This is a genomic window from Mycobacterium nebraskense (assembly GCF_002102255.1).
Classification (GTDB): domain Bacteria; phylum Actinomycetota; class Actinomycetes; order Mycobacteriales; family Mycobacteriaceae; genus Mycobacterium; species Mycobacterium nebraskense.
Window position 1 is genome coordinate 1 of record NZ_LQPH01000180.1, and the last position, 56,379, is coordinate 56,379.

Genomic DNA, 56,379 nt, shown 5'->3' on the forward strand with positions numbered 1-56,379 from the left:
ATCTACCACGCCCTCCACGAACCCAGCAGAAGAACCAACGAACTCATTGCCTGAACATAGGAGCATCTGGTATCAAGCGGCCTGGTCAGCCATTTCCTGGATTGGCTTGCTGCGTGGCGCCAAGCGCACCGGGCTGACGCTCACCAGCTTGGGCGCAACCTGCTTTCTGCGGCCGCTGCTGGCAGTATGGCAGGTGAACTGCGCCAAGCGGTGAAGGCGATGAACCCTCAGCTCGCCAGCGTGAAACATGTAGTGGTCATTTAGCTAAACGCGGGAGACATGTAGATGAGCTCATCCAGCAAGCGTGATAACGCTGTCGAGCCCACTGTCGGCGGGCCCGATGGCGACGGGCACGCGCGCGGCCTGCGCATCGGCAGCGCCGGTGAACGCCACCAGAAACCGTTGATGATCGCATTCGCGTTGACCGCCACCTATGCCATCGTGGAGGTCATCGGCGGTATTGTCACCGGCTCCCTGGCGCTGATCAGCGACGCTGCTCACATGGGTACCGATGTGCTCGGACTCGCGCTCGCCTTGTCCGCGATCTACATGGCGAAGCGGCCGGCCGCAGACCAGCGCACCTACGGCACATACCGGTTGGAGGTGCTGGCCGCGATCATCAACGGGCTGCTGCTATTCGGCGTCGCCTTCTACGTCCTCTACGAGGCGGTGCGGCGCTTCCTCGCGCCGCCAGAGGTGCTGGGTGTGCCGATGTTGATCGTCGCCACGGTTGGGCTGGCGGTCAACGTTCTTTCCTTCCGGCTGCTCACCGTTGGCGCCAAGGAGAGCCTGAACGTCAAGGGCGCCTACCTGGAGGTGCTCTCCGACATGCTCGGTTCGATCGGGGTCATCGTCGGGGCCATCGTGATTGCGGTCACCGGATTCCGCTACATCGACGCCATCGTCGCCGCGGCTATCGGCCTGTTCATCCTGCCGCGTACCTGGCAACTCATGCGTCACGCCCTGCGCATCATCATGGAGGTCGCACCTCCCGGAGTCGACGTCAACGGTGCCGCCCGTGACCTGACCGCGCTTCCCGGTGTTCGTGAGGTCCACGACCTGCACATCTGGACGGTCACCAGCGGCATGGAGGCTGCTACCGCGCACGTGGTGATCACCGATGGCGCCAACTGGCACGCCGTGCTGGACTCAAGTCGCCAACTCCTTGCCGAACGCTACGGGGTCACCCATTCCACAATCGAGGTCGAGCCTGCCGGGCACGTCGAACAACCCACCGGCTTCTGACCGCAGCGCGCAAACGGGCGTGTGAAGCGAAGCCGCGATACCAAGGTGGGCCGCCGGGGCGCGCGCTGACCGACACCTTGGATCTGTCGTGAACCACGCTTGCGCTAGGCGAAAATCGTTGACACCGCGCAGCCCCAACGACCACCAGAAAACGGCAGTGTCGTCGCTTCTCGTTGGCTCAACCGCCAGCCCGCCGGGTATCCGCCTGCTGCACAGTCCGCTCTAAACCTCAATCCCTAGGCCCGGGAAGCCGGCATGGCGCTGACTAGACCCGGGGGGCTTAAGGCGATGACCAAGGCGGTCATCGAGACCGCTTGCCCATCTACGCCGCATCCAACGCCATCGCTGCCGCTGAAGCGTTGGATGCGGCGCTAGCACCCGTTTTCACTGACCCCCACCGCCAGTCGCTGATATCACCCACCCCCCCAACGCTCCGCTACCTGTTGCGCGCCGCGCAACACTGGCGGGTCAGCCGCAACTCCGCCGCGCGCGAGGCTACACGGCGCCAAAAGGTCGTCAACGTTCCGCCCGCCTGGCCCGACCGCAACGCCGACATCTTGCATCTGCCCGGCCACTGGCCCTGGGCTGACGCATGGTTTACGTTGTGGCGCAACATCATCGGACAGCACCGCCAGACCTCCGCCGGAAGGACGGAACGGAGCAAAGGAAAGCGGAGCAGACCAGCGGATACAGCACGCCATCCACCGAAAATCCCGATCAGACCAGGCGGCATCAGTTCAACGCCAGCCCCGTCGGTGGATTCAGGCTAAGGCAGCGACGGCAGCGTGATCTCCGATGGCAGCGTAATTTTCGATGGCAGTGATGGGAGGGTGATATCCGACGGCAGCGACGGCAGTCGAAAGCCGCCCGAGGTGCTGGTCGTTGGCGCGGTAGTTGTCGTAGTTGTCGTTATGGAAGGGCTGCGGCCCTGACTGGCGGTGAACAGCGCGATGATGCCCCAGGTGATCAGCGCGATGAGGATCGCGAGGACCGCTGCTAACAACACCACGGGCCTGCGATACCAAGGGCTGAGATACGGCTGTTTTCGACTCTGGCCGAGACTTGCATAGCTAGGCTGGTCATCGCCGCCGTCGTTTGGAGATTCGTAGCGGGCCACGGTGCCCGATCGTAGCAGCCACCATTCATTCGGCGGAACGCTTCCGGCCCGATGACCGCAAGCCCGGTGGTATCGCTGGCGCCCAGCCGCAGTCGTACATTTGAGAGCAAATCGATGAAACCACTGGTGAACTGGCTCTGAATGAGGCCAAGCTTCAAGCCCAGACGGTTACACCATGAAGAACCGCCTACTTCGCGTGCTTAATCCACATTGCCGAGGTGCGGCGTCTTCGCGATCGTACCTAAACCACATTTGAGCGCCATACTCGCAGTCCGCGTGCATCGCCCTCATGACACGAATTCGTAAGCCATCAAAAGGGGGGTTGGACTACCAGGGCGCGGCAGTGCCCACACGGATGAACAAACTCGGCGCCGGCGGCGCCCCCGGCACCGGCAGTTTCGTGTGGCCAGATCCGGCCGAGGAAAGCGACGCGCTCGCCCGCGCCGCGCAATCCGCTGAACGGCACGCTTTCGCTGAGCTGCGGCAACGCCAGACCATCACTAGTTCAGGCGACGGCCAACCAGCCAGAGACGACAGCGAGAAAGCTGAGATTCCCCCGAGATCGTGGAAGGGTCAGCGATAAAGAGTACCGATGTCAGAGAAACCGAAGAAGTACGACCAGGGGGTTCTGTGAGGGAACGGTTCCGATCGTCTTGTGCGTGAGACGCACAAGACGATCGCCGCGAATGCGCGAGGATGTATGAGGGCACTCCCATCGGCCGACGAACTGACAGCTGCCAAAAGACAGGGCCGCCAACGGATTCGGCGGAGGAGCGGCTGTGCTTGGTCGCTCGGCTGAGTCGGCCAACGGGCTACCGAGGGCCGCCGTCAAAACAACGCGCCGCGCGCCCGGTGGCCAATCCCAGTCCTTATCTACCAGCGCGAGCACGCGCTCGGCTTTGGCCCGCAATCGCACTCGGCCCATCAGGGCCGCATGGGTCGATCCGGTCAAAACACGCCTCGATATCGGCGTCCAGCACCCACTGATAGCCGCGGGAACCGAACATCTGGCCGTCGCCTACTGGGAGCCCCGTGGTCCATCAGTGGCGCACTATTTGCCCGTCCCGTTCTATGCTCCCGGCTGGGGGGTATCGGGGCGGTATTGCGGGCAGTAGGAATTCACCGCGGCGCCGAAGAAATATCCGGCCTCGTGCGCCGAAAGATCGGTGTTCTTTACCAGTGACAAAATCAGGTTGGCCGGCGTCTGGTCTGCATCGAGCCCGGTGCACACCCTGTGGCCGGCCGCGATCGCGGCATCGCGGTTGGCAAAGACGATCCCGTGTTTCTTGAGCGCGGCGAGGAAGTCATCATCAGTTTGATCCGCTGATGCAGGCGTAGCGAATTGCAGCGCAGCAGCAAAGAGCAGGATCACGCTCGTGATCGACCACTTCCCACGAGACATATTCGATTGGGCCACTAGTTTTTCCTCCGAGTGCCGGAAGATCTTGAAAAGCGGGAGCGTCGCGAACCTCCGACGTGATGTCGTGTGGTGCGCGCGCGGCGTCGTCGACGTTCAATGATGATGAATGCCGCTGCCAGGCAGACCGCAATGGAGGCGAGGATGGCCGTTCCGGTGATCTGCTGGATGTCGTTGTAGTGCGGTAGGTAGTTGGCTTCGGCGGCCACCCCCGCGCTGTGTGGCCTGCTCATTTTGGTGACCTTCCGGGTTGGCCCAAATTCATCGGCCGCTGAGCTGGACAGCTTTGACGATGAGCAGGACGGCGCCGACGACGAGGTAGCCGCGCAGCGCAATCATGCCCAGACGGGTCCCCGGCGACCAGGTCACAGGCTCTAATAGGGTCAGCGGCGGCATTCGCCAGCTATTGCGGTCAAGCGGTCGCACCGGGCGTGATGCGGCCGGTGGCGAGGGCTGACGACGGCCCATCCAACGAAGTGTCGGTACCGCGGCAGCGGCCAGTATGACCAACGTCAGCGCCAAGTAGCCGGCGACAACGATCACATTGAGGCCCGGGAACAAGGTCGTTGTCATCAAGATTCCCGACAACAGCAGCAGGACGCCCACGATCAGCCCGGCAACCCAGTTGAGCCAGGGCCGATTCACCCAAGGGCCCAATACTTCCCGGTCGTTGCACAGCAGCAGGAGGAACACACTGGCGCTGGGCAACAACAAGCCCGCCAGGGCCTGCACGGCGGTGGTGATCAACCCGAGCGGGGCACCGGGAATCAGCACGATCGCCGCCGCAAACGCCACCATCGTGCTGTAGGAAAGGTAGAACGGTTTGGCATCGGCGAACCCCCGGTGCAGCGAGTGTTTCAGGCCGAATACGTCGCCGAAGGCGTAGCTGGTGGCCAGGGTGACTGCGGCGGCGCCGAGGATCGAGGCGTCCATCAGCACGATCGCGAACAACCAGCCGAGCGTCGGATTGTGTTGGCCCAGCAGGTGCGAGATGACGCCGGCGTCGATGAAACCGCCGGAGGTGCTAGTGGAGCGCGCCGCCCAGTCGCCGATCATGACCAGTGCGGTGGCGCCGATCACCACGATGAACGCCCCCAACACGGTGTCGGCGCGCTCATAGCCCATAAATCGAGGTGTGATGCGCTTGTCGACGACGTTGGACTGTTGAAAAAACAGTTGCCAAGGCGCCACGGTGGTGCCGACGATGGCGATGATCAACAGCACCGCATCCGAGGTCACGCCACCTGAGATGTTCGGCGCCACAAATGACTTGGCGGCCTGGGCCCACTGTGGGTGCGACATCAGCAGGGCTGGGATCTGAATCAAGGTGATGGCAATGAAGACGAACATGGCCCGCTCCCACCAGCGGAAGCTGCCGCTGGCCATGATCGCGATGAGCGCGACCGCTGAGATCGGAACGACAATGTATTTGGAGATCCCGATGTAGGCGGCGGCCAAAGTGATGCCGATGAACTCGGTGACGATCGTGAGGAAGTTGAGCAGGAACAGGTCGCCGACGGAGAACCAGCCCCAGCCGCGGCCGAAGCGTTCGTTGATCAAGCGGGCGTGTCCGACCCCGGTAACCGCGCCGAGGCGGACCACCATTTCTTGGTTGACGATGAGCACCGGGATGAGCAGGAGTAGCACCCACAGCAGGGAGTAGCCGTAATTTTGGCCTGCCTGGGTGTAGGTGGCCACCCCGCCGGCGTCGTTATCGCCGACCATGACGATGATTCCGGGGCCGACGATGGCCAGCAGTGTCAGCAGCCGCGTCTTGAACGTGCGGGGATGGTCGGTTTCACCGACGTTGATGCGCCCGAAGGCGCCCTCGATATCACCGAGGTGAGCCGAGTCAAGCACCGCGGTGCGCGGCGGCGGCGGCGGCTCAGCGCGGCGCGTCGCTGCGGGGTGGCTGGTGACGTTCTCCTCGCTGAAGCTCACTGCGCCTCACTGTCGGATGCAGGGGCGTCGGGATCGTCATCTGGTGGGGTGATTTCGCGGACCGGGCGCGGGGCGGGTTCGCGGCGGCGCCAATCTTCGGGGATGGTGGCTTCGAGCACGTCGTCGACGGTGACGATCCCGAGGACGCGGTCCTGGCCGTCGACGACGGGGATGGAGTAAAGATTGAAGTCGGCCATTAATAGGGCGACGTCGGTCAGATCGGCTTCGGCGCCGACCCGGATTGGGTCGCAATCCATCAGTGCTTCAACGGTTTGGCCGGGTTCGGCTTGCAGCAGGTCGATCACTGACACGACACCGGCCAGGCGGTTGTCCTCATCGAGGACATGCATCTTGACCAATGCCTCGGGCTGTATTGTTGTGGCGCCCGCGATTAGCGCCAGGGCCGTGCCCGCAGTGGTGCTTTCTGCGCAGGAGACGAAGTCGACATTCATCAGGCCGCCGGCGCTGTCGGGGTTAAAGCCCATCAGGGTGATCACCTTCGTGCGCTGCGGGCCCGGCATCAGCTCCAGCACGCGCCGGCGCCGCGCTTGACGCAGGTCCGCGATCGCGTCGGCGGCATCATCGGCGCGCATCCGGCCCAATAGTGCTGCGACATCGCCATCGGCCATGTCATTGAGCAGCCGGCTGGCCTTATCAGGGTCGAGTTCTTCGAACACGTCGGCTTCCAATTCCGGGTCGCTGCGGACCCGGTCGAGGATCTCGCCGCCCTCGGCTTTGTCAGCGTCTTCGAGAAGATCGGCGATGTCGGCGGGTTTGAAGCTGCCAAGCCGGCCTGACTGACGTCGCGAGGCACCCGAGCGGGCGTGTCCGATCAGCGGTTCAAATGCCTTCCAATCCCGGGCCGCGTGCCCACCCCGGCTTTTGATTAGTCCGAAGAACCGTGCCGGACGCCGGGTATCCAGGCGGGCAAGAATCCATCCGGCGCCGCTGTCTTCGAGTTCGACGTCATAGGCGCGCACCAGCTCCACAGCGGCCACATCGATCAATCGGTGTCCGAGCACATCAGTGCGCAGCAACACCTCGCCGTCGCGGCGTTCGAAGCCGCGCAGATCGATTTTGTGTGTCGCTAATACCACGCGATCCGGAGCGTACTGGGAAATGGAGGGGCTGCCGATGAACACCCGCCGCCTGCCCACCACAGCGACGATCCCACTCACTAGCGGATACTCGTCGAGACCGCGCAGCCGCACGATCACGTCGTGCACCCGGCCCACAGCATCGCCCGACCGGGCCAGGACCGGCGCGTGCAGCAACTCTGAGAGATGCATAATCGGGTGCGCCCCGACCTGCTCGGCCGACGTCTCGGGTCCACTCACTTGTTGCTTACCTTTCTTGCAGGGCACTCGTCGGCCTTAGGTGTTATGCGGTAGCCCACTCGAACGGGTCGCTCCGCGAATCCAGACGCGCGCACTTTGGCGATTACGCTGCGGGGAGGCGCGGCAGCATGGGCAATTAGTCGGCAACCGCGGGGGACGTCGCGTTCTGCTGGTGACCGTTGGTCGCGGCGGGTGATGTGGTCGGGTGTCCGTTGGGGGTCGCGGTTTGGCCGTTCATCAGGCGGTAGCGGATCAGGCGAGAACTGTTGGTGACCACCGCGACCGAGGACGCGTTGTGCAGGATCGCGGCCAGCACCGGTGACAGGGCGCCTCCGGCGCCCATCAACAGGCCGATTGAGTTGACGGCGATGGACATGCCGTAGTTCTGCCGGATCACCGCGACGGCTCGCGCCCCCAGATCGGGTACGTCAAGCAGGCGCTGCAGGTTGTCGTTGGCCAATGCGATATCGGCGGTTTCCACAGCGACATCGGTGCCGGCCAGGCCCATGGCGATCCCGATGTCGGCGGTTGCCAGCGCCGGGGCGTCATTGACGCCGTCACCGATCATCGCGACGACGTATCCTTCGTCTTGAAGTTGGCGCACCGCCTGAAGTTTGTCCTCGGGTAGCACCTCGGCGCGCCATTCGTCGATGCCGAGTTCGCCGGCGACGACCTCGGCGGTGTCGGGATGATCGCCGGTGAGCATGACGATGCGCCCAATGCCGTTGCTGCGCAACTTGTTCAGCACGTCGGCGGCCTCGGGGCGGATTTCGTCGCGCAGGCTGATCAGCCCGACCAGGGTGCCGTCCACCGCCAGCAGTAGCGGGGTCTCGGCTTGGCGGCGCAGTTTGTCAACCCACTCGGTTGCCTTCTTGGACACGCGGACTTTTTCGGCACGCAGCAGCGACGGGCTGCCCAGTAGCAGGACGCGGCCATCAGCCCAGGTGCGCATGCCCAGGCCGACCAACACTTCGCACTGTTCGTGCGGCGGGATAGTGATGTGGCGTTCGGTGGTCGAGCGGATCACCGCTTCGGCCAGCGGATGACGCGAATGGATCTCCGAGCTGGCCGCGTAGGCCAGGACCTCTTCAGGTTGCCAGTCCTTCTGGAAAGCAACAACATTCGTCACGACGGGGCGCCCAACGGTGAGCGTCCCGGTCTTGTCGAACACGATGGCGTTCACCCGCCCGGCTTGCTCGAGGTGCGATCCGCCCTTGATCAGGATGCCGCGGCGCGCACCGTTGCCGATCGCGGCGCTGATCGCGGTCGGGGTCGACAATCCCACCGCGCACGGGCACGCGATCAACAGCATGGTCATCGCGCGCCGGATGTCGCCGGTCAGCAGCAAGGTGGCCGCGGACACGAGGAACGAGATCGGAACAAAGCGGCGCGAGAAGTTTTCACCGACCGTTTGGATCGGTGCCCGATCGTTCTGGGCCTCTTCGACGCGGGAAATGATGCGCCCGATCGTGGTGTCGCTGCCCACCGCGGCGGCGCGCACCACCAGCCGTCCGCGCACCACCACCGATCCGGCGTGCACGCGGGAGCCGACGACCATACTCACGGGCAGCGTTTCCCCGGTGATCGCCGACTGGTCGACCACCGCTTCCCCGTCGAGCACCTCGCCGTCCACCGGGATCGCCACGTGATCGTGGATCACAACCTCGTCGCCGATTTGCAGGGTATCGACGGGCACTTGGACTTCGCTGCCATCATTGGCCCTGATCCAGGCGGTGTCCGCGGTGCCCCGCAGCAGGTCGGCGATGGCGCGGCGGGTGCGGCGCAGGGTCAGGTCCTGCAGATATTCCCCGATGTTGAGTAGCCACAACACCGTCAGCGCCACCACGTTCTCCCGCAGCACCATGCTGGCCACCGTGGCCACCGTCACCAGCGTGTCGGTGCCCGCGCGACCAGAACGCAGCGAACGCAGCGCCCCGCGGAAGAACGGATAGCCCATGAACACCGTCGCGCCAGTGGCCACCAACTGACCCTTGGGGCCCAGAAGCGGCGGGCGCCGGAAACCGTAGCGGCGCACACCCAACAACACCAGTGCCGCCCCGCCGATCGCGATGCGCAGTACCTCGGTGTTGCGGACGTCGGCCGATCGCGGCGTACGCGCGGGAATAAGCTCGGCCGCTACGCCTTTGGCCGCCGAGACGGCCGCCATGATCGCCGCGCGATCGCAACGCTTGGGTGAATACCACACCACAACCGAACCGGTGTGGGGGTAGGCGTGCACCGCGCGCACCCCGGTCTGCTTATCCACCTCGTCTTCGACAGCCACCGCACGACGGGAATCCGAACGCACCCACGGCACATGCAGTCGCATCCGCCCCGCCGCGTCGGACAGAATTTCTACGGCGGTGTCATCGACAACAGTCATCGTTGAGCGATCAGTGGTCGTGGTCGTGGTCCGCGGCGGCAGCCGGCGGGGAGGCCTCTTCACCGATGCGTTCACGCGCCTCGGCCACCACGTCGGCGGCCTTCAGGCGGGCCGACTCCGCTGCCACTTCTGCGCGCCGCGTTCCTCGCAGACTCAATTCCGCGGCCGCGACCGTCGCCCGGCGCACCGGCGCCCCGCCGGCGACCTTCCGCAACAGCTCATAGGCGCTTACGCCGACCAGTCCGGTGAATACCGTAGCGGCTGCCTTTGCCGCTAGCGCATGCGGAAACATCAAGTTCCTCCTCGTGTTAGGCCCAGATCGGGCGCACCTTCGTGACGTACCCCTCCGACCCTAACATAGATACATCGCAATATCACTATGTATTTGCGGTTGGTTAAGGCCAACAGGGGCGTACTCAAATATCGTTGGTAGACAACCTGATACAGTGTCAAGGGCGCTTCAGCCGGCAACGGCAAATATTCGAGTTTATCTATCACGAGCAGGGTCGGGCCGTTGAGAACCGCATGATGGTGGCCCATCGGTCTCGATGGCGCAAACGCGCCCTGCTGGATTTGGAAAAGGTTCACGGTTGCGCAACGCTGTTCGATTGATCGCTCGCGTTTCTTTTGCGAGGTCCGGCGAGCGGGGCTATCGTCCATCATTGTGGACGACAGTGCGAAGGACCCCGCCGTGGTGCTGCCGTATCTGGTCGGTCGGCCCTTGGCGGCTACCGAGGTCTACGAAGCGTTCGGCTACCGCAAGTCCGCGTACTACAAGGCGGCTCGCGAGGGCAGGCTGATCACCGCGGACAACCTGATCAGGGCGGCCAAGTATTTGGGGTTGAACCCGGTTGACCTGCAAGTCCGCTATGGCTTGATCGACCCGGACTCGGTTAGCGAATATGTGGAGTCCCAGGCCGGCCCGCCCCCGCCCAGGCTGCGTGATCTTCGTCCCGATCCCAACAGTCCGCCCGTCTGAGCGGCACTGCCGGGACCGTTTGAATGATCAAAACCGTACTCATCAGCGTCACGCTGGCGGCCCTGATGTGTAGCCTGTGGATCCGGCGCGACACCTGGCGCTCCCGGTGGGAGGCCGGCGCTACCCGCAACATCGCATTGCACGGCTGCGCGGTGCTGTTGATGTCGCACTGGGCCGCGGCGGCGCTCGGGCCGCCCCTGCACCGCGTCTTCGGGCTGTGGAACGTGCAACATCTGCTCGGTCACATCTGCTGGATCTTCGCGGTGACGGCGATCATTCGGCACGGGCTCATCCGTCTCGTCGACGAAACCCACGAGCGCGAACTGTTGCGCAAGCACGTCACGCGCCCTTTGAGGCTTGCGGTTCCGTTGCTGGTGGCGCTGTTCGTCATCGCCGACGAGGGCCATCACCTCGACTTCTTCGCGGCCCCCGCCGACTTCTGGCTGCTGGCTTACTGGCTGGTCTTGGGCGCCCTGATGATTTACCTCCTCTTCTACGCCGGGCGAGTGCTGCTGATCCTGCGCACGGATCCCCGGTCCACGACGACCGTCGACCTCTATCTGATCTCGGCGGGTTTCGGGGTGGCGGCGAGCGTGATTCAAATCGGAACCGCCTGGGCGGGCACCGATATCGCCTTGCCGGTCTGGTTGTGCGCCTGCCTGAGCGCCATCGGTTTCGCCTACGCGTCCGCCCGATCTTGGCAGGCCAAGGTCGCCTGGTTCACGTCCGGCAAATAAGCCACCCGCGCGTGCGGCGACCCGCTCGCGGCGCGGTGCGGCGCGGGGCTCTGGGCGTCTATCCGCCGACGACGTGTCGTGCCACCACCATCGGACGGAACCCGTACCGCTGTCCGACGATCTTGCCGCCGGCACCGCGGCCCGTGCCCGTCAGCGGCATGCCGCGCAGCAACCCGCTTCCATTGGCCTCGGGGCCGGCGCTGACGGTGCTGACCGCCGGCGGCGCAGTTTCCGCGTTAGCCGCGGGGGCCGCGGCGGCCCAACTCTGCGGGACCGACAAGTGGCCCACCGTGCCCGCCCTGCCCAGACCCGCCGAGACAGTCGAGGATGCACCGGAGGACATCGGGCCACCGCCCAGAGTTCCACCCAGACGAGGCACGGCCGTCGCGGCCGCCGCGCCTTTGCTGGCGGCGGCCGGCATCCCACCTAGCCGGAGCTTCATAAAGTGGTCATAGTCGCCCGATTGGTAATATAAGATCTTGAGGCTGTTGGTGTACATGGATACCCAGTCTTTCCAGGCCACCGGTTTGGACGATCCGGACGACCCGGACGATGCATTCAGTAGTGCGCTGGACGCCGAGTTGAGGTTTGCCGGCCCAGGGGTGAACGTGCTGGATTGTGCACTTGTGTCGGCGGCGTGGGAGACGGCGGCGGCTTGACCGGCCTGGCCCGCCGGGTTGGTGGTCGTCGGCGACTGGTCGAAGGTGGGCAGCGCTGAAGCGCCGGCCGACGCCGCGGCGTAGCCATACATCGCCGCCGCGTCCTGGGCCCACATCTCGGCGTACTGGGCCTCGGTGGCCGCGATCGCCGGCAGGTTCTGGCCGAAGAAGTTCGTCGCGATCAGCATCATCAGTTGCGCGCGGTTGGCCGCGATCACCGGGGGCGGAACCGTCATCGCGAACGCCGCCTCGTAGGCACCCGCGGCGGCCTTCGCCTGGACGGCCGTCTGCTCGGCCTGCGCGGCCGTCGCGGTCAGCCACGCCGCATACGGGGCCGAGGCGGTGGCCATCGTCGCCGACGCCGGACCCAGCCACGCGCCGGTGAGTTCGGCGATCACCGAGCTGTAGGAGGCCACCGTGGTGTACAGGTCGGTGGCCAAGCCGTCCCAAGCCGCCGCAGCCGCCAACATTGGCCCCGCGCCTGCGCCGACATACATGCGCCCGGAGTTGACCTCCGGCGGAAGCGCCCCGTAATCCACTAATCGATCCTCTCGCCCGGTCGACGGCTGTCGCACGCACCCCAACGCCGCCCGAAACTGTGGTCAGATACTGGTGCGCGGATTCCGTCCAGCGCAGCCGACACCATCGGCCGTGGAGTCACGAACGCGACGCCGTTCTTCGGCCGCGCCGACTACCCCTCAAGTGTGGATGTTTGTGCACATGTGTGATCGTAAAGACATATATGTACGTGAAAGTTTATGTGTATGAACTGAATCTAGCTGAAGATGAACATTAGTCTGTGGCAATACACTATTGATCGCGCAGCGCCTAACCTCGCTGGGGGAGCGGCTTTGGCGGCCGCTGAAACAAGATCCAGCGAGGAAAGAGATCACCGTGTCGTTCGTGACCACCCAACCCGAAGCGTTATCCGCAGCAGCCAGCAAATTGGGCATGATCGGTTCGGCGCTGGCCGCGCAGAATGCCGCGGCATCGGCGCCCACGATGGGAGTAGTTCCCGCGGCAACCGATGAGGTCTCGGTGCTGATCGCGGCGCAGTTCGCCACGCACGCCCAGATGTATCAGACCGTCTGCGCCCAGGCCACGATGATTCACGAGAGCTTCGTGAAAATGCTGCACCTCGGCGCCGGTTCGTATGAGGCCACCGAGGCCATCAACGCCGCCGCGGCCAGCTGAGGAGGGTGAACAGGTGCTGGATTTCGGAGCGTTAGCCCCCGAATTCAATTCTGCGCGCATGTATTCCGGACCGGGACCGGGATCGATGATGGCCGCGGCCTGGGCCTGGAACATGCTGGCCGCCGAGCTGGACTCCGCCGCCACTGCCTACGACACCGTAATCACACAACTGACCAGCGAAGGATGGCTGGGCCCGGCATCGACACAAATGGCTGAGGCAGCCAAACCCTATCTGGTATGGATGCGTACCAGCGCCGCGCAAGCCGAACAGGCCGCCACTTCGGCCAGGGCCGCCGTGGGGGCCTACGAAACCGCGTTCGCCGCTACGGTGCCCCCACCGCTGATCGAAACCAACCGCACCCTGCTGGCCCAGGCGATTTCGACGAATGTCCTCGGTCAAAACATTCCGCTGATCACGCAGCTGGAGGCCCAATACGGTGAAATGTGGGCCCAAGACGCCGCCACGATGTACGGCTACGCCGCCCAAACCGCACCGACTGCCGAAGTGACGCCGTTCACCGAGCCGACCCAAACCACCAACCCCGCCGGAGGGGCCATGCAGGCCGCCGCGGTTAACCGAGCCGCTAGCACGTCGGCCAGCGCGGGCACGCAGGCTACGCAGTCACAACTGTTGTCCTCCACGCCTTCTGCACTGCAAAGCCTCGCATCACCCAGTGCAGCACCTGCGTCCACAACACCGATCACGGACGCGTTAAAACAGAACGAGTTTGTGAGCTTGTGGTCGCAATACGTCAGCCCCACCCAAAACACCCTCGCAATGATGTATCGCGCTACCGGCATGACAACGCACTTTCAATCACTCGGCAAAGCACTAGCACCCGCCGCCAAGGCCGCCAGCGACGGCGCCAAGGCCGCCGCGGCCCTGCCCACCGTCGGCGCGTCGCTGCGCGGCCTGACCGGTGGCGGCGGCGCCATATCGGCAAGCTTGGCCTCGGCCGCACCGGTCGGCGGCCTGTCCGTACCGCCCACGTGGTCGGCCGCGACCCCGGCGGTCACCTCCGGGGCATCGTCGATTCCGGTCAGCCGCTTCATCACCACCCCGGACACGTCAGGGCCCGGAAACCTGCTGGGCGGGATGCCGCTGGCGGGCGTCGGCGGGGGTTCGACCGGCACCGGTCCGCGCTACGGAATCCGCCCCACGGTGATGGCACGCCCGCCCTTTGCCGGATAGCTCGGCAACCACATCGCGGGTCCTTTCGGTCGAGATCCTGTTCTGGGCAACGCCGTTCGATCGGCCCACGGACACTGCTGCCCTCTCAGGCACGGCTGGGCCATCCGTGTCCGCGGACACTTCCCGACCAGCAGGCCGCACTCGAATGCCTCTACTTAATCACGCGGTCACCGCACCTGACCGGGACCGGACAGAAGCGATGGACCAATGCGGTGGAAACCGGCGGTGACCGCCTTCGCGCGATCTGCTTTGCTGACGCGCGCCAAGGTTTTGTTGCCCAGACCTGATAGCGCAGCGACGCTGCGGCTACAAATGCGTTGGGAAGTAAGAGAAGCTGTAATTCGCGCTGGCGGTGCCGCCAGGTGAGCTGCTGCGTCCGACGCATACGGTCGTCGTCAGGTGCTGCCGAGTTGGATGGCTTTGGCCACGAGCAGGATCGCCCCGACGACGAGATAGCCACGCAAGGCCAGCATGCCTAGCCGAGTTCCGGCCGACCAGGACACCGGTTTCAACGAGGTCAACGGCGGCATCCGCCAGGTGGCCCGTTCGGTTCTGGCCAGTTCAAAGGAGGGCTGGTCAGGCCACTGTTTTTTCGGTCGGCGGCGGCCAGACCACCGCAGCACACCGAAAACGGTTGCGGCGCATATGGCGAGACCGACGGTGAGGTCGGCGGCGAGTGAGACGATGTCGAGGCCGGGAAACACCGTCGTCGCCATCAGTATCCCCGAGAGCAGCAACAGCACACTGACGATGAGCCCTGACACCACGTTGAGCCACGGCCGGTTCACCCACGGGCCCAGAACTTCCCGGTCGTTGCACAACAGCACCAAAAAGACAGTCGCGCTGGGCAGCAGCAACCCGGCCAGCGCTTGCACGCCGGTGGTGATCAACCCCAACGGCGCGCCGGGGATAAGCACGATCACTGCGGCGATCACGACCATCCCGGTGTAGGACAGGTAGAACGGCTTGGCGTCACCGAAGCCGCGGTGCAGCGAATGCTTGAGTCCGCACACATCCCCGAAGGCATAGCTGCTGGCCAGGGTCACCGCAGCCGCCCCGATGATGGAGGCGTCGAGCAACACGATCGCGAACATTGACCCCAGGGTGGTGTCGATTTGGCCGAGCAGATGCGCAACCGCGCCGGCGTCAACGAAGCGCCCCCCGCTGTTGGTGGCCCGCGCGGCCCAATCGCCGGTCATGATCAACGCCGCCGCCCCCATCACCACGACGAAGGCACCCAGTGTGGTGTCGGCGCGCTCGTAGCCGATGAAACGCGGCGTGATGCGCTTGTCGACAATGTTGGACTGCTGAAAGAACAGCTGCCACGGGGCGACCGTGGTGCCGACCATCGCGATGATCAACAGCACCGCGTCCGAGGTGACTCCACCACTCATGCCGGGGGTGACAAGCGATTTCGCGGCGCGCCCCGCGTCCGGATGGGACAGCAGCAACATTGGGATTTGCAGCAGCGTGATCGCGATGAACACGAGCATCGCGCGTTCCCAGCGACGGAAGCTGCCGCTGGCCATGATGGCGATCAGCGCGATCGCGGCGAACGGGACGACCACATATCTGGGGATGCCGATGTAGTCAGCCGCCAGGGTGACGCCGATGAATTCGGTGACCAGGGTCAAAAAGTTCAGCAGAAACAGATCACCCACGGAAAACCAGCCCCAGCCGCGGCCGAACCGTTTATTGATCAACCGCGCGTGTCCGACCCCGGTGACCGCACCGAGCCGGACCACCATCTCCTGGTTGACAATCAGCACCGGGATCAACAGCACCAGCACCCACAGCAGGCTGTAGCCGTAGTTCTGTCCGGCCTGCACGTACGTTGCGACACCTCCGGCGTCGTTGTCTCCGACCATCACGATCAAGCCGGGCCCGATGATCGCCAGCATGGTGGCCAGGCGGATTTGCAAGCTGCGCGGACGGGCGGTGTCGCTGAGGCTGATTCGGCCCAGTGCACCTTCGATGTCGCCGAGGTGTGCGCTGTCGAGCACCGCGGTGCCGTGCGGCGCCTCCAACACTGTGTCGGAACCGGGGCGGTCCAAGATCGTCATAGCCATTCTCCTTCTTTGCTGCTCATCCAGGTCAGGTCTTCGCGGCCGGGCCTGGCCCAGGCTCTCGCCGTCGCCAGCCGTCGGGGATCGTGGCTTTGAGCACGTCGTCGACGGTTACCACGCCCAGCACCTGAGCCTCGTCATCGACCGGAATGGTGTGCAGTTTGTAGTCGGCCATCAAGACCGCGACATCGCTCACATCGGCATCGGCAGCTACCAAGATGACATCCGAAAACATCAGTGTTACAGCCGCATCCGAACGTTCGTTTGCAACAGAGCGATCACTGACACCACGCCAGCCAGCTGCCCGCACTCGCCGAGGACGTGCAGCTGCATACGCCCATGTTTCGCAGGAGACGATGTCGACATTCATCAATCCGCCTGCGCTGTGCGGGTTGAATCCCAACAAAGGCAGACATTTAGGGTGCGCTGGGGTACGGACATCGACTCCAGAACACGGTGCCGGGTGGGAGCGGCGCGAATTGAAGGTCGCGTCGGCGGCGTCGTCGGCACGCATCCGAGCGAGCAACGCGGCGACTTCGTGGGAGGGCGGCCAATGTGGCCGCCGGGTGTCTTCAGCAGTCCGAACGGGTGGAGCGGTCCTCGGGCCTCGATCCACAACTTGTGCATGTGACCCCTCCTTGGCGCAACGTGTGGATCAGTGGTGGGTGGTGGTGGCACAGGCGCGGCAATACGGCTGCCGCGCTAGGGTTAGGCCCAGCTGGAGCCGACGGCGCTGTCGGTGCTGGCCATGTTGGAACCGGCCGTTTGTACTTTGCAGCCGTGGGCGTGGGCCTGGTCGTAGATCACCTGGAAGTGGCGGCCCAATTGTGTGATGAACTCTTCGCAGGCCGTCGAGCCCGCCCCGCCCCAGAAGTCTCCGGCGGCAAGCACATCGCGAATGATGGCCTGATGCTCGGCCTGTAGGGTGGCGGCTTGACCGCGGATCAGTGCCCCGTGGGCGTCGACGTCGCCGAACTGGTAGTTGATTGTCATCGGTGTTCTCCTCACGGGTGAAAAGCGGTTAGTTGCCCAGGATCTGCTGGGAGGCTTGCTCTTGGCCCTCGTAGTTGCTGGCGTCGCGGATGAGTCCGTCGCGCACCTCGTGCAGCATGGTGACGATATTGCGAAACGCGATGTTCATCTGGCTCACGGTGTCGTACGAGGTCGTCTGAGCGGTACCGCTCCAGCCGGCGCCGGCGATGTTTTGCGAGGATGCCCACATCTTGCGGGCCTCGTCCTCCACAGTTCGGGCGTGCACTTCGAAATGCCCTGCCATCGAGCGCATCTCGTGCGGGTCGGTCATAAAACGCGTAGTCATCTGAATGTCCTTACCTAGCACTCATCGAGTGCCATACAAGCGGTGAATGGTGGCCGGACGGCTTATGCGGTTTGGGGCCGTCGAACTGAGGCTCGCAGCCGATCCCCGTATCTGCTATCCGGCGATGGGTGAGCGGGCCATTACGGTGAGCCGGAGCCCGTATTTGGGAGCACTGCCTATGTGGTTCCCGGCCGTGCTCGCCATCGGCATGCCGGGCATCATGGGCATCACACCTCCCGGAGGCGCGCTTAGGGGTGTCGCGCCCAGCGCTGAGGCCAGAGGGCTTGTCGGTGGGGCTAGGGCGGTCCAGCTCGCGGGCACCGATAACGGGCCGATCGACGCGGCCTGACCCAGGGCCGCCGATGCGCCGCCGCCGGAGCCCAGGCCAGCCAGGCCCAATAGGCCTCCGAGGGGGCCGGTGGTGACAGCTTCTCCGATCGCGTTTCCCGCCGCGCCCCCGGCTGCGCCGGCGCCCAACAAGCTCGTAAAGGCACCCAAAGTGTTACTCGGGGTGTAGAACCCGGACGAAAAGATGGTGTTCCAGATATTCGCGTTGGGCCCCCACTGGTTCCAGAAGTCGTTGAGCTGCGGATTCCCAGACCCAGACCCAGGCAGTTGGCCAAGGATTTCCGAAAGTCCCGACGTCGACGACGAAGACGACGCGGGTGCCGCGAGGCTCTGCAGCTTCGTGGGCACCGCTGAAGTCAACTGCGACAGTGCGGTCTGCGTGCCCGCACCTGCCGGCGTACCAGTGGCCTGGCCGACTGCGGCGGCCTGCCCGGCCAGCCCGGCCGCATTCGTTGTCTGTTGTGGCGCGGTGAACGGCGTCACCTTCGAGGCGGTCGCCGAAGCGGCAGCGTATCCGTACATCGCGGCCGCGTCTTGCGCCCACATTTCGCCGTAGTGAGCCTCGGTGGTCGCGATCGCCGGCGTGTTCTGCCCCAAAACGTTGGTCGCGACCAACGCACACAAATGGCTACGATTGGCCGCGATGACAGGCGGGGGCACCGTCATCGAATACGCGGTCTCATAGGCACCCGCGGCCGCAATGGCCTGGGTGGCGGTTTGTTCAGCGTGCATCCCGGTCGTGTTCATCCAGGCGACAAGAGGTGCTGCGGCGGCCGCCATCGAGATCGACGCCGGGCCGCGCCAGCCTTCGCTGCTCAATCGCGAGATCGCCGAGCTGTAGGAGGTCGCCGCCGAACGCAATTCAGCGGCCAGCCCGTCCCAGGCCGCGGCGGCGCTGAGCAACGGCGCCGAGCCCGCGCCGGAATACATTCTTGCGGAATTGATTTCGGGCGGCAACGCGCCGAAATCCACCATCATGATCATTGCTACACGCCTCCTTTAGCGGGCCGCGATTGTGTTGAGGGCCTCGGTGGCGGCGTACGAAACGGCACTGGCCGCCAAGGTCTGCACGAACAGATCATGAACTGCTGCGGCTTGTGCGCTCACCGCTTGATACAGCTGGGCGTGGGCAGCGAACTGGACCGCGGTCAATGCCGAAACCTCTTCGGCCGCTGCAGGAATCACGCCCGCCGTGGGCCTAGACGCGGCCGCGTTCTGGGCAGCGAGCCCTGAACCGATATTGCGCAAATCATCGGCTGTCGTCGCCAGCAATTCTGGCTGTGCGGTCACAAAAGACATCGGACTTCTCCTCAACGGAATGCAGACTGAAGGCTGCGGATGTGGTCGTGTCAAAGCACGCCAAAACAACACACGCCCCGAAACGGACACGTGCAAGTGATAACCGAAGCGGCGCAAGCCGATTCAGATAGTGGAAACGATGCCGGGGCCGGATCCGAACGAAATGCTCATCGGACTCGGATAGGGACTATCACCGCGATTCATCTCGCTCTCACCTCCTCACGGCCAGGGCACACGGGGGTGCCAACAGTCGCACACCGGGGTAAGGCGACCCGGCGATTTGGCCGGGCGCGGCCCCCTCTCGTCAGAGCTTTGGCACCACACGGCGTATCCGGTTGAGCCGGAAGCCACTTGGGCTCAACCCTTAAGCCGAGAAGAGCTGTCCTGACCCGGGGCGTCTCTCGACGTTCGAGGTCAGTGGCCTATATCCGTGCAGACGCCTCACCTACCGAGGTTTATGCGAACGTTATCTTCGCACTCAAGGCGGCACCAGTCAACCCGGCGCGTTGACTCACCAACAATGCCCGCGTGCCCCCTTCGTTGTCCCAAAGAGAAATGCTGCCCGCGAAGTGGCGTGTTGAAGCGGCGAAACCGGTGCGGCGCAGCAGGCCCAGACGATGGGATTGACGGTGGGTGAACGCCAGCGTTGCACCGGGCCTCTACTAGGCCGTGCTGGGCATGCCGGCTGGCATGTGGCTGGCGCCGATGCCGGGTGAGCTGGTGAGGATCTTGCGGCGGTTCGGCGCACTGGACATTGATGGCGACACCGGGGGCGCTGCTGTGACCGCGCCATATCGTCGGCCATCGATTGCCGTGTGGCGCCCGAAGGCGAGAAGTACGAATTGACGGACCGTTGACGCAACCGAACCGAGATCATGCAAAGCAGCCAAACCGGCGCGGGTTAACGCTCGATCTGGTTCGTTAAGTGAGCTGGTGGTGAGCAAGCGCTGAACGAGTCGTGTCAAGTCGGGAACATATTGTCCCAGCAAGGCTTTCGCCGACGACATCGTTCCCGTGCGGTGCTAGCTTCGAGTTTGTCATGAGAATCGACGTTGCCGATCCGACAATGCCGCGATCCCGTTTGGTCGCGGTAACAGCCGCAGTATGGTTGATGTTGTGGATGGTAATCGGTGGCGCACACCACCACGAAAGTAGAACTAACTCAACGGATCTGGAAATCGTTGCCGGTGAAGCGGCAACTTCGCTTGAATCGTCGCAAGTGGTCAGGGATCAGCTACCCCCAGACCATGCACACGCAAAAAGAGATTCGTCGACACACCACGACGACCAGTTCATGGCCGTCGCCTTGACACCGTCCGTGGCCGCGTTGGCGAGTTTCGGCGCCGCAGTCAGCCCAGTTGGGGGGGCGGGGTGGTTGGCTTATCCCGCGGCGGCGCCGGTGCGGGGTCCGCCCGCTGCGCTTGCAGTGCGTTGCGCCGGTCGAGATCTGTTGATCCGGCTCTGTTTGTCTCGTCGCTGATCAGTTATCGTCAGGCCGCTGCGCGCTTCGCTTGGCCGGCCGGTGAACGTTTCTTACCAATTGTCGCGTGTCGCGCGCTAATGGAAGTGACGATCAAATGACTGACGTTAATCCCTGTGGCAACGATCCATATTGCTGGCCAACTGTTTCCGCCATTCGGGCGCGGTCCTGCTGGCGGCGCGGGCCTGCCGCCCATGTTCGGTTGGGCGTCTTGGCGGGGCATGCGCCGGCGCTGAGCGTCGCGGCGTTGCAGGGCGTTTCGGACGCGTGGTTTCTGGGCGAAGCTTTTCAACTTCGACCCAGGTGACAGCATGAAAGAATTCGTTGTCATCCACAGGGTCGAAAAGGCGCGCCCCCGCGCCGCATTGCTACCTGCGGCGCGGATCGTTGAGTCGGCTTGCGGCAGCCTGGGTTTGAGACCCGCTTTGGCGGGCTGGGTATGTGGGGATCCGGTAACGGTTGTCGCCGATACCGCGATGGAACCGAGCATTCGGCGGATGCTTGCTGCCTGCGCCGCCGATGTTGTCCTTGTCGATGCACCGGACCCAGTTGATGGATGGCGGCAAGCCCGCAAAAGTCGTGTCTCGCAGTCGTTTGCTACCGATCCCGGTGCATGGAATGCGGATCAGTACAACAACTGTTGCACCGTCGCCGGGCGTCGATTGCGGGTCTTTGAATTGCGCGTCCAGCAAGGCGAGATCGATGTGGTGGTGTGCGCAGCGGGTACCGGCCGCGATCCGTCCGGAGTCCTGCGACTGCTACCTCACCAGAGTGAGCAGGCGCCGAAATGCACCTCGGTTTTGCACGATTGGCGGATCTCCCTGGACAACCCGCCTTTTCTGCTTCTTTGCCGCGGCGATGATCGGTTCGTATGCATCGATCTTCCAGGTCGACCTCGACCTGCGTCTGCAGGCTTCGGTACTGACACTGCGGTTCCAAACGTTGTTCGGCGCAGTGACATTCGTTATCTTAGGTGTAGTGGCCGTCGTCGGCGAGTTGCGGATCACCCGCTGGTTCTCCGACAGGTAAGGTTGCGGGCCGAGCTTGACTGTCGGTCTAGTCATACCTGCTGTGTCGTACGTGCCGCTGATGGTCCTGCCCGTCAGTCAGGGTTTAGCGACGTCAGCTGCCTTCGGAGCACTTGTAGTCTCCGCAGCGCTGCTTGTGCTCGGTTCCGCCGCGGTGATCCCACTCGAAATGCCCATCGTAGCTACTTCTGGCGGCAACCGTTTAGTGACAACACATTACAGGTTCTGCAACTCCATGCTCGGAATCTCGCCCTTGATCGGCAATTCCGCGACGAGGGTGATTTTCGGCGTGGTACTACGTTGGAACCGTACCGCAATACTGCTGGACAGCAGCGTTTTTTGTGGGCGTTGCTGCGGTATTTGCGCTCAATCGCCTTCGTCCGACCAGCGGTCATCAAACCGGCATCGCCTGAACCGCAACAGAGCCTGCCTTGCGGCGGAGGAAGTCAACACCGAAGAAAGAAAATGACGCAATTCATATCAGGAAGCGAAATGGAATGTCCGACAAAGCAATTGTAACCGGGGATCTAGTCCCCAGCCGTTTCGAAAGGATGCGATCATGAGCGGACACGGCCACGCCCACGGGCATGGACATGGACATGGACGTACAGCGGATGCTGACCGGCGGTGGCTGGTTGGCGCCCTGGCGGTGATTACCACATTTATGGTCGGCGAAGTGGCGGTAGGAATCGTTGCACGATCGCTCGCCCTGATCTCGGATGCGGCGCACATGCTTACTGACGCGGCCTCAATCGCGTTGGCGCTGTGGGCTATCGGTTTGGCAGCACGGCCGGCGGCGGGCCGTATGACCTACGGATGGCGACGGGCAGAGATCTTGTCTGCGTTGGCCAACGGCCTGACTTTACTAGTATTGGCGGGGTGGCTGGCCTATGAGGCGGCCCGTCGGCTGATGGACCCGTCGCCGGTCACCGGCAAGCTGGTGCTGATGACGGCGCTGGTCGGGGTCGTGGTGAACGTGGCCGCGACGTGGATGATCAGTCGCGCTAATCGCTCCAGCCTCAACGTCGAGGGCGCTTTCCAGCACATCCTCAACGACCTGTTCGCGTTCATCGCCACGGCAGTCGCCGGCGTGGTGATGGTGTTCACCGGGTTTGCGCGTGCCGACGCGATCGCCACGCTTGTCGTGGTGGTGTTGATGGCAAAGGCTGGCACGGGGTTGGTGCGTGCGGCAAGCCTGGTGCTCTTAGAGGCCGCGCCTTGCGGGGTCGAGCCCGAAGCAATCGGACAGGCGATGGCGGCACGCGACGCGGTGGTGGAAGTTCACGATTTGCACGTTTGGGAAATAACGTCCGGGCAACCGGCGCTTTCGGCGCACGTGATCGTGGACGCGGACCGTGATTGCCATAACACCCGGGCCGAGTTAGCGGAGTTGCTGGCGCACACGCACGGAATTTCACACATCACGCTGCAGCTTGAGCACGAAAAGTCAAACGGCCTCAACGAACACGATTTGGACGGAGCCTGCGCGCACTGCGCAGACCCGCACGGTCCCACGCACCGCTCGACTAACAGGCGGGCCCACGACACCGAGTCGGCCACCAGAGGCATCAGCTCTTCGTCGTTGTCGGATATTCGCGGTTAGGAATTGGGCTGTTATGAGGTTCGGGAGCGGTAGCGGGCCACGGCTGCGGTGTGTGGTGGCGGTCTGCTTGGCCGTGTGGGGGGTCCTGATTGGCGCCGACAGTGTGATCATGAATTCGCAGGCTTTGGCAGTGCATCCGGCACCTGCGGTGTCCTCGGCAAGTGGTGGCGGTCAGCCTGCTCTCAGCGTCGATCATCCGCATCTGGGCAAGGGATCGCCGAGCGAGCATCCCGAGCAGTTCACGACGGCGGTGTTGCCGCGCTCGGGCGCTGCGGTGGCGATGCTGATCGTGTTGGGTGTGGTGGCGGCCGTGGCGGTGGCCGGTGGGCTGGGCCTGCTTGGGGTGCCCGCCGGGCGGGGCCCACCGGGCGCCCCGGCTTTTGCGCTCACCGGTCAAGAGGTCTTGACCCGGTTCTGCTTGTCTCGTCGCTGACTGGTCAGCGTCAGGTCGTTTCTGCCCTTTGTGGCGGCGGCGGCCGGTGACCGCTGACCCATGTCAACTGCCGCGCCCTGGTTCGCGGCTCCCGCATGAAAGCGACGAAATCCCATGAACGAAGCTCTTTCTTTTGACAACACTGGTGTTCACTCCCTCGCAGCGTTGAAGGTTCTCGAGCCGCGCGACTGCAGACAGCCCGCCCCCGCCACTTCCCGGCGACCCGCCGCCCTGGTCGGCGATACGCCGGTGCTGCGGGTCTCGGCGCCGCTGAGCCCGCCCGATCGCGGGTTTTGGGCCAAGTTGGAGGGGTTTAACCCCGGCGGCAGCATGAAAGACCGACCCGCCCTGCACATGGTCGAAGCCGCCCGCGCCCGCGGCGAACTCACACCCGGGGCGCGCATCGTGGAATCCACCAGCGGCAGTTTGGGTTTGGGGCTGGCGTTGGCCGGCCAGGCCTACGGGCACCCGGTCACCGTGGTCACCGACACCGGCATGGAACCCATCGTGCGCCACATGCTGGCCGCCTACGGCGCCGACGTCGAGCTGGTGAGCCGGGCGCACCCGGTCGGGGGCTGGCAGCAGGCCCGCAAAGACCGCGTCGCCCAAGTCCTGGCCACCCACCCTGGCGCCTGGTGCCCCGACCAGTACAGCAATCCCTACAACATCACCGGCTACCAATCACTGGCGCTGGAGCTGCTCGATCAGCTCGGCGGCGTCGATGTGCTGGTCTGCTCGGTGGGCACCGGCGGGCATTCGGCGGGGGTGGCGCGGGTGTTGCGCCAATTCAACCCCGACATGAAGCTGATCGGGGTCGACACCATCGGCTCGACGATTTTCGGCCAACCCGTCGCCAGCCGGTTGATGCGCGGGCTGGGCTCGAGCATCTATCCGGCCAACATCGACTACGACGCCTTCGACGAGGTGCACTGGGTGGCCCCCGCCGAGGCGGTGTGGGCGGCTCGCGCCCTAGCGGCCAGCAACTTCGCCAGCGGCGGGTGGAGCGTGGGGGCGGTGGCTTTGGTGGCCGGCTGGGCCGCGCGCACCCACCCCAAAGACACCCGCATCGCCGCGGTGTTTCCCGACGGGCCGCAACGCTACTTCGACACCATCTATAACGACGACTACTGCCGCGAGCACCAGCTGCTGGGCTGGCAGCCCATCCCAGGACCGGCGGTCATCACCGACCCCAGGCAACGCGTGGTGACCTCCTGGACCCGCACCACCACCGTCACCAACCCGGCTTTGGTGTTGCGATGAGGGGCTTTATCGCACGCTTTCGCGGGTTCGACGGGCCCAGTCGGGTACTGATGCTCAACCAGTTCGGTATCAACGTGGGTTTTTACATGCTGATGCCGTATCTGGCCGGGTACCTGGCTGGCCCGCTCGGGCTGGCCGCCTGGGCGGTCGGGCTGGTGCTAGGGGTGCGTAACTTCTCCCAGCAAGGCATGTTCATCGTGGGCGGCACTTTGGCTGACCGGCTGGGCTACAAGCCGTTGATCGTGGCCGGGTGTGTGTTGCGCACCGGCGGATTCGCGCTGCTGGTGGTGGCCCAATCGTTGCCGGCCGTGCTGATCGCCGCCGCGGCGACCGGGTTCGCCGGCGCCTTGTTCAACCCGGCGGTGCGTGCCTATCTGGCCGCTGACGCCGGGGATCGCCGCGTGGAGGCCTTCGCCATGTTCAACCTGTTCTATCAGGCCGGAATCCTGTTGGGCCCGCTGGTAGGACTGGTCCTGGTGGCCGTCGACTTTCAGGTCACGGCCGCGGCAGCGGCGGCCGTGTTCGCTGTGCTGACCGCGGCGCAGCTGTTGGCGTTGCCGCAGCGCGGTGTCGAGTCGGCGCCGCGTCAGAGTTCGTTTCTGCAGGATTGGCGGGTTATCGCCGGCAATCGGCCGTTCCTGCTCTTCGCGGCGGCGATGATCGGCTCATACGTGTTGACCTTCCAGGTGTATCTGGCGCTGCCGCTGCAGGCGTCGATGCTGACACCACGGTCCGGAAAAGCGTTGGTTGCAGCGCTTTTCGTCATCTCGGGCCTGGTTGCGGTGCTCGGACAGCTGCGCATCACCCGCTGGTTCACCAAACGCTGGGGACCCGGACGTAGCCTGGCGATCGGTGTGGCCATCCTGGCGGCCTCGTTTGTGCCGCTGACGGTCATTCCCGACGGCCATCGATTCGGGACACCGGCGGCGGTGGGAGCCCTGCTGCTATCGGCGGCGATGCTCGCCGTCGGTTCCGCCGCGGTCTTCCCGTTCGAGATGGACACCGTGGTCTCCCTGGCCGGGGGCCGACTCGTGGCCACCCACTATGGGTTCTACAACACCATTGTCGGAACAGGAATCCTCGTCGGCAACCTGGCCACCGGATCGATATTCGCTGCGGCACAACGCCTGAGCGCCGACGCACTGGTCTGGGGCGGGCTCGTTCTCATCGGCATCATCGCCACGGTTGCGCTCAACCGCCTCCAACCCGCGGGCCGCGCGGGACCTGCGTTTCCTGATGCGCGGGTGGGGTCTTGTCCATCAGAAGAAGTCCAGGCGGAAACAGTCAGGAGCAGATCATGACGTTTGTGACTACCCAGCCGGCGGCTTTGACGGCGTTGCAGTTTGCCGCACACGCGCAGATGTATCAGGCCGTCAGCGCCCAAGCTGCGGTGATCCAAAAATTGTTCGCGAACACCCTTGGCATTAGCGCTGATTCGTATGCGCTCACCGAGGTTGCCAACGCGGTCGCGGCCGGCTAGGCACTGCGAGGTGAAATGATGGATTTCGCAGCTTTGCCACCCGAGATCAACTCGGCAAGGATCTATGCCGGTCCGGGCCCGGGCTCGATGGTGTCCGCGGCGGCGGCCTGGGAGGGACTCGCCGAGCAGCTATATTCGGAGGCCGCCTTCTATTCCTCGGTGGTTTCAGGGCTGACCAGCGGACCGTGGCTGGGTCCGGCGTCGGCGGCGATGACCGCCGCGAGCGCCCCCTACGTGGCGTGGATGGACACCACTGCCGAAATGGCCCAGCAGACGGCTTCGCAGGCCATGGCGGCCGCGGCCGCCTATGAGGCGACGTTTGCGATGACGGTGCCGCCACCGTTCATCGCGGCCAACCGCAGCCTGTTGATGTCGCTGATCGCGACGAACATCCTCGGGCAAAACACACCGGCGATCGCGGCCACCGAAGCGCAGTACGCGGTGATGTGGGCCCAAGACGCCGCCGCCATGTACGGCTACGCTGCCGCCTCGGCGAGTGCGTCGACTTTGATCCCGTTCACCCCGCCGCAACCCACCACCAACCCGGCCGGCCCAGCCGGGCAAGGGGCCGCGGTCGCCCAAGCCGCCGCCAGCTCGGCCAGCACCGACACGCAGGCGGTCCTGTCGCAGGTGACCTCCACGGTGCCCACCGCCCTGCAACAGCTCGCATCGCCGCTGTCGTCCACGTCCGAGTCGTCCACCGGGTCGCTGTCGTCGCTGAGTTCGTCGCTAAGTTCCATGAATCCCGCGTTGTCGATGACAAGCTCGTTCGCGTGGATATCGAGTGCACTCCTCTCGAACGCGAATCAGATGAAGTCTCTGATACCGGCCGTCAGCGCCGCCAGCACCGCCCCTTCGGGATCGGGGCTTACGGGCGCACTCGCTTCCGGCGCGCTGGGAGCACCCGGCTCAGCAGGACTCGGTGGAGCGGCGGTATCGGCGGGTGTGGGCCGGGCGGCCACGGTCGGGGCGCTGTCGGTGCCGCAGACCTGGGCCTCGGCGGCCCCGGCACTGAGTCCTGCCCCGACGGCACCGTTCAGCCCCAACCTGGCCACTGTCCCAGGAGCCACAGCAGGCGCTCCCGCAAGCATGCTCGGCGCGCCGATGGCAACGATGGCCGGGCGCGGCATAGGCAACGTCGTCGAAACCGACCTCCGGTTCATGCCCCGCCTGACGGTGGTCCCGCCCTCGGCGACCCTCGGATAAAAGGAGGAACACCAATCCCTAGCCGCGGACGCGTGACGTGGCCTCGCCCTATTGAAGCCATAGCCACAATCGGTCTGTCAGAATCAACGGTCGAGTTCATCTTGCTCGGACACGCCGAGCGTAAGCTTGGCGGAAGACTGACCATGTCCAAAGCATTCGGTTCAGCCGCGGTGGAGCTAGGTCGAAGACCAGGAGCCTTCGGTCGCGGTCTTGTGCCCAGGCGCAGCGCCACGCGGATCGCGATAAGCGCCGAAATAATCGACGCGGCGTCGGTGCATTAACACAAGAAGTTGGCGCCCAGCCCGACGATCACCACGGCGACCAACAATGCCAGGATCGCGCCTCTCTAGATCCCAGAGACCCGAAGCTGCAGTGGCGGCTGAATTGATCGATAAAAGACAACCCGGCAGCGCATCAGTCAGAGCGGCGCGACACTTACCGGTACCAAACCACGACCAATCCCGACCGCCTGGAAACAATCAATGTCAGTGGTGCCCGCCACGGTATCCTCCGTGGCGACCACCGTAATAGCCCTCCCCGAACAAGCCACCCAAAAACCCTCGCGGGCGCGGATTTTCGACGTACCCCGGCTGGGCCGCGTACTGCTGAGGCGGGTACCCTGCCGGCGGTGGCTGTGGGGGTTGTTGTGGGGCGGCGTAGAACTTGGCCTCGGCTTCGGAGAGCTGCTCGAGTTCGCCGCGGTCAAGAAAAACGCCGCCGCAACCGGTGCACTGATCGATGGTCACCCCGAAGCGCTGCACCGGCAACATCTGCGACACGCACCGCGGACACAGCAGCGTCGATTCGTTGGTCTGTTTTGATTCACGTTCGCCTGTCACTTGAACCTCCCTAAAGAGGCAACGGCAAATGCCTCACCCACCTAGGCTAACAGACATAAATGCATGCGCATGTACGAATGCGGGCGATTTGGGTGTGCGGCTAGCCTGCTGGTGCTCGGTCAACAAGGGGGGCGTGCGCGGGCTCGAGGGCCGATATTGCGCTGGCCATTCGGCTGCTGCGCCGGCGGCTATACCACAGGATGGCCATCGCGATGGCCAGGCAGGCGGCGGCCGGAAGGAGCAGCGCGTTGTGGCCCAACCGGCCGCCGATGAGCGCTCCCGTGGCACCGCCGCCGATGAACAGCACCACGGTTGTCGCGAGCACAGTGGCTTTCCATCTATCCACTCCATGGTGGCGGCTGCGGCCCAATATTAAACCGAGGTCGGTGATGGTGCCGGTGAAGTGCGTGGTGCGGATTGTCATCCCGGGAAAGTTTGAGGTCATCGCGTTTTGCAGCCCGCACGCGGCCGCGGCTAGCAGGGCCTTGAACCCGGGAATCTCGATGCCGGCGGCGGCTAGCAGCAGTGCGGCCTCGGCAAGCAGGACCGCGGCGTGACGCGCACTGGTGTGGGTCTGCACCGTAGCCAGTACCGCTCCGGCCCCAGCGGCTCCAGCCAAGAAACCCCCCACGATCAGCGCGATCATGCAGCTCTCGTATAGCAATGGGTTGGCCGAATCCATGCCGAGCTGGGTGCTCAGAGCGGTCAGGTTGCCAACGGGAAACGCCAAAACCAGCAGTGCGACCGAATTGATGAATCCGGCGATTCCGGCCAGAATCCCACTGTAGCCCAGCACCAGCACCCGCAAGCGCGTTCCGCGGGTTTGCATGTGCGGCATGTTTTTCCCTGTCCGGTGATCGGTGGTGGCACAACGCTACCAAGACCGCGTTAACAGACGTCGCCCCGCCAACCTGCTGCCTGAGAAAACTACGGAATCTCGGGTCGGCCGCACTGCTGGCATCACCACAACCGTCCAGTCGCCGTAGTTGTCTGACCCAGGCGTGCGCCCACACAGCGGACCCTGTGGTTAACGCGAGTACGTAGTCGCCCCCAAGGCGGGTGGCGTGATGATGGCGATACGGCGCAACCCCGAGTCGGGTAGCGGCGGTCACCTACGCCCGCTTGTCCTGATACCGCCTCGACTGACGGCGCCAGCTGGCGTGTCGTTTCTGATTCAACAGCCGCAGTCCTCGCCGCGCCAGGCTCGGACGCCTTGCCAGACGGCGACGGTGGCGATGGCAAGCCCGACCGCCGGGTCAAACCACCAGCTGCTCGGCCAGTGGGCAGTTACCGCCAGGCCGATCAACACCGCGGCGGCTTGGGCCGCGCAAAGGTAATTTTGGGTACCTTCGCCGGCGGTGGCCGCCGAGCCCAGCCGCGCGGCTAGTTGCTTTTTGGCCCGGCCAAGGATCGGCATCGCCAGCAAGGTGACGCCCGTCAACACGATACCGACCATCGAAGTCTCCGCATGGTGCTCACCAGCCAGATGCCGAATAGACTCAACGGCGATGTAGGGGGCCGTCAGCCAAAACGACACGGCAACACCACGTTGGGCGCGTCGTTCGGCGCTCTCGGACAGCATCCGCGCGCCGGTGAACCGCCATACCACCATCGCGCTGGCCAAGCCCTCGGGCGCGCTGCTTAGCGCCCAAGCAGTAAGTGCGATGGACCCGACCGCTAGGCCCTGCCACAGCCCCACCGCGCCCTCGGTAAGCATCGCGATCAAGCTGACCCAGGCCAGCCGCCGCGCCCAGCGAGCGGCCCCGCGCCATCCCGCGTCCCGCGTCACCGAATTCCGCGCGACCTGCGTGGACTCCGCGCAGCACGTGTCACCTACAAATTCGGTGGGATCGCCGACTGGACGGAAACTACTCATAACGTTGGCTCCGTTGGCCAGCCGTCGGCGCCGCAGGTTGGGCGCAAACCCACCCGATGGCCGATCGCCGACGACACGGCCGCGGAGCACACGAGCCCATCAACGAGTGAGTGCTGCGTCAACCGGGACAACGAAGCGCGCCCTGGTGGGTCGGCCACCGCCACGCCCCAGTGATGTAGGTCGACAGCGCATCTCGATATCACCGACCGCTCCGAAACCACCAGCTGCAACTCACTAAAAGACTGCAACATTTGCACTGGGCCATCTTATAGCCGGCGCGCAACCGCCCCGGCACCGCCACACTGTGACGACTTCTGTTGATCTGCGCAACATGGTGCGCGCACGCTCAATCCCACCCCGGGGGTTTTGCGGTGGTAAACGTCGAGATCTCAGATGCCAGTTGTGATCCCGGCACGGAGTTTTCAGCCCCGGCGCTCAGCGCGGTGGACCCCGATGAGGTGACGACGTGGCACACCCAACCATCACCCCGCCGTCTGCCCGGTTACAGATCCTCAAATGTAATCCTTCTAGCCGATGCGGGCATATTTATGACTTATCGGTAAGGTGACATCTGTGAGGCGGTAACCCCCCGGTCCACCGCCGCCCCGCAGGGCGGCACGACGTCGTGGCGCCGGCCCGATCGAGGTCCGCGCCGGAACCGGTCGAAGCGCGCGCGGAGGGCCTCTGGACGCGGCGACGGTCGACTCGGCACTGATGAATCGAGGCCGACGCAGTGAGGAAAGCTCGCCCGCGGGGACCGTTCCGGACGGTTCGAATAAGTGCTTTCTGCATGTCTGCGCCGCTGCCGTTGAAGTCGCTACCCAGGCGTGGTGGCAAACGGCGGCAACAGATCCTTGAACATGGGGAAATGGCGCACATTGAGGGTTGCCAACTCGAGTCCCTTAACGTCGACGGTCGCTGCAATGAGGTAGTCGCCGAGGCCGATACCGTTGTGGCTGCTGCGATATCGGCGCATCATGTCGCCCGCGCGACGGGCAATGATCTCGGTCGCGGGTTCAGCGCGAAACGATGTCAACAACCGCCATACCTCGCGACGCTCGGCTGATCGCATTCCACCGATCAGCTCGGTGACCGACACCACGCTAATCGCGAGAGGCCCGCGCTTTCGCGCACCGGTGAGCCAGTCTCGGGCGGCATCGACGCCGCGCAGATGCGCGATCAACACATCGGAGTCGACCAGAATCACGATGAGCGGCGCCAGATGCGCGCCAGGTGGTCCTCGCGACCGCTCTGGCCGCGCACCGGCACCTCGATGTTAGCTAGCGCGCCGAACGAGTCGTCGATTGCTTGAAGGTCCGACGCGAGGCTCTCGTCGGCATTCGCAAGAACGCGATTCAGCAGTTGGCGGATCAGTTCGGCACGTGACACACCCTGTTGTGTTGCCAGCCGGTCGAGGGTCGTCGTCTGCTCCTCATCGAGGTAGATGTTCGTGCGTTTCATACGCCGCATCATACATCACAGCGGTGGTTCCGACTCGTGCAGCGCAGGACTTTGAACCGTGCAAGACGCACTTTGTAGGACAGCCCGGCGGTCCCTGCGCGGTGCTGCTCAGAGGGCGGTCGCGCGCGACGCGAAAGCCAAGTGCTGGACGCGGCAACAAGGGGGTAGCTTGGGAACTTGTCAGCAACCTGAAATGCCTGTGCCGGCATCATCATTTGCTGAAAACGTTCTGGGGCTGGCGCGATGAACAATTGCCCGACGGCACCCTCATCTGGCGCCTGCCCGACGGGCACACCTACATCACCACCCCCGGCAGCGCGCTGCTGTTTCCCACGCTGTGCGCGCCCACCGGCCACCTGCCCGCACCCTCCGCCGCCGCCGAGCGCTGCGGCGAGCGCACGGCGATGATGCCCTTGCGTACTCGCACCCGCGCCCAGAACCGCGCGCAACGCATCGCCACCGAACGCCACCACAACCGCCAAGCCCGCTTAGCGACCCAAACCGCCCAAACCGGCCCGGCGCCACCGGACGACGACGGCGAACCACCGCCGTTCTGATGGGCGGCCGCCACGCTCAGACGGATTTGGTGACGCCGACGTAGGACAGCACCACGTCGGATTCGTCGGTCACTTGGGTCAGAGTCGCAAAGGACCGGATGAAGGACTGACCCACGCACCCGTCGATTTTGACGTGGAAGCCGGTGACGATGACCCGGGGATTCGGGCCCTTGAACTCTTTCTTGGCCACCGGTACGTCGATTACGACGCCGGGTTTGAGGCCCACGGTGACCACGCCGTTCATCGGCACGGTGACCAACGGCAAAATGCCCGGGGTACCGGCGAGCCCCGTGATTCCCAGGCCGGGGGTGACGCCGGCGCTGCCCCCGATGGTGACGCCGTTGGACGTGCTCATGTCGATTCCGCAGCCGATCTCGTAACCCACCTCGAGGACGCCGTGAGGCTGTTCGAGCCCGTCCAGCGAACCGACGAACGTTCCGCGGGCGAGGTATTCGCGAGACGAGACCGCGGTGGTCAACGGCGCTATGGGGACTTGCGACTCGTCCTTCGCTCCGAGGGTCAGGGTCCAGCCTTCGGGCGTCGTGAAGGTTACGGGATCGGACGAGGGCACCCGCCCCTCGTCCGATGCCACCGAAGCAGCGGCGGTTTCAGCGTCGGGATCGGCGGCCGTTGGGGGCGCCATGACCGTTGACAGGACGACGCACAACGCGAGGATCGCAGCGCGACGGACGACCACGGCTATCGGCCACACGTGCGACACCGTATGTACCGCTCGATTCCGATTGCGAAATTTGCCGGCCGCGTCGCCAAAGTCGTTGTGCGTTCGTAACCGTTCTGGGATAAGCGGGCGCTCTGGTTGGTGTGGACCAGAAATTCTGGGCTCGGCGCGGGACCCGGGTCGAAGGTCGACCTGCACGACTGCAACGGTTGACCACCCCCGAGCAAATTGCCTGGCCAGAACCGCCGAGCCCGCCGATGTGCCATGATGTCGGAGCTGTCAAGACATAGGGGAGCGGCCGTGGATCTCAACTTGTCGATTATCACGCGACCGGTCGAGCGCCTGATAGCTACGGCGCAGAACGGGCTGGAAGTCGTCCGGCTGGGGGGCTTGGAAACGGGTAGCGTCCCGTCGCCGTCGCAAATCGTCGAGAGCGTACCGATGTACAAGCTCCGACGTTATTTCCCGCCGGACAGCCGGCCGGACAAGCCGCCGGTGGGCCCGCCCGTGCTGATGGTGCACCCGATGATGATGTCGGCGGACATGTGGGACGTCACCCGCGAGGAGGGTGCGGTGGGCATCCTGCACGCCAACGGGCTGGACCCCTGGGTCATCGACTTCGGCGAACCCGACAAGGTCGAAGGCGGCATGCGCCGCACCCTGGCCGACCACATCGTCGCGCTCAGTCAGGCCATCGACACGATCAAGGACGTCACCGGCAGCGACATCCATCTGGTCGGCTATTCGCAGGGTGGCATGTGGTGTTACCAGGTCGCCGCCTACCGGCGTTCGAAAAGCCTGGCCAGCATCGTCACCTTCGGTTCGCCGGTGGACACCCTGGCCGCCTTGCCGATGGGCATCCCGGCAAACTTCGCCGCGCCCGCCGCCAACTTCATGGCCGACCACGTGTTCAGCCGGCTGGACATCCCCAGTTGGATGGCGCGCACCGGCTTTCAGATGCTCGACCCGCTCAAGACCGCCAAGGCCCGGGTTGACTTCGTGCGCCAGCTGCACGACCGGGAAGCCCTACTGCCGCGCGAGCAGCAGCGGCGGTTCCTCGAGCGCGAAGGATGGATCGCCTGGTCGGGCCCGGCGATCTCCGAACTGCTCAAACAATTCATCGCCCACAACCGAATGATGACCGGCGGCTTCGCCGTCAACGGGCAGATGGTCACACTCACCGACATCACCTGCCCGGTGCTGGCCTTCGTCGGTGAGGTGGACGACATCGGGCAGCCGGCCTCGGTGCGCGGCATCCGGCGGGCGGCCCCGGACGCCGAAGTCTACGAAAGCCGCATCCGCACAGGCCATTTCGGCCTGGTCGTCGGATCCAAGGCGGCACAGCAGAGCTGGCCGACCGTCGCCGAATGGGTGAAATGGCTCTCCACCGGTGGCGACAAGCCGGACGGCGTCGACCTGATGGCCGACCAACCCGAGGAGCACACCGACAGCGGCGTCGCGCTGAGCTCGCGGCTCGCGCACGGCATCGGGGAGGTTTCCGAGGCGGCGCTGGGCATGGTGCGCGGCGCGGCCAACACGGTGGTCGCGGCCAACAAGTCGATGCGCACCCTGGCCGTCGAAACGGCCCGCACGCTGCCGCGCCTGGTCCGGCTGGGACAGATCAACGACCACACCCGTATCTCGCTGGGCCGCATCATCGACGAACAGGCGCACGAGGCCCCGCAGGGCGAATTCCTGCTGTTCGACGGGCGCGTGCACACCTACGAGGCCGTCAACCGGCGCATCAACAATGTCGTCCGCGGCCTGATCGAGGTCGGCGTGCGGCAGGGCGACCGGGTGGGCGTCCTGATGGAGACGCGGCCCAGCGCGCTGGTGGCCATCGCCGCGCTGTCCCGGCTGGGCGCGACCGCGGTCGTGATGCGACCGGATTCCGACCTGGCCGCGTCGGTCCGGCTCGGGGGAGTGACCGAGCTGCTGACCGACCCCACCAACCTGGAGGCGGTGCTGGCGTCGGACCGCCAGGGGCTGCGGCAGGTGCTGGTGCTCGGCGGCGGCGAGTCGCGCGACTTGCACCTGCCCGACGACAGCGACGTCATCGACATGGAACGGATCAACCCGGACGCCGTTGAGCTGCCCGGGTGGTACCGACCCAACCCGGGACTGGCCCGGGACTTGGCGTTCATCGCGTTCAGTGCGGCCGGCGGCGAGCTGGTGGCCAAGCAGATCACCAACTACCGCTGGGCGGTGTCAGCCTTCGGGACCGCCTCGACGGCCGCCCTGGACCGCCGGGACACCGTGTACTGCCTGACCCCGCTGCACCACGAGTCGGCGCTGTTGGTGAGCCTTGGCGGCGCGGTGGTCGGCGGCACGCGCATCGCGCTGTCCCGCGGCCTGGACCGCGACCGGTTCGTGCAGGAGGTGCGGCAGTACGGCGTCACGGTGGTGTCCTACACCTGGGCCATGCTCCGCGAGATAGTCGACGATCCCGCGTTCGTGCTGCACGGCAACCACCCGGTGCGGCTGTTCATCGGATCCGGCATGCCGACGGGCCTGTGGGGCCGTGTCGTCGACGCGTTTGCGCCCGCCCACGTCGTCGAATTCTTCGCCACCACCGACGGACAAGCGGTGCTGGCCAACGTCTCCGGCGCCAAGGTCGGCAGCAAAGGCCGCCCGCTGCCGGGTGCGGGGCGCATCGAGCTGGCCGCCTACGACGTCGAGCACGACCTGATCCTGGAGAACGACCGCGGCTTCGTCCAGATCGCCGAGCCGAAACAGGTCGGGGTGCTGCTCGCCGTGTCCAATGGCCCGATCGACCCGACCGCCTCGGTCAAACGGGGGGTATTCGCCGCCGGCGACACCTGGATCTCGACCGAGTATCTGTTCTACCGCGACGACGACGGGGACTACTGGCTGGCGGGCAGGCGTGGCTCGGTGGTCCACACCGCCCGCGGCCCGGTGTTCGACGAGCCGGTCACCAACGCGCTGGGCTGCATCAACGGGGTCGATCTCGCGGTGACCTACAACGTGCCCGTGGGCGACCGGGAGGTCGCGGTCTCGGCGTTGACGCTGCTTCCCGGGGCCAGCATCACCGCGGCCGACCTGACCGACGCCGTCGCCAAGATCCCCATCGGCGTGGGCCCCGATGTCGTCCAGGTCTGCCCGGAGATGACATTGAGCGCGACCTACCGTCCGACCGTCAGCGCCCTGCGCGCGGCGGGAATTCCCAAGCCGGGCCGCCAGGTGTGGTACTTCGACGCCGACGCCAACTTCTTCCGGAAGCTGACCCCCGGCGTGCGGTCCGAGCTGAGCGGGCGCTCCAATGGTTGACGATGAACTGCTGAGCATCCTGGTGTGCCCGGCCGACCGCGGCCCCTTGCTGCTCGTGGACCCCGGCGATGGGGAGCTGCTGTACAACCCGCGGCTGCGGCGCGCCTACCGCATAGAAGACGGCATCCCGGTGCTGCTCGTCGACGAGGCCCGCGACGTCGGCGACGACGAGCACGCCCGGCTCATGGCACGAGGCCGTCCGGCAGATCCCCGGTGAGGTAGCGCTGCAGGTTGGGCGCGATGGTCTGCGCGACCTGCTCGGCCGGCAGCGACGCGAACGGCTCCAACTGCAGGATGTAGCGCGCCATCACCACGCCCACCAGTTGCGAGGCGACGAATTGGATGCGGATGGGGCCGCTGCCGGGCGGATTGTCGACGCGCGGACCCACTTCGACCGCGATGATGTCCTGGATGAACGTGCGGAACAGGTTGATCTCCGAGCCGGCCAGGATCGAGCGCAGCGTGGCGATGAAGCCCGTGCCTAAATCGGAATCCCAGAGCGGCAACAACATTGACGGCAATCGGTAACCGATCTCTTCGATCGGCACGTCGCGCAGCGGGCCGATGATGTCCATCGGGTCGATCGGGATGTGCACGGCGGCGGCGAACAGTTTTTCCTTGGTGCCGAAGTAATGGTGCACCAGCGCCGAATCGACGTCGGCCGCCGCCGCGACCGCGCGGATCGACGTGTTGCGAATGCCATTGCGCGCAAAGAGCTCTCGGGCGCTTGTCAGGATTCTGTTGCGGGTGTCGGAGCTTCCGGCAGGCCGTCCGGGCCGCCTTCGCCCGGCGTTGGTCGCCGTCACTAGGACCCTCCGTGGCGACCCGGCCCCCGCAAGCGGGAGGTACCCCCAGCGCCCGGCTCCGCCGCGCTTGCGATCGCCACTACGGCGTCCGTCGCCGCAGCGTCGCCGCCGCCAGGCACAGCGCCGCGAGCGCGAAGCCGAACACGACGACGACGTCGCGTACCGCGATGTACGTCAGCCCCGGATGCGTGCCCACCTGTTGCAGGGCTTCCAGTGCGTAGCTGGCGGGCAGCACATTGCTGACCCACTGCAGCCAGTGCGGCATCAGCGCCCGGGGCACGATGATCCCGGCCAGCAGCAGCTGCGGCACGACCACCAGCGGGATGAATTGCACGGCTTGAAACTCGGTGCGGGCGAACGCACTACACAACAGGCCCAGCCCAACGCCCAGCACGGAATTGACGATCGCGATCGCGAACACCCACACCGGGCTGCCGGCCGTGTCGAAGCCGAGCAACCAGAACGACACCATGCAGGCCAAGATGGCTTGCGCCGCAGCGGCAATCGAGAAGGCGGTGCCATAGGCGATCAGCAGGTCGAGCCGGCGCAGGGGAGTGGTCAGAATGCGCTCCAACGTCCCGGAGCCCCGTTCGCGCTGCATGGTGATGGCGGTGATGATGAACATCACGAAAAACGGAAAGAGGCCCAGCAGGATCAGGCAGGCGTTGTTGAACGGGGACGGCGTCCCCGGGCGGTGCGGGGCGTTTTGGAACATGAAATACATCAGCGTGATGACCAGGATCGGCACCATCAGGATGAGCGCGACGCTGCGGTGATCGGCAGCCAGCTGACGCAGGATTCTGGTCGTGGTGGCCGTGTAGTTCTGCGGGCTCAGCCGGCTGCGGGCATGGTGGTGGTGCGTCGGATGATCGACAGGAACGCTTCCTCTAGTGACGTGCATCCCGTTTCCTTCCGTAGATGATCTGGCGTGGTGTGCGCCAGCAGGTTGCCTTCGCGCATCAGCAGCAGATCGCCGCAGCGGTCGGCCTCGTCCATCACGTGGCTGGATACCAGCAGCGTGGTACCGCTCCGCGCCAGCGCCATGAACTGTTCCCACAGTTCCACGCGCAGCACGGGGTCCAGGCCGATGGTCGGCTCGTCGAGCACCAGCAGGTCGGGGCGTCCGACCAGTGCGCAGGCCAGCGAGACCCGGGCGCGCTGTCCGCCGGACAGATTGGCGCAGCGGGTGGTGCGGTAATCGGTCAGGTCAACCGATGCGATGACCTCGTCTGCGGCCGAACCGTCGGCCCCGCAGAGTTGGCCGAAATAGCGGATGTTGTCGATCACCCGCAGATCGTTGTAGATCGTCGGATCCTGTGGCATGTAGCCGACCCGCCGCCGCAGCTGACGTGACCCGGCCGGGTGGCCGAGCACCGTCACCGAGCCCCCGGCCACGATCTGGGTCCCGACGATGCAGCGCATCAGTGTGGTCTTGCCGGATCCGGAGGGGCCCAGCAGCCCGGTGATGGTTCCCCGGGCAATCTGAACGGAAAGTTCTTGCACCGCAGGCAATTTGCCGCGAACCACGCGGAGATGCTCGATGGTCACGGCCGGCTCGGCGCCGTCCCGCAACAATTCATCACTCGATGAACTCATCATATGATGAATATTCGTCCCCGGATGCGGGGTTGTCAAGGGTGCGCACCAACAAACATCGCGAGCGTGGGGTGGCGTCCCCGACTCGCTGGCTGCTCAGCGCTCGGGGAATCCGGGGCCGCGCAGCGGCAGGTGGCCGTGCACGCCCTCGGCGTAGGCCGTCTCGGCGTGCTGAGTGAGGTCCACGCCGGTGGTCTCGTCCTCGGCGCTGAGCCGGAAGCCCATCACCCGGTCGATCACCTTCGCGAGCACGAAGGACACCGTGAACGCATACAGCGCGACGACGACGATCGCGAGCGCCTGCTTGCCCAGCTGGGCGAAGCCGCCGCCGTAGAACAGGCCCCGCGGGCCCGACGTCATGACCGCCGTGGCGAGCAGCCCGATCAACGACACACCGACGACGCCGCCGACGAAGTGCACACCGACCACGTCGAGCGAATCGTCGTAGTTGAAGCGGAATTTCGCGCTGATCGCGAACGAGCACACGACGCCGGCCGCGAGGCCGACGACCGCCGCGCCCAGCGTGTTGACGGTTCCGCACGACGGTGTGATGGCGACCAGCCCGGCCACCACACCGGAGGCCGCGCCGAACGTGGTGGGCCTGCCATCGCGGATCTGTTCGACCGACAGCCAGCCGAGCATGCCGAGGCAGCCGGCGACGAGCGTGTTGAGGAAGATGGCCGCCGCGGTTCCGTTCGCGGCCAGGGCGGAGCCGGCGTTGAACCCGAACCAGCCGAACCACAGCAGACCGACACCGAGCAACACGAGCGGCAGATTGTGCGGCCGCATGGCGTCCTTCTTGAAGCCGAGGCGGGGCCCGAGCACCAGCGCCAGGGCCAGGGCCGAGCAACCGGACACGATCTCGACGACGAGGCCGCCCGCATAGTCGAGCACGCCCAGCTTGGCCAGCCAGCCGCCCGGGCCCCACACCCAGTGCGCGACAACCGAATACACGACGACCGTCCACAGCGGGACGAACACCATCCAGGCGGCGAACTTCGCCCGGTCGGCGATCGCGCCGCTGACCAGGGCGGCCGTGATGATCGCGAACGTGACCTGGAACGTGGCGTACAGCAATTCGGGCACCGCGCCGTGGACGGTGTCGGGGGTGATGCCCAGCATCCCGATATGCCTGAGGTTGCCGAGGAACCCGCTCGCCCCGTCCTCGGAGAACGCGATGGTGTAGCCGAGCAACAGCCACGCCACCGTCACCAGCGGTATGGAGATGAAGCTCATCATGATCATGTTGAGCACCCCGGTGGTGCGGACCATGCCGCCGTAGAAGATGGCCAGGCCGGGAGTCATCAGCAGGACCAGCGCGGTGCTGGCCAACAGCCACGCGGTGGCGGCGGGGTCGATCGGATGCATGATGCGCGCTCCTTCACAGGTCCCAAGACACCGGGATACTGCCATGGAAGTGCTGCCGGTAGGTTCGGTGGGTGGCCGCAAGCCAGCTGCTCGTCGACCCCGTCGCGGCCGCGCATCGGCTACTCGGCGCCACCCTCACCGGGCGGGGCGTGAGCGCCATCGTCGTCGAAGTCGAGGCGTACGGCGGGGTTCCCGACGGTCCCTGGCCGGACGCCGCGGCCCACTCCTATCGCGGCATCAGCGGGCGCAATGCGGTGATGTTCGGGCCTCCGGGCCGGCTCTACACCTATCGCAGCCACGGAATCCATGTCTGCGCCAACGTCTCCTGCGGGCCGGACGGGACCGCCGCGGCCGTCTTGCTGCGGGCCGCCGCCCTCGAGGATGGCACCGACACGGCGCGCGCCCGGCGCGGCGCGCTGGTCCGCGCGGCCGCGCTGGCGCGGGGCCCGGGCAACCTGTGTTCGGCCCTGGGAATCACCATGGACGACAACGGCATTGATCTCTTCGACCCAGCCAGCCCGGTAAACCTGGAACTCAGCGAGCCGCTGACCGCCGCGTCCGGTCCCCGCGTCGGGGTCAGCCAGGCCGCCGACCGGCCGTGGCGACTGTGGCTCGCGGGTCGCCCGGAGGTCTCGGCATACCGGCGCAGTCCGCGGGCGCCGGCCCCCGGAACCAGCGACTAGTTGGCGATCGCAAGCGCGGCGTAGCCGGGCGCTGGGGGTCGCCACTGTCGGATTAGGCGGGGGCGGGGACGACGGCGCGAAACGCGGGGTCCACGCGACGCGCGAGGAAGATGAACGTTAGTGCCAGCAGGGGTGCGACGGCACTGTATAACGCGGCCGGCGTGGCCATTTCGGCGCTGTTCAGCAACTGCGGACTCAACGCGACGCCCATCGCCACCACGGCATTGTGCATTCCGACCTCCAGGCTGACCGCCACGGCTTGTCGGGGAGCCAGACGCATCAAGCGCGGCGCCAGATAACCGACCGTCAGGCTCACAGCGCAGAAGGCCACGACGGCCCCGCTCAGCACGCCGAAGTGGTGCCAAAGCGTCGTTCGTCCTCCGGCGACGGCCGCAAGCACGGCGACAACCAGCAGCACCATCGCAGCGATCCGGACCGGCTTCTGAAGTCGCTGGGCCAGCTCGGGAAAGCGGTGACGGAATGCGACCCCGATCGCGATGGGGACGAGCACAAGGCCGAATACCGCGAAGAACTTGTCCAGCTGTAGCGGGAGAAACCGGCCTTCTCCGAGGAACCAGGTCATCGACACCGCCAGAATCGCGGGCAGCGCAATCACCGACAGCACGGCGTTGATTGCGGTCAGCGTGAGGTTGAGTGCCAGGTCGCCGTTGAACAGGTGGCTGAGGATGCTGGACATCGTCCCGCCGGGGGTGGCGGCCATCAGCATGAGCCCGACCGCCAGATGGGGCTCGAGATGGAAGGCCTCGGCAATCGCCAGACAGAGGGTCGGTAGCAGCAGCGACTGGCAGCTGAGTGCAACCACCAGTGGTTTTCGCAGCGTGGCGGCCCGCTTGAAGTCGGCGACCGTGAGCGTCAGCCCGAGGGCGAGCATCACCACCACGACGACCAACGGCCAGTATCGGTTGTCCATAACGCTCCACGTTGTTGGTGCGCTGACGGGGGAAGCTGATGACGCGGCGATGCGCCGCGCAGTTAGCTTGCCTTATCAAGCAGCGCATGAGCGAATCGTGGCCGCCGGAGCGACTAAAGTCGTCCGCGATGTCTTCCGGGATCCTTGACGAGCTGGGCTGGCGCGGGCTGATTGCGCAGTCCACAGACCTCGACGCGCTCGCCGCCGAAGCGCAGCGCGGGCCGATGACGGTGTACGCCGGCTTCGACCCCACGGCGGCCAGCCTGCACGCGGGGCACCTGGTGCCGCTGCTGGCGTTGCGTCGTTTTCAGCGCGCCGGCCACCGTCCGATCGTGCTCGCCGGCGGCGCCACCGGCATGATCGGTGACCCGCGTGACGCCGGGGAGCGCACCCTGAACGAGGCGGACATCGTCGCCGAATGGACCGAGCGGATCCGCGGGCAGCTGGAGCGCTTCGTCGACTTCGACGCATCCCCGACCGGCGCGGTCGTCGTCAACAACCTGGACTGGACGGCCCCGTTGTCGGCCATTGAATTCCTGCGCGACCTCGGCAAGCACTTCTCGGTCAACGTCATGCTGGATCGCGACACCATCCGGCGGCGGCTGGAGGGCGAGGGCATCTCCTACACCGAGTTCAGCTACATGCTGCTGCAGGCCAACGACTACGTCGAATTGCACCGCCGTTATGGCTGCGCGCTGCAGATCGGCGGCTCCGACCAGTGGGGCAACATCATCGCCGGGGTCCGGTTGGTCCGCCAGAAGCTGGGCGCGACGGTGCACGCGCTCACCGTCCCGCTGGTGACCGCGGCCGACGGGACCAAGTTCGGCAAGTCCACCGGCGGTGGCAGCCTATGGCTGGACCCGGCGATGACCACGCCGTACGCCTGGTATCAGTACTTCTTCAACACCGCCGACGCCGACGTGATCCGGTACCTGCGGTGGTTCACCTTCTTGTCGGCCGACGAACTCGGCGAGCTGGAACAGGCGACGGCCGAGCGCCCGCAGCAGCGCGCCGCCCAGCGACGGCTGGCCCGCGAACTGACCGTCCTGGTGCACGGGGAGGCGGCCACCGAGGCGGTCGAGCACGCCAGCCGGGCGCTGTTCGGGCAGGGCGAACTGGACCGCCTGGACGAGGCGACGCTGGCGGCGGCGTTGCGCGAGGCCTCGGTCGCCGAGCTCAAACCCGGTGGCCCCGACGGGATCGTCGACCTGTTGGTGGCCAGCGGCCTGTCCGAAAGCAGGAAGGCCGCGCGCCGCACCCTCGGCGAGGGCGGGGTGTCGGTCAACAACGTCCGGATCGACAGCGAGGAGTGGGCGCCGCAGCCCGCGGACTTCCTGCACGGCCGGTGGCTAGTGCTGCGCCGTGGCAAGCGCACCATCGCCGGGATCGAAAAGGTCTAGCACCGCATCCGCAAAACACGTTGGTGCGCAAATCTTTACCGCACCGTGTTGTGGCTGTGACCCGCATTCGCCAGGGTGGTCACGGTGATATCCCTCAGGCGTGTGGAATGGGCTCTGCTGCGTGTTCTGGGGGTGAGTGCGTGCGTGGCGGGGCTGGCCGCGCCGCTGGCCGCGCCCGTGCGCGCCGACATGCGGGGGAACGCCTTCCTGATGGCGCTCAGCAACGCCGGTATCACCTATCCCCACCCGGCCGGCGCCTTGGCGCTGGGCCAGTCGGTGTGCCCGATGCTGGTCACGCCGGGCCAGTCCTTCGACTCGGTCGCTGCCGAAATGTCCGCGCGCAGCGGCCTGGGCTACGAGTCGGCCGGCCTGTTCACCATCGTCGCCGTCGCCAACTACTGCCCGGCGGTGATAGCGCCGCTGCTGCAGAACCGGCTCGTGGCGTACTAGCCCGCCGCGCCCCCGTATCCTCGGCTGCGTGGTCGACGACAGGCAGCGGCAGCGGGGTGAACGGCGTCCGCGCCCATCCGGCAGCTGGTCCGGGCCGGGCCGCGCCCGGCCGGCTCAGCCCCAGAAGCCCGCCGCGGACGGCCACCGCACGCCGGACGCCGGGCCGCCGATACCGACGGGCGTGGAGGCCTGGCAGCTGGCACCCGAGATCCGGGGCGAGCTGAGCACCCTGGACCGCGCCACGGCCGACGCGGTGGCGCGCCACCTGGTCGCCGCCGGTGAGCTGCTCGACGAGGACCCGGAGGCCGCGCTGAGTCACGCCCGGGCGGCCCGCGCCCGGTCCAGCAGGATCGCCGCGATACGTGAGGCGGTCGGGATCGCCGCCTATCACTGCGGCGACTGGGCCCAGGCGCTGTCTGAATTGCGAGCCGCCCGCAGGATGGGCAGCAAGTCCAACCTGCTCGCCCTGATCGCGGATTGCGAACGCGGACTTGGCCGCCCGGAACGGGCGATCGAACTCGCACGCGGACCGGAGGCGGCTCAGCTCGAAGGTGACGACGCCGACGAGCTGCGCATCGTCACGGCCGGCGCACGCGCGGATCTCGGGCAACTCGAGCAGGCGCTGACCCTGTTGTCCACCCCGCAACTGGACCCGGGCCGCCAGGGCTCGACGGCGGCGCGGTTGTTCTATGCCTACGCCGACACGCTGCTGGCGCTTGGCCGCAACGACGAAGCGCTGCAATGGTTCCTGCACTCGGCGGCCGCCGACGTCGAAGGCATCACCGACGCCGAAGACCGGGTCAGCGAGCTGGGCTCCAGATGACAAGCGTTGCACGCCAATATGATTGCCTGCTACTCGACCTGGATGGGACGTTGTTTCGCGGTCGCCGGCCCACCGAAGGGGCGGTGGAGGCGCTGGCCGAGGTAAAAAGCCGCGCGTTCTTCGTCACCAACAACGCGTCGCGCAGCGCCGCCGAGGTCGCGGCGCATCTGACCGAACTCGGCTTCACCGCCACCGCCGACGATGTCGCCACCAGCGCGCAGAGCGCCGCCCGGCTGCTGGCCGACCAGCTGCCGGCGGGTTCCCCGGTGCTGATCGTGGGCACGGACGCACTGGCCGCCGAGGTGGCGGCCCGCGGCCTTCGCCCGGTGCGCCGCTATGACGACGACCCGGTCGCCGTCGTGCAGGGCCTGTCGGTGACCATCGGCTGGCCGGATCTTGCGGAGGCCGCGCTGGCCATCCGGTCCGGCGCGCTATGGGTGGCGGCCAACGTCGATCCGACGTTGCCCACCGAGCGGGGCCTGTTGCCCGGGAACGGATCCATGGTCGCCGCGCTGCGCGCGGCCACCGGCGCCGAGCCCCAGGTCGCGGGCAAACCGGCGCCCGGATTGCTCACGGACGCGGCGGCCAGGGGCGATTTCCGCGCGCCCCTGGTGGTCGGCGACCGGTTGGACACCGACATCGAGGGCGCCAACGCGGCCAAGCTGCCCAGCCTGATGGTGCTCACCGGGGTCAACTCCGCGCGAGACGCCGTGTACGCCGAACCCGTGCACCGGCCCACCTATATCGGCCACGACCTGCGCGCCCTGCACCAGGACGGCGAACAGCTCGCGGTGGGGCCCCAGTCGGGCTGGCGCGTCGACATCGGCGAGCGGGCGGTGACCGTCAGCGGCGACGGGCCCGACGACGGAGACGGGCTCTCGGTCGTGCGGGCGGTCGCCAGCGCGGTCTGGGGTGCTCCGTCGGACGGGCGCCCGGTCAGCATCCAGGCCGCCGACGACCGGGCCCGCGCCGCGTTGCAGCGCTGGTCGTTGGTGCGCAGCGACTGACGGGTGACTAGCGTAAGAGCGCAATGACTATCGATCCTGAACAGATTCGCGCTGAAATCGACGCCCTGCTCGCCCGGTTGCCCGAGCCTGGGGCCCCGGAAAGCCCCGACAACGAGCCGTCGCTCGCGGAGCTCGAAGACATAGCGCGCCGCCTTTCCGAGGCACACGACGTGCTGCTGGCCGCGCTGGAGTCGGCGGAGAAGGGCTGAGTGCGCGCATGTCTCGCCGCGCCCGCGTCGACGCCGAGCTGGTTCGGCGCGGCCTCGCGCGATCGCGTCAGCAGGCCGCGGAGTTGATCGGCGCCGGACGGGTCAGCATCGACGGGCTGCCGGCGCGCAAGCCGGGCACCGCCGTCGCCGTCACCGCGGCCCTGACCGTCGCCGACGACGGCGAACGGGGCTGGGTCTCCCGCGGCGCGCACAAACTCATCGGCGCGCTGGACGCCTTCGGGATTCCGGTGGCGGGCCGCCGCTGCCTGGACGCCGGGGCGTCGACGGGCGGCTTCACCGAGGTTCTGCTGGACCGGGGGGCCGCCGAGGTGGTTGCCGTGGATGTCGGATACGGCCAGCTGGCGTGGTCGCTGCGCCGCGACCCGCGGGTCGTCGTCGTCGAGCGGACGAACGCGCGCGACCTGTCCCTTGAGGCGATCGGCGGTCCGGTCGACCTGATCGTGGCCGACCTGTCGTTCATTTCGCTCGCGACGGTCTTGCCCGCGCTGGCTGGATGTGCTTCCCCCACTGCGGATATCGTTCCCATGGTGAAGCCGCAGTTCGAGGTGGGCAGGGGCCAGGTGGGTGCCGGCGGAGTCGTGCAGGATCCCGGCCTGCGTGCCGACGCCGTGCTGGCCGTGGCGCGGCGCGCCGGCGAGCTGGGGTGGCACACCGCCGGCGTCACCGCGAGCCCGCTGCCCGGCCCGTCAGGGAATGTCGAATACTTCCTGTGGCTGCGTGCCCAGACCGATCGGGGATTGGTGGATGACGAGTTGGTGGCAGCGGTGCAGCGCGCGGTAGACGAGGGCCCGCAATGACCGCGTCGACCGAGCACCGCACCGTGCTGATGGTGGTCCACACCGGCCGCGAAGAAGCCACCGAGACGGCGGCCCGTGTGCAGAAAGTATTGGGCGCCAACGATATCCACCTTCGTGTCCTGTCCGCCGAGGCGGTCGATCGGGGCTCGCTGCACGTGGCTCCCGACGACATCCGGGCGATGGGCGTCGAAATCGAGGTGGTCGACGCGGATGCGCATGCCGCCGACGGCTGCGAACTGGTGCTGGTGCTCGGTGGGGACGGCACGTTCCTGCGGGCGGCCGAACTGGCCCGCAACGCCGGGATCCCGGTGCTGGGCGTCAACCTGGGCCGGATCGGTTTCCTGGCCGAGGCCGAAGCGGAGGCCATCGACCGGGTGCTGGACCACGTCGTCGCCAGGGACTACCGGGTGGAGGACCGACTGACGCTGGATGTGGTCGTGCGCGCGGGCGGTCGTGAAATCAAACGCGGATGGGCGCTCAACGAAGTCAGCCTGGAGAAAGGGCCGCGGCTGGGGGTACTGGGGGTGGTCGTCGAGATCGACGGGCGCCCGGTGTCGGCCTTCGGGTGCGACGGGGTGTTGGTGTCGACGCCCACCGGGTCCACCGCCTACGCGTTCTCCGCGGGCGGCCCGGTGTTGTGGCCGGACCTCGAGGCAATCCTGGTGGTGCCCAACAACGCTCACGCGCTGTTCGGCCGGCCGATGGTCACCAGCCCCGACGCCACCATCGCCATCGAGATCGAGGCGGACGGTCACGACGCGCTCGTGTTTTGCGACGGCCGGCGCGAAATGCTGATCCCGGCCGGCAGCCGGATCGAGGTAAGGCGTTGTGACACACCGGTGAAATGGGCGCGGCTGGACAGCGCTCCCTTCACCGACCGGTTGGTGCGCAAATTCCGGTTGCCGGTGACGGGTTGGCGCGGGAAGTAACTGCGAGTGCTCACCGAAATACGCATCGAATCGCTTGGCGCGATCAGCGCGGCGGTCGGGGAGTTCGATCGTGGGCTGACGGTGCTCACCGGCGAGACCGGCACCGGCAAGACCATGGTGGTGACGGGACTGCACCTGCTCGGCGGTGCCCGCGCCGACGCGACCCGGGTGCGGTCGGGAGCCGACCGCGCGGTCGTCGAAGGCCGTTTCACCACAACCGATCTCGACGATGCCGCGGTGGCACAGCTGGACGACATACTGGACGCCTCGGGAGCGGAGCGCGACGAGGACGGCAGCGTGATCGCGCAGCGCTCGGTCAGCCGCGACGGGCCGTCCCGCGCCTATCTCGGCGGTCGCAGCGTGCCCGCAAAGTCGCTGGGTGACTTCACCACCGAGCTGCTCACCCTGCACGGGCAGAACGACCAGCTGCGACTGATGCGGCCAGAGGAGCAACGCGGCGCCCTGGACCGGTTCGCGAAGGCCGGCCCCGCGCTCGAGCGCTACCGCAAACTGCGCGACGCCTGGCTCACCGCCCGACACGACCTCGTCGACCGCCGGAACCGCATGCGCGAACTCGCGCTGGAATCCGACCGACTGAACTTCGCGCTCAACGAGATTGACACCGTCGACCCGCAACCGGGCGAGGACGATGCGCTGGTCGCTGATATCGTGCGGCTCTCCGAACTGGACACGCTGCGCGAGGCCGCGGTCACCGCGCACGCGGCGCTCTCCGGGGCGCCCGACGACGCGGAGACCTCCGGGCACAGCGCCGCCGACAGCCTCGGGCGGGCGCGCGCCGCCTTGGAGTCGACCGATGACCCGAAGCTACGGGCGCTGGCCGGCCAAGTCGGTGAGGCGCTCACGGTGGTCGCCGACGCGGCCGGCGAACTCAGCGGTTTCCTGGACGAGCTGCCGGTGGACGCCAGCGCGCTGGAAGCCAAGCTGGCTCGGCAAGCCGAACTGCGCACGCTGACCCGCAAGTACGCCGCGGACGTCGACGGGGTGCTGCGCTGGGCCGACGAGTCCCGGCAACGGCTGGTCCAACTCGACGTCTCCGAGGAAGGCTTGACGGCGCTGGCGGTCCGGGTCGACGAGCTCGCGCGTGAATTGGCCCAGGCCGCCGTCGATCTCAGTGGCATTCGGCGGAAGGCCGCCAAACGGCTCGCCAAGGACATCACCGCCGAGCTGTCCGGACTGGCGATGGCCGACGCGCAGTTCACCATCGACGTGAGCAACGACGTCGCCGCCTTCAAGGACGACCCGGCCGCGCTCGCCCTACCGTCGGGCGAACTGGCCCGGGCCGGCGCCGACGGCGTCGATCAGGTTGAGTTCGGTTTCGCGGCGCACCGCGGGATGGACCAGCTGCCGCTGGCGAAGAGCGCATCCGGCGGCGAGCTGTCCCGGGTGATGCTCGCGCTAGAGGTCGTGCTGGCCACTTCCCGTAAAGAGGCGGCAGGGACCACCATGGTGTTCGACGAGGTCGACGCCGGCGTCGGCGGCCGGGCCGCCGTGCAGATCGGGCGGCGGTTGGCGCGGTTGGCCCGCACCCACCAGGTCATCGTGGTCACGCATCTGCCGCAGGTCGCGGCTTACGCCGACGTCCACCTGGTGGTGCATAGCGCCGGGCCCAAGGGCACCAGCGTGGTCCGGCGGGTCACCGGTGACGAGCGGGTCGCCGAACTGGCGCGGATGATGGCCGGGCTGGGCGAGTCCGACAGTGGCCGCGCGCACGCCCGCGAACTGCTCGAAGCGGCCCAAAGGGATGAGATCTAGCGCAAGGTCTTCGACCCGCGAGCGTCGACCCGTCGTGGCCATTACGGCTCATTTCGCACAACAAGTCCACATTCGAGACGGTTTCGGCACCGGCTTGTGACTAATGAGACTCTAGATAACTTCTGAGGCTGGTGTTACGGCGCGCCTCCACGCCTCGCCCGCGCATCACCGACAGAATCGCCCCCATGAAGATGTCAGGCCTGCTTACCCGTAACGCCGCCCGGCCGGGCCTCGTCGGCACCGCCCGGGTGGACCGGAATATCGACCGATTGCTGCGCAGGGTGTGCCCCGGCGACATCGTGGTGCTCGACGTCCTGGACTTGGACCGCATCACGGCGGACGCCCTGGTGGAGGCCGATATCGCCGCGGTCGTCAACGCCTCGCCGTCGGTGTCGGGCCGCTATCCCAACATGGGCCCGGAGGTACTGGTCAACAACGGGGTCACCCTGATCGACGAGACCGGACCCGACATCTTCAAGAAGGTCAAGGACGGCGCCAAGATCCGGCTGCACGAAGGCGGGGTCTACTCCGGAGACCGCAGGCTGGTCCGCGGCACCGAGCGCACCGACCACGACATCGCCGACCTGATGCGGGAGGCCAAGAGCGGCCTGTCCGCGCACCTGGAGGCGTTCGCCGGCAACACAATTGAGTTCATCAAGAGCGAGAGCCCGTTGTTGATCGACGGCATCGGGATTCCGGACATCGACGTCGATCTGCGGCGCCGGCACGTGGTGATCGTCGCCGACGAGCCCAGCGCCGAGGAGGACCTGAAGTCCCTCAAACCGTTCATCAAGGAGTACCAGCCGGTGCTCTTCGGGGTGGGCAGCGGCGCGGATGTGTTGCGCAAGGCGGGTTATCGGCCACAGGTCATCGTGGGCGACCCCGACCACATCAGCGCCGACGCCCTGAAGTGCGGCGCGCAGGTCGTCCTGCCCGCCGACGCCGACGGCCACGCGCCCGGCCTGGAGCGCATCCAGGATCTCGGTGTCGGGGCGATGACCTTCCCGGCCGCGGGTTCGGCGGTCGACCTGGCCCTGCTGCTGGCCGATCATCACGGCGCCGCGCTGCTCGTGACCGCCGGCCACACCGCCAACATTGAGACGTTCTTCGACCGGACGCGGGCTCACAGCAACCCCTCGACGTTCCTGACCAGGCTTCGGGTCGGGGAGAAGGTGGTCGACGCCAAGGCCGTGGCCACCCTGTACCGCAACCACATCTCGGCGGGCGCCATCGCGCTGTTGGCGCTGACGATGCTGATCGCCGTGATCGTCGCCCTGTGGGTCTCCCGCACCGACGGCGTGGTGCTGCATTGGGTCACCGACTACTGGAACCACTTTTCCCTCTGGATTCAGCACCTAGTGTCCTAGGGCACTCATGATCTCGTTACGCCAACACGCGTTGTCCCTGGCCGCCGTCTTCCTGGCGCTGGCCGTGGGAGTCGTGCTCGGTTCCGGCTTCTTGTCCGACACCCTGCTGTCCAGCCTGCGTGACGAGAAGCGGGACCTGCACACCCAGATCAACGGGCTGAACGACCAGAAGAACGTGCTGAACGAAAAGCTCAGCGCGGCAAATAACTTCGACACCCAACTGGTCGGCCGGATCGTGCACGACGCGCTCGGCGGCAAGTCGGTCGTGGTGTTCCGCACCCCGGACGCCAAAGACGACGACGTCACCGCGGTGTCGAAGTTCATCGGCCAGGCCGGCGGCACAGTGACCGGAACCGTGTCGCTGACCCAGGAGTTCGTCGAGGCCAACTCCGCGGAGAAGCTGCAGACCGTGGTCAACTCGTCGATCCTGCCGGCCGGTCAGCAGCTGAGCACCAAGCTCGTCGACCAGGGTTCGCAGGCGGGTGACCTGATGGGCATCGCCTTGCTGATAAACGCCAATCCCGCGGTCCCACCCGTCGATGAGCCCCAGCGCGATACCGTGCTGGCGGCGCTGCGCGACACGGGTTTCATCACTTATCAACCGACCGACCACATGGGCGCGGCGAACGCCGCGCTAATCGTCACCGGCGGCGCGTTACCCCAGGACGCCGGCAATCAGGGCGTCAGCGTCGCCCGGTTCGCCGCCGCCATGGCGCCGCACGGCTCGGGCACCCTGCTCGCCGGGCGGGACGGTTCGGCGACCGGGGGCGCGGCCGTCGCCGTGACGCGCGCCGACGCCGGGATGAACTCGGCGATCAGCACCGTCGACGACGTCGACACCGCGCCGGGCCGCATCACCGCCGTGCTGGGCCTGCACGACCTGATCAACGGCGGCCATGCCGGTCAGTACGGCACCGGTCACGGCGCCACATCGATCACGGTGCCCCAGTAGCGGGCGTGTTCCCCACGCCACTGCGGTCGTGGATGTTAGGGTGGATTTCCGTGGGTCGGCAGGCCCAACTAGTTATTCGCTAGCAAAATTCGACGCCCTGCCCGTCTTCACGGAGGCCGCCTGTGCGAAAGCACCAGCAATCCGCCACTAAGCACCTCTTCGTCAGCGGGGGTGTCGCTTCCTCGCTGGGTAAGGGTCTTACCGCCAGCAGCCTCGGCCAACTCCTGACGGCCCGCGGGTTGTACGTGACGATGCAGAAGCTCGATCCGTACCTCAACGTGGACCCAGGCACGATGAACCCGTTCCAGCACGGCGAGGTGTTCGTCACCGAGGACGGCGCCGAGACCGACCTCGATGTAGGTCACTACGAGCGGTTCCTGGATCGCGACCTGTCCGGCTCGGCGAATGTTACGACGGGGCAAGTGTATTCGACCGTGATCGCCAAGGAACGGCGCGGCGAATACCTCGGCGACACCGTTCAGGTCATCCCGCACATCACCGACGAGATCAAGCGGCGGATCAAGGCGATGGCCGAGCCGGACGCCCAGGGTAACCGCCCGGACGTGGTCATCACCGAAATCGGCGGCACCGTGGGCGATATCGAGTCGCAGCCGTTCCTGGAGGCGGCGCGGCAGGTCCGCCACGACCTGGGACGGGAAAACGTCTTCTTTCTGCACGTCTCGCTGGTGCCGTACCTGGCGCCGTCGGGCGAACTCAAGACCAAGCCCACCCAGCACTCGGTGGCCGCGCTGCGCAGCATCGGTATCACCCCGGACGCGCTGGTCCTGCGCTGCGACCGGGACGTCCCCGAAGCGCTGAAGAACAAGATCGCGCTGATGTGTGACGTCGATATCGACGGCGTCATCTCCACCCCGGACGCGCCGTCGATCTATGACATCCCGAAGCGGCTGCACCGCGAGGAACTCGACGCCTATGTGGTCCGTCGGCTCAACCTGCCGTTCCGCGACGTCGACTGGACCGAGTGGGACGACCTGCTGCGCAGGGTGCACGAGCCGCACGAGACCGTGCGAATTGCTTTGGTGGGCAAGTACGTTGAGCTCTCCGACGCCTACCTGTCGGTCACCGAGGCGCTGCGCGCCGGTGGCTTCAAGCACTACGCCAAGGTGGAGATGCAATGGGTCGCCTCCGACGACTGCGAGACCGCGGCGGGCGCGGCGGCGGCGCTGGGCGACGTGCACGGCGTGCTGATTCCGGGCGGCTTCGGCATCCGCGGGATCGAGGGCAAGATCGGCGCCGTCCGGTACGCGCGGGCGCGCGGGCTGCCGGTGCTGGGGCTGTGCCTGGGACTGCAATGCATCGTGATCGAGGCCGCGCGCTCGGCGGGGCTCACCCAGGCCAACTCGGCCGAATTCGATCCCGACACACCGGATCCCGTCATTTCCACGATGGCCGACCAGGTCGACGCCGTGGCGGGCCAGGCCGATCTGGGCGGCACCATGCGGCTGGGTGCCTACCCCGCCGTGCTGCAGCCGGGATCGATCGTTGCCGAGGCGTACGGCGCCACGCAGGTGTCGGAGCGGCACCGGCACCGCTACGAGGTCAACAACGCCTACCGCGACAAGATCGCCGAGAGCGGCCTGCGGTTCTCCGGAACCTCGCCCGACGGGCATCTGGTGGAGTTCGTGGAATACCCGCCGGAGGTGCACCCGTTCATCGTCGGGACCCAGGCCCACCCGGAACTGAAGAGCCGGCCCACCCGACCGCACCCGCTGTTCGTCGCGTTCGTTGGTGCGGCCATCGACTACAAGGCCGGCGAGTTGTTGCCGATGGACATCTCCGAGCAGTCGCCCAACGGCAATCACCAGGACAGCGCGGAGCGGACGCTACCTGAGCCCGCGACCCGTGGCTGAACACCTTTTCGAGACGGCGGCATCCGAAACCCTGTACGCGGGGAAGATTTTCGCGCTGCGCAGTGACCAGGTCCGCATGCCGGGCGGTTCCACCGCGGTTCGCGAGGTCGTCGAGCACTACGGGGCCGTCGCCGTTGTGGCGTTGAACGCGGACAACGACATCGCGATGGTCTATCAATACCGCCATGCGTTCGGTCGGCGGTTGTGGGAGCTTCCGGCCGGGTTGCTCGATGTGGTGGGGGAGCCACCACAGGAGACGGCGGTCCGGGAGCTCCAAGAGGAGGTCGGCCTGCAGGCCGGCACGTGGCAGGTGCTGGTCGACCTCAATTCCGCACCGGGCTTCAGCGACGAATCGGTGCGGGTGTATCTGGCCACCGAGCTGACCGAAGTGGCGCGGCCGGAGGCGCATCACGAGGAAGCCGACATGACCATGCGTTGGTTTCCCGTCGCCGAGGCGGTCCGCCAGGTGTTCAGCGGCGAAATCGTGAATTCCATTGCCATTGCCGGGATTTTGGCCGCTCACGCGGTAACCGAAGGGGTCGCGGAGCCGCGGCCGGTGGACAGTCCCTGGCCCGACAAGCCCACGGCGTTCGCCGCGCGCAAGGCCGCGCAATGACCACGGTGGCCCTGGACTCACAAGTGCAGGGCTACCTCGACCACCTCACGATCGAGCGGGGCGTCGCGGCGAACACCCTCAGCTCCTATCGCCGCGATCTGCGCCGCTACACCAAGCACTTGTCGGACCGCGGAATTCACGACCTGGCCAAGGTGGGCGAGGACGACGTGAGCGAGTTCCTGGTCGCGCTGCGCCGCGGCGACCCCGACTCAGGGACCGCGGCCCTGTCCGCGGTATCGGCGGCGCGGGCCCTGATCGCGGTGCGCGGCCTGCACCGGTTCGCCGCCGCCGAGGGGCTTGCCGAGCTGGACGTGGCGCGGGCCGTGCGGCCGCCCACACCGGGGCGGCGGCTCCCCAAGAGCCTGACCATCGACCAGGTGCTCGCCCTGCTGGAAGGCGCGGGCGGCGACAGCGCGTCCGACGGCCCGCTCACGCTGCGCAACCGGGCGCTGCTGGAACTCCTGTACTCCACCGGGGCGCGTATCTCCGAGGCCGTCGGCCTCGACGTCGACGACATCGACACCCGGGCCAGGTCGGTGCTGCTGCGCGGCAAGGGCGGCAAGCAGCGGCTGGTGCCGATCGGGCGGCCCGCCGTGCAGGCGTTGGACGCCTATCTGGTGCGCGGCCGCCCGGACCTGGCCCGTCGCGGCCGCGGGACACCGGCCATCTTCCTCAATGTGCGCGGCGGGCGGCTGTCGCGGCAAAGCGCGTGGCAGGTGCTGCAGGACGCCGCCGCACGCGCCGGGATCACCTCGGGTGTGTCGCCGCACATGCTGCGGCACTCCTTCGCGACCCACCTGCTCGAGGGCGGCGCCGACGTGCGGGTGGTTCAGGAGTTGCTGGGGCACGCCTCGGTGACGACGACGCAGATCTACACGATGGTCACCGTGCACGCGCTGCGCGAGGTGTGGGCCGGAGCCCATCCGCGGGCGCAGTAATTGGGATTGGTAGCAAAGCGACGGCGACAGAGTCGTCAACATGGCACAGGACCACTCGATGAAGAAGAAAATTGCCGGGGCGCTGCTATCGGGCGGCCTCGCGATCACCGGATTGGGGTTCGCCGCGGCGACCGCTCACGCGGACAACGGTCCGCACCATTGGTGCCCAGGGCAACGTCACGATCCCCCCACGGGGCCGGGCGACGTCGTTTGGGACTGGAACGTCTGCCACACCTTTTACTTCACCAACTATGGGATGGGCAACGTCGTCACCTCTTACAACGGCAAGATTGCTCCCGTTTGGGACGGCGACAACCCGCCGCCGGAAGCCATTACGCCCAGACAATGCCCACCGATCGCGTTCATGTGCCCGTAGGCCCGTCAACCCAAGCGCTCGGACTCCAGCACCAGGTCCGCCACCAGCGACTGGTATTCCAGGTGCGTCTTGTGCTCGACGGTGTTCCATTGCTTGCCCTGCTGCTGACGCATGTACTCGCGGTACCTCGGCGCGCCAGGCACGCGGACGTTGTCGGCGACCACGATCGCCCCCGAGCGCAGCCAGCCGCGCGCCATGATGCTTTGCAGGTCGTCCAGGTAGGCGTCCTTATCGTGGTCGAGAAACGCGAAGTCGAGGGTGCCGGACGCGAACCCGTGCTGACTGCCCAGCGCTTCCAAGGTGCGTCCGCCGTCACCGATGGTGCCGACAACACACGTCACCCGGTCGGCCACGCCCGCGTGGGCCCATATCCGGCGGGCGTTGGCGGCGTTGGCCTCGGCCAGTTCGACGGAATACACGTGCGCGTTCGGGGCGGCCCGGGCGATGCGCAATGCGCCGTATCCGACGTAGGTGCCCAACTCCAGCGCCACCGCCGGGTCGGCACGGCGCACCGCGGCGTCGAGGAGCTGCCCCTTCTCGTCGCCGACGTTGATCAGCATCGACTTCTCGTAGGCGAACTTGTCGATGGTGGCCAGCACATCGTCGGTATCGCCGGCCTTCGCGTTCCGCAGGACATAGTCCACCGCTGCGGCTTCGCGTCCGTCGCCGATCTGACCCGTCGTGGTGATGTTGTGCGCGCCCGTCGCCATTCGCCAGACCGACCATCGCAGCAGGGGAATCCGTCGCTTGAGGTCCATAGGAACCCACGATAGGCCTGGGCGGGGCCCGGGCTCCATGGTGCTGATGAGGCTGGTGTGACGGGGCTTGCGAAAACTGGCCGCCACAAGGAATTTCCGCGCATATTGGCTGGTAAATTGCGTGCGGGTCGCCCGGTTTCCGCGCGCGTACCCGTTAGACTTTCGGTCGATGTTCACCTCCCGAACACCCCCGCCATGACTGAGCAGCCGGACAGCGGCGTCGAGCTCGGTCTGACCGGACGGCCGCCGCGGGCGATCCCGGAACCGCAGCCGCGCACCTCGCACG

56 protein-coding genes, 7 pseudogenes and 1 riboswitch (1 of these 64 only partly in view) are annotated in these 56,379 nt (G+C 66.3%); of the genes and pseudogenes, 37 read left to right on the forward strand and 26 right to left on the reverse strand.

What is annotated here, in order from left to right; translation table 11 throughout:
• The 3 genes and pseudogenes from AWC17_RS33175 to AWC17_RS33710 all read left to right on the forward strand — a co-directional run.
• On the forward strand, positions 1-214 hold a 214-nt coding region (locus AWC17_RS33175; protein ID WP_208618393.1), incomplete at its 5' end, for a hypothetical protein.
• Between the two features lie 71 nt (positions 215-285).
• The gene (locus AWC17_RS29540) at positions 286-1,245 is read left to right on the forward strand and encodes a cation diffusion facilitator family transporter (protein WP_054585839.1); all 960 of its coding nucleotides are present in this window, start codon (positions 286-288) and stop codon (positions 1,243-1,245) included.
• 440 nt (positions 1,246-1,685) lie between these two features.
• Positions 1,686-1,868 (forward strand): annotated as a pseudogene (locus AWC17_RS33710) (IS1380 family transposase); the annotation flags it as partial.
• A 143-nt stretch (positions 1,869-2,011) separates the two neighbouring features.
• Here the strand turns inward: AWC17_RS33710 and AWC17_RS29545 are convergent.
• From AWC17_RS29545 to AWC17_RS33720, 7 genes and pseudogenes are all read right to left on the reverse strand, one after another.
• Complete coding sequence (locus AWC17_RS29545) at positions 2,012-2,362, reverse strand: hypothetical protein (protein ID WP_224188581.1); 351 nt, start codon at positions 2,360-2,362, stop codon at positions 2,012-2,014.
• 1,069 nt (positions 2,363-3,431) lie between these two features.
• Complete coding sequence (locus tag AWC17_RS29555) at positions 3,432-3,779, reverse strand: DUF732 domain-containing protein (protein ID WP_224188582.1); 348 nt, start codon at positions 3,777-3,779, stop codon at positions 3,432-3,434.
• 261 nt (positions 3,780-4,040) lie between these two features.
• On the reverse strand, positions 4,041-5,639 hold the full coding sequence (locus AWC17_RS29565) for an Nramp family divalent metal transporter (RefSeq protein WP_054585856.1): 1,599 nt from the start codon (positions 5,637-5,639) through the stop codon (positions 4,041-4,043).
• A gap of 77 nt (positions 5,640-5,716) precedes the next feature.
• On the reverse strand, positions 5,717-7,009 hold the full coding sequence (locus tag AWC17_RS29570) for a magnesium transporter MgtE N-terminal domain-containing protein (RefSeq protein ID WP_054585841.1): 1,293 nt from the start codon (positions 7,007-7,009) through the stop codon (positions 5,717-5,719).
• A 184-nt stretch (positions 7,010-7,193) separates the two neighbouring features.
• The gene (ctpC, locus tag AWC17_RS29575; protein WP_054585842.1) at positions 7,194-9,440 is read right to left on the reverse strand and encodes a manganese-exporting P-type ATPase CtpC; all 2,247 of its coding nucleotides are present in this window, start codon (positions 9,438-9,440) and stop codon (positions 7,194-7,196) included.
• A gap of 10 nt (positions 9,441-9,450) precedes the next feature.
• On the reverse strand, positions 9,451-9,732 hold the full coding sequence (locus tag AWC17_RS29580; protein WP_054585843.1) for a DUF1490 family protein: 282 nt from the start codon (positions 9,730-9,732) through the stop codon (positions 9,451-9,453).
• 95 nt (positions 9,733-9,827) lie between these two features.
• Positions 9,828-9,982: pseudogene (locus tag AWC17_RS33720) on the reverse strand (IS21-like element helper ATPase IstB); the annotation flags it as partial.
• Positions 9,983-10,104: 122 nt separating this feature from the next.
• Between AWC17_RS33720 and AWC17_RS29585 the strand changes: the two are divergent.
• On the forward strand, positions 10,105-10,419 hold the full coding sequence (locus AWC17_RS29585; RefSeq protein ID WP_054585844.1) for a hypothetical protein: 315 nt from the start codon (positions 10,105-10,107) through the stop codon (positions 10,417-10,419).
• A gap of 23 nt (positions 10,420-10,442) precedes the next feature.
• Entirely contained in the window at positions 10,443-11,156 is a 714-nt protein-coding gene (locus tag AWC17_RS29590) for a hypothetical protein (RefSeq protein ID WP_054585845.1), read from the forward strand.
• Between the two features lie 58 nt (positions 11,157-11,214).
• Here AWC17_RS29590 and AWC17_RS29595 read toward each other — a convergent pair whose 3' ends face one another.
• The gene (locus AWC17_RS29595) at positions 11,215-12,354 is read right to left on the reverse strand and encodes a PPE family protein (RefSeq protein ID WP_054585846.1); all 1,140 of its coding nucleotides are present in this window, start codon (positions 12,352-12,354) and stop codon (positions 11,215-11,217) included.
• Between the two features lie 355 nt (positions 12,355-12,709).
• Between AWC17_RS29595 and AWC17_RS29600 the strand changes: the two genes are divergently transcribed.
• The 3 genes and pseudogenes from AWC17_RS29600 to AWC17_RS33725 form a co-directional block, all read left to right on the forward strand.
• Positions 12,710-13,009 (forward strand): PE family protein, encoded by a 300-nt coding sequence (locus tag AWC17_RS29600; protein WP_054585857.1) that lies wholly within the window; start codon positions 12,710-12,712, stop codon positions 13,007-13,009.
• Positions 13,010-13,022: 13 nt separating this feature from the next.
• Positions 13,023-14,201 (forward strand): PPE family protein, encoded by a 1,179-nt coding sequence (locus AWC17_RS29605; RefSeq protein ID WP_054585847.1) that lies wholly within the window; start codon positions 13,023-13,025, stop codon positions 14,199-14,201.
• A 93-nt stretch (positions 14,202-14,294) separates the two neighbouring features.
• Positions 14,295-14,441 (forward strand): annotated as a pseudogene (locus AWC17_RS33725) (IS256 family transposase); the annotation flags it as partial.
• 155 nt (positions 14,442-14,596) lie between these two features.
• Here AWC17_RS33725 and AWC17_RS29610 read toward each other — a convergent pair.
• The 6 genes and pseudogenes from AWC17_RS29610 to AWC17_RS29635 all read right to left on the reverse strand — a co-directional run bounded on the left by AWC17_RS29610 (position 14,597) and on the right by AWC17_RS29635 (position 19,232).
• On the reverse strand, positions 14,597-16,264 hold the full coding sequence (locus tag AWC17_RS29610; RefSeq protein ID WP_054585848.1) for an NRAMP family divalent metal transporter: 1,668 nt from the start codon (positions 16,262-16,264) through the stop codon (positions 14,597-14,599).
• A gap of 31 nt (positions 16,265-16,295) precedes the next feature.
• Positions 16,296-16,805, reverse strand: a pseudogene (locus tag AWC17_RS29615) (CBS domain-containing protein); the annotation flags it as partial.
• Between the two features lie 170 nt (positions 16,806-16,975).
• A complete protein-coding gene (locus AWC17_RS29620) occupies positions 16,976-17,260 on the reverse strand; it encodes a WXG100 family type VII secretion target (protein ID WP_054585850.1) in 285 nt (94 codons plus the stop codon).
• A gap of 28 nt (positions 17,261-17,288) precedes the next feature.
• Positions 17,289-17,585 (reverse strand): WXG100 family type VII secretion target, encoded by a 297-nt coding sequence (locus AWC17_RS29625; protein ID WP_054585851.1) that lies wholly within the window; start codon positions 17,583-17,585, stop codon positions 17,289-17,291.
• Positions 17,586-17,699: 114 nt separating this feature from the next.
• Complete coding sequence (locus AWC17_RS29630; protein WP_082385944.1) at positions 17,700-18,917, reverse strand: PPE family protein; 1,218 nt, start codon at positions 18,915-18,917, stop codon at positions 17,700-17,702.
• A gap of 15 nt (positions 18,918-18,932) precedes the next feature.
• Positions 18,933-19,232, reverse strand: coding sequence for a PE family protein (locus AWC17_RS29635; RefSeq protein WP_054585852.1), 300 nt, complete (start codon positions 19,230-19,232; stop codon positions 18,933-18,935).
• Positions 19,233-19,521: 289 nt separating this feature from the next.
• Positions 19,522-19,692, reverse strand: a riboswitch (M-box (ykoK) riboswitch).
• A gap of 606 nt (positions 19,693-20,298) precedes the next feature.
• Here AWC17_RS29635 and lpqS (AWC17_RS34320) point away from each other — a divergent pair.
• The 10 genes and pseudogenes from lpqS (AWC17_RS34320) to AWC17_RS29675 all read left to right on the forward strand — a co-directional run bounded on the left by lpqS (AWC17_RS34320) (position 20,299) and on the right by AWC17_RS29675 (position 27,722).
• On the forward strand, positions 20,299-20,712 hold the full coding sequence (gene lpqS / locus AWC17_RS34320; protein ID WP_457602209.1) for a putative copper homeostasis (lipo)protein LpqS: 414 nt from the start codon (positions 20,299-20,301) through the stop codon (positions 20,710-20,712).
• 311 nt (positions 20,713-21,023) lie between these two features.
• Positions 21,024-21,422: pseudogene (locus AWC17_RS34260) on the forward strand (pyridoxal-phosphate dependent enzyme); the annotation flags it as partial.
• 148 nt (positions 21,423-21,570) lie between these two features.
• Positions 21,571-21,741 carry a hypothetical protein gene (locus AWC17_RS33735; protein ID WP_244193545.1) on the forward strand — a complete coding sequence of 57 codons (171 nt, stop codon included), beginning with the start codon at positions 21,571-21,573 and terminating at the stop codon, positions 21,739-21,741.
• 51 nt (positions 21,742-21,792) lie between these two features.
• Positions 21,793-22,209 (forward strand): hypothetical protein, encoded by a 417-nt coding sequence (locus tag AWC17_RS33740; RefSeq protein ID WP_224188588.1) that lies wholly within the window; start codon positions 21,793-21,795, stop codon positions 22,207-22,209.
• 90 nt (positions 22,210-22,299) lie between these two features.
• Entirely contained in the window at positions 22,300-23,343 is a 1,044-nt protein-coding gene (locus tag AWC17_RS29650; RefSeq protein WP_085165636.1) for a cation diffusion facilitator family transporter, read from the forward strand.
• A 13-nt stretch (positions 23,344-23,356) separates the two neighbouring features.
• Entirely contained in the window at positions 23,357-23,776 is a 420-nt protein-coding gene (gene lpqS, locus AWC17_RS29655) for a putative copper homeostasis (lipo)protein LpqS (RefSeq protein ID WP_054586158.1), read from the forward strand.
• A gap of 114 nt (positions 23,777-23,890) precedes the next feature.
• Positions 23,891-25,036 carry a PLP-dependent cysteine synthase family protein gene (locus AWC17_RS29660; RefSeq protein WP_082408946.1) on the forward strand — a complete coding sequence of 382 codons (1,146 nt, stop codon included), beginning with the start codon at positions 23,891-23,893 and terminating at the stop codon, positions 25,034-25,036.
• Positions 25,033-26,337, forward strand: a complete 1,305-nt coding sequence (locus AWC17_RS29665; protein WP_054585609.1) for an MFS transporter — start codon at positions 25,033-25,035, stop codon at positions 26,335-26,337. The genes AWC17_RS29660 and AWC17_RS29665 overlap by 4 nt, the downstream gene beginning before the upstream one ends.
• Positions 26,338-26,357: 20 nt before the next feature.
• Positions 26,358-26,516 (forward strand): annotated as a pseudogene (locus AWC17_RS29670) (PE family protein); the annotation flags it as partial.
• A 15-nt stretch (positions 26,517-26,531) separates the two neighbouring features.
• Positions 26,532-27,722, forward strand: a complete 1,191-nt coding sequence (locus AWC17_RS29675) for a PPE family protein (RefSeq protein WP_054585610.1) — start codon at positions 26,532-26,534, stop codon at positions 27,720-27,722.
• A gap of 485 nt (positions 27,723-28,207) precedes the next feature.
• Here AWC17_RS29675 and AWC17_RS29680 read toward each other — a convergent pair whose 3' ends face one another.
• The 5 genes from AWC17_RS29680 to AWC17_RS29705 form a co-directional block, all read right to left on the reverse strand.
• Positions 28,208-28,561: a TFIIB-type zinc ribbon-containing protein gene (locus AWC17_RS29680; protein WP_082385882.1), complete on the reverse strand. Its 354-nt coding sequence runs from the start codon at positions 28,559-28,561 to the stop codon at positions 28,208-28,210.
• 100 nt (positions 28,562-28,661) lie between these two features.
• On the reverse strand, positions 28,662-29,399 hold the full coding sequence (locus AWC17_RS29685) for a DUF1275 family protein (protein ID WP_054585611.1): 738 nt from the start codon (positions 29,397-29,399) through the stop codon (positions 28,662-28,664).
• Between the two features lie 336 nt (positions 29,400-29,735).
• Complete coding sequence (locus tag AWC17_RS29690) at positions 29,736-30,437, reverse strand: cation efflux transmembrane domain-containing protein (protein WP_054585612.1); 702 nt, start codon at positions 30,435-30,437, stop codon at positions 29,736-29,738.
• Between the two features lie 817 nt (positions 30,438-31,254).
• Complete coding sequence (locus AWC17_RS29700; protein ID WP_054585613.1) at positions 31,255-31,644, reverse strand: type II toxin-antitoxin system VapC family toxin; 390 nt, start codon at positions 31,642-31,644, stop codon at positions 31,255-31,257.
• Positions 31,641-31,898, reverse strand: coding sequence for a ribbon-helix-helix domain-containing protein (locus AWC17_RS29705; RefSeq protein ID WP_054585614.1), 258 nt, complete (start codon positions 31,896-31,898; stop codon positions 31,641-31,643). Before AWC17_RS29705 ends, AWC17_RS29700 begins: the two co-directional genes overlap by 4 nt.
• Positions 31,899-32,080: 182 nt before the next feature.
• Between AWC17_RS29705 and AWC17_RS29710 the strand changes: the two are divergent.
• Positions 32,081-32,455, forward strand: a pseudogene (locus AWC17_RS29710) (HNH endonuclease signature motif containing protein); the annotation flags it as partial.
• A 16-nt stretch (positions 32,456-32,471) separates the two neighbouring features.
• Here the strand turns inward: AWC17_RS29710 and AWC17_RS29715 are convergent.
• Positions 32,472-33,152, reverse strand: a complete 681-nt coding sequence (locus AWC17_RS29715; RefSeq protein ID WP_046185040.1) for an MspA family porin — start codon at positions 33,150-33,152, stop codon at positions 32,472-32,474.
• A gap of 282 nt (positions 33,153-33,434) precedes the next feature.
• Between AWC17_RS29715 and AWC17_RS29720 the strand changes: the two genes are divergently transcribed.
• On the forward strand, positions 33,435-36,422 hold the full coding sequence (locus tag AWC17_RS29720) for an acyl-CoA synthetase (RefSeq protein ID WP_085165638.1): 2,988 nt from the start codon (positions 33,435-33,437) through the stop codon (positions 36,420-36,422).
• Positions 36,415-36,639 (forward strand): Trm112 family protein, encoded by a 225-nt coding sequence (locus AWC17_RS29725; RefSeq protein ID WP_085165640.1) that lies wholly within the window; start codon positions 36,415-36,417, stop codon positions 36,637-36,639. Before AWC17_RS29720 ends, AWC17_RS29725 begins: the two co-directional genes overlap by 8 nt.
• On the opposite strand, the gene AWC17_RS29730 is transcribed toward AWC17_RS29725, so the two are convergent.
• From AWC17_RS29730 to AWC17_RS29745, 4 genes are all read right to left on the reverse strand, one after another.
• A complete protein-coding gene (locus AWC17_RS29730) occupies positions 36,605-37,228 on the reverse strand; it encodes a TetR/AcrR family transcriptional regulator (RefSeq protein WP_046185036.1) in 624 nt (207 codons plus the stop codon). The two genes, AWC17_RS29725 and AWC17_RS29730, sit on opposite strands and share 35 nt — an antisense overlap.
• Positions 37,229-37,307: 79 nt before the next feature.
• Positions 37,308-38,129 carry an ABC transporter permease gene (locus AWC17_RS29735; RefSeq protein ID WP_197083450.1) on the reverse strand — a complete coding sequence of 274 codons (822 nt, stop codon included), beginning with the start codon at positions 38,127-38,129 and terminating at the stop codon, positions 37,308-37,310.
• A complete protein-coding gene (locus AWC17_RS29740; protein WP_046185034.1) occupies positions 38,060-38,827 on the reverse strand; it encodes an ABC transporter ATP-binding protein in 768 nt (255 codons plus the stop codon). The genes AWC17_RS29735 and AWC17_RS29740 overlap by 70 nt, the downstream gene beginning before the upstream one ends.
• Before the next feature lie 93 nt (positions 38,828-38,920).
• Positions 38,921-40,192, reverse strand: coding sequence for an ammonium transporter (locus tag AWC17_RS29745; RefSeq protein ID WP_046185033.1), 1,272 nt, complete (start codon positions 40,190-40,192; stop codon positions 38,921-38,923).
• 71 nt (positions 40,193-40,263) lie between these two features.
• Between AWC17_RS29745 and AWC17_RS29750 the strand changes: the two genes are divergently transcribed.
• Positions 40,264-40,875 (forward strand): DNA-3-methyladenine glycosylase, encoded by a 612-nt coding sequence (locus AWC17_RS29750; protein ID WP_046185032.1) that lies wholly within the window; start codon positions 40,264-40,266, stop codon positions 40,873-40,875.
• Between the two features lie 52 nt (positions 40,876-40,927).
• On the opposite strand, the gene AWC17_RS29755 is transcribed toward AWC17_RS29750, so the two are convergent.
• Entirely contained in the window at positions 40,928-41,857 is a 930-nt protein-coding gene (locus AWC17_RS29755) for a bile acid:sodium symporter family protein (protein WP_082123080.1), read from the reverse strand.
• Between the two features lie 77 nt (positions 41,858-41,934).
• Between AWC17_RS29755 and tyrS the strand changes: the two genes are divergently transcribed.
• From tyrS to AWC17_RS29825, 14 genes are all read left to right on the forward strand, one after another.
• A complete protein-coding gene (tyrS, locus tag AWC17_RS29760; RefSeq protein ID WP_046185030.1) occupies positions 41,935-43,206 on the forward strand; it encodes a tyrosine--tRNA ligase in 1,272 nt (423 codons plus the stop codon).
• 75 nt (positions 43,207-43,281) lie between these two features.
• On the forward strand, positions 43,282-43,656 hold the full coding sequence (locus tag AWC17_RS29765) for a DUF732 domain-containing protein (RefSeq protein WP_046185029.1): 375 nt from the start codon (positions 43,282-43,284) through the stop codon (positions 43,654-43,656).
• Positions 43,657-43,684: 28 nt separating this feature from the next.
• Complete coding sequence (locus AWC17_RS29770) at positions 43,685-44,479, forward strand: tetratricopeptide repeat protein (protein WP_082147554.1); 795 nt, start codon at positions 43,685-43,687, stop codon at positions 44,477-44,479.
• Positions 44,476-45,486 (forward strand): HAD-IIA family hydrolase, encoded by a 1,011-nt coding sequence (locus tag AWC17_RS29775; protein WP_047322763.1) that lies wholly within the window; start codon positions 44,476-44,478, stop codon positions 45,484-45,486. The genes AWC17_RS29770 and AWC17_RS29775 overlap by 4 nt, the downstream gene beginning before the upstream one ends.
• A gap of 23 nt (positions 45,487-45,509) precedes the next feature.
• On the forward strand, positions 45,510-45,695 hold the full coding sequence (locus AWC17_RS29780) for a hypothetical protein (RefSeq protein WP_046187513.1): 186 nt from the start codon (positions 45,510-45,512) through the stop codon (positions 45,693-45,695).
• An 8-nt stretch (positions 45,696-45,703) separates the two neighbouring features.
• Positions 45,704-46,513 (forward strand): TlyA family RNA methyltransferase, encoded by an 810-nt coding sequence (locus AWC17_RS29785; protein WP_047322762.1) that lies wholly within the window; start codon positions 45,704-45,706, stop codon positions 46,511-46,513.
• On the forward strand, positions 46,510-47,442 hold the full coding sequence (locus AWC17_RS29790; protein WP_046186467.1) for an NAD kinase: 933 nt from the start codon (positions 46,510-46,512) through the stop codon (positions 47,440-47,442). The genes AWC17_RS29785 and AWC17_RS29790 overlap by 4 nt, the downstream gene beginning before the upstream one ends.
• A 6-nt stretch (positions 47,443-47,448) precedes the next feature.
• Positions 47,449-49,215 carry a DNA repair protein RecN gene (gene recN / locus AWC17_RS29795; RefSeq protein ID WP_085165642.1) on the forward strand — a complete coding sequence of 589 codons (1,767 nt, stop codon included), beginning with the start codon at positions 47,449-47,451 and terminating at the stop codon, positions 49,213-49,215.
• Between the two features lie 185 nt (positions 49,216-49,400).
• Complete coding sequence (gene steA, locus AWC17_RS29800; protein ID WP_046186465.1) at positions 49,401-50,582, forward strand: putative cytokinetic ring protein SteA; 1,182 nt, start codon at positions 49,401-49,403, stop codon at positions 50,580-50,582.
• A gap of 7 nt (positions 50,583-50,589) precedes the next feature.
• The gene (locus AWC17_RS29805; RefSeq protein WP_085165644.1) at positions 50,590-51,534 is read left to right on the forward strand and encodes a copper transporter; all 945 of its coding nucleotides are present in this window, start codon (positions 50,590-50,592) and stop codon (positions 51,532-51,534) included.
• A 122-nt stretch (positions 51,535-51,656) separates the two neighbouring features.
• A complete protein-coding gene (locus AWC17_RS29810) occupies positions 51,657-53,405 on the forward strand; it encodes a CTP synthase (protein WP_047322759.1) in 1,749 nt (582 codons plus the stop codon).
• Positions 53,398-54,021, forward strand: a complete 624-nt coding sequence (locus tag AWC17_RS29815) for an NUDIX domain-containing protein (RefSeq protein WP_085165646.1) — start codon at positions 53,398-53,400, stop codon at positions 54,019-54,021. The genes AWC17_RS29810 and AWC17_RS29815 overlap by 8 nt, the downstream gene beginning before the upstream one ends.
• Positions 54,018-54,959, forward strand: coding sequence for a site-specific tyrosine recombinase XerD (gene xerD, locus AWC17_RS29820; RefSeq protein ID WP_085165648.1), 942 nt, complete (start codon positions 54,018-54,020; stop codon positions 54,957-54,959). The genes AWC17_RS29815 and xerD overlap by 4 nt, the downstream gene beginning before the upstream one ends.
• A gap of 40 nt (positions 54,960-54,999) precedes the next feature.
• A complete protein-coding gene (locus AWC17_RS29825) occupies positions 55,000-55,335 on the forward strand; it encodes a hypothetical protein (protein WP_046185001.1) in 336 nt (111 codons plus the stop codon).
• A gap of 5 nt (positions 55,336-55,340) precedes the next feature.
• On the opposite strand, the gene AWC17_RS29830 is transcribed toward AWC17_RS29825, so the two are convergent.
• Positions 55,341-56,093: an O-methyltransferase gene (locus AWC17_RS29830; protein WP_046185000.1), complete on the reverse strand. Its 753-nt coding sequence runs from the start codon at positions 56,091-56,093 to the stop codon at positions 55,341-55,343.
• A 195-nt stretch (positions 56,094-56,288) separates the two neighbouring features.
• Between AWC17_RS29830 and AWC17_RS29835 the strand changes: the two genes are divergently transcribed.
• Positions 56,289-56,379: the beginning of a ParA family protein gene (locus AWC17_RS29835; protein WP_046184999.1), read on the forward strand. Its footprint extends 773 nt past the window's final position; the window shows 91 of its 864 coding nt (coding positions 1-91); it begins with the start codon at positions 56,289-56,291; its stop codon lies beyond the right edge, outside the window.

Excerpts from the sequence above, each read along its gene's own strand:
- AWC17_RS29540 (WP_054585839.1), top strand. The coding sequence starts at position 286 with ATGAGCTCATCCAGCAAGCGTGATAACGCTGTCGAGCCCACTGTCGGC.
- AWC17_RS29570 (WP_054585841.1), bottom strand. The coding sequence starts at position 7,009 with ATGCATCTCTCAGAGTTGCTGCACGCGCCGGTCCTGGCCCGGTCGGGC.
- ctpC (WP_054585842.1), bottom strand. The coding sequence starts at position 9,440 with ATGACTGTTGTCGATGACACCGCCGTAGAAATTCTGTCCGACGCGGCG.
- AWC17_RS29580 (WP_054585843.1), bottom strand. The coding sequence starts at position 9,732 with ATGTTTCCGCATGCGCTAGCGGCAAAGGCAGCCGCTACGGTATTCACC.
- AWC17_RS29590 (WP_054585845.1), top strand. The coding sequence starts at position 10,443 with ATGATCAAAACCGTACTCATCAGCGTCACGCTGGCGGCCCTGATGTGT.
- AWC17_RS29610 (WP_054585848.1), bottom strand. The coding sequence starts at position 16,264 with ATGACGATCTTGGACCGCCCCGGTTCCGACACAGTGTTGGAGGCGCCG.
- AWC17_RS29620 (WP_054585850.1), bottom strand. The coding sequence starts at position 17,260 with ATGACAATCAACTACCAGTTCGGCGACGTCGACGCCCACGGGGCACTG.
- AWC17_RS29625 (WP_054585851.1), bottom strand. The coding sequence starts at position 17,585 with ATGACTACGCGTTTTATGACCGACCCGCACGAGATGCGCTCGATGGCA.
- AWC17_RS29630 (WP_082385944.1), bottom strand. The coding sequence starts at position 18,917 with ATGATCATGATGGTGGATTTCGGCGCGTTGCCGCCCGAAATCAATTCC.
- AWC17_RS29635 (WP_054585852.1), bottom strand. The coding sequence starts at position 19,232 with ATGTCTTTTGTGACCGCACAGCCAGAATTGCTGGCGACGACAGCCGAT.
- lpqS (WP_457602209.1), top strand. The coding sequence starts at position 20,299 with ATGCCGCGATCCCGTTTGGTCGCGGTAACAGCCGCAGTATGGTTGATG.
- AWC17_RS33735 (WP_244193545.1), top strand. The coding sequence starts at position 21,571 with ATGATCGGTTCGTATGCATCGATCTTCCAGGTCGACCTCGACCTGCGT.
- AWC17_RS29650 (WP_085165636.1), top strand. The coding sequence starts at position 22,300 with ATGAGCGGACACGGCCACGCCCACGGGCATGGACATGGACATGGACGT.
- lpqS (WP_054586158.1), top strand. The coding sequence starts at position 23,357 with ATGAGGTTCGGGAGCGGTAGCGGGCCACGGCTGCGGTGTGTGGTGGCG.
- AWC17_RS29660 (WP_082408946.1), top strand. The coding sequence starts at position 23,891 with ATGAACGAAGCTCTTTCTTTTGACAACACTGGTGTTCACTCCCTCGCA.
- AWC17_RS29665 (WP_054585609.1), top strand. The coding sequence starts at position 25,033 with ATGAGGGGCTTTATCGCACGCTTTCGCGGGTTCGACGGGCCCAGTCGG.
- AWC17_RS29675 (WP_054585610.1), top strand. The coding sequence starts at position 26,532 with ATGATGGATTTCGCAGCTTTGCCACCCGAGATCAACTCGGCAAGGATC.
- AWC17_RS29685 (WP_054585611.1), bottom strand. The coding sequence starts at position 29,399 with ATGCCGCACATGCAAACCCGCGGAACGCGCTTGCGGGTGCTGGTGCTG.
- AWC17_RS29690 (WP_054585612.1), bottom strand. The coding sequence starts at position 30,437 with ATGAGTAGTTTCCGTCCAGTCGGCGATCCCACCGAATTTGTAGGTGAC.
- AWC17_RS29705 (WP_054585614.1), bottom strand. The coding sequence starts at position 31,898 with ATGAAACGCACGAACATCTACCTCGATGAGGAGCAGACGACGACCCTC.
- AWC17_RS29725 (WP_085165640.1), top strand. The coding sequence starts at position 36,415 with ATGGTTGACGATGAACTGCTGAGCATCCTGGTGTGCCCGGCCGACCGC.
- AWC17_RS29735 (WP_197083450.1), bottom strand. The coding sequence starts at position 38,129 with ATGCACGTCACTAGAGGAAGCGTTCCTGTCGATCATCCGACGCACCAC.
- AWC17_RS29740 (WP_046185034.1), bottom strand. The coding sequence starts at position 38,827 with ATGATGAGTTCATCGAGTGATGAATTGTTGCGGGACGGCGCCGAGCCG.
- AWC17_RS29745 (WP_046185033.1), bottom strand. The coding sequence starts at position 40,192 with ATGCATCCGATCGACCCCGCCGCCACCGCGTGGCTGTTGGCCAGCACC.
- tyrS (WP_046185030.1), top strand. The coding sequence starts at position 41,935 with ATGTCTTCCGGGATCCTTGACGAGCTGGGCTGGCGCGGGCTGATTGCG.
- AWC17_RS29775 (WP_047322763.1), top strand. The coding sequence starts at position 44,476 with ATGACAAGCGTTGCACGCCAATATGATTGCCTGCTACTCGACCTGGAT.
- AWC17_RS29780 (WP_046187513.1), top strand. The coding sequence starts at position 45,510 with ATGACTATCGATCCTGAACAGATTCGCGCTGAAATCGACGCCCTGCTC.
- AWC17_RS29785 (WP_047322762.1), top strand. The coding sequence starts at position 45,704 with ATGTCTCGCCGCGCCCGCGTCGACGCCGAGCTGGTTCGGCGCGGCCTC.
- AWC17_RS29790 (WP_046186467.1), top strand. The coding sequence starts at position 46,510 with ATGACCGCGTCGACCGAGCACCGCACCGTGCTGATGGTGGTCCACACC.
- steA (WP_046186465.1), top strand. The coding sequence starts at position 49,401 with ATGAAGATGTCAGGCCTGCTTACCCGTAACGCCGCCCGGCCGGGCCTC.
- AWC17_RS29805 (WP_085165644.1), top strand. The coding sequence starts at position 50,590 with ATGATCTCGTTACGCCAACACGCGTTGTCCCTGGCCGCCGTCTTCCTG.
- xerD (WP_085165648.1), top strand. The coding sequence starts at position 54,018 with ATGACCACGGTGGCCCTGGACTCACAAGTGCAGGGCTACCTCGACCAC.
- AWC17_RS29825 (WP_046185001.1), top strand. The coding sequence starts at position 55,000 with ATGGCACAGGACCACTCGATGAAGAAGAAAATTGCCGGGGCGCTGCTA.
- AWC17_RS29830 (WP_046185000.1), bottom strand. The coding sequence starts at position 56,093 with ATGGACCTCAAGCGACGGATTCCCCTGCTGCGATGGTCGGTCTGGCGA.